The organism is uncultured Salinisphaera sp. (genome assembly GCF_964012375.1).
Taxonomy (GTDB): Bacteria; Pseudomonadota; Gammaproteobacteria; order Nevskiales; family Salinisphaeraceae; genus Salinisphaera.
This window is the reverse complement of sequence record NZ_CAXGSH010000009.1, coordinates 1-57,671: the sequence shown is the minus strand read 5'-3', so window position 1 is coordinate 57,671 and position 57,671 is coordinate 1. Positions and strand designations below refer to the sequence as shown.

50 protein-coding genes and 1 tRNA gene (1 of these 51 running past the window's edge) are annotated in these 57,671 nt (G+C 63.0%); 34 read left to right on the top strand and 17 right to left on the bottom strand.

Annotated elements, in window-relative coordinates:
- The 4 genes from ABNU97_RS03135 to ABNU97_RS03120 form a co-directional block, all read right to left on the bottom strand.
- On the bottom strand, positions 1–425 hold part of the coding region annotated (locus ABNU97_RS03135; RefSeq protein ID WP_348765293.1) for an aconitase family protein (this coding region is incomplete at its 3' end). The annotated region extends 285 nt beyond the left edge of the window; 425 of 710 annotated nt are visible.
- Positions 426–576: 151 nt separating this feature from the next.
- Positions 577–1,206 carry a DUF489 family protein gene (locus ABNU97_RS03130; protein ID WP_348765292.1) on the bottom strand — a complete coding sequence of 210 codons (630 nt, stop codon included), beginning with the start codon at positions 1,204–1,206 and terminating at the stop codon, positions 577–579.
- A complete protein-coding gene (mnmA, locus tag ABNU97_RS03125; RefSeq protein ID WP_348765291.1) occupies positions 1,203–2,351 on the bottom strand; it encodes a tRNA 2-thiouridine(34) synthase MnmA in 1,149 nt (382 codons plus the stop codon). Before mnmA ends, ABNU97_RS03130 begins: the two co-directional genes overlap by 4 nt.
- Before the next feature lies 1 nt (position 2,352).
- The gene (locus ABNU97_RS03120) at positions 2,353–2,796 is read right to left on the bottom strand and encodes an NUDIX hydrolase (RefSeq protein WP_348765290.1); all 444 of its coding nucleotides are present in this window, start codon (positions 2,794–2,796) and stop codon (positions 2,353–2,355) included.
- Between the two features lie 119 nt (positions 2,797–2,915).
- Here ABNU97_RS03120 and fabD point away from each other — a divergent pair, with 119 nt between their 5' ends.
- From fabD to ABNU97_RS03070, 10 genes are all read left to right on the top strand, one after another.
- Positions 2,916–3,869: an ACP S-malonyltransferase gene (fabD, locus tag ABNU97_RS03115; protein WP_348765289.1), complete on the top strand. Its 954-nt coding sequence runs from the start codon at positions 2,916–2,918 to the stop codon at positions 3,867–3,869.
- 34 nt (positions 3,870–3,903) lie between these two features.
- Entirely contained in the window at positions 3,904–4,659 is a 756-nt protein-coding gene (gene fabG / locus ABNU97_RS03110) for a 3-oxoacyl-ACP reductase FabG (protein ID WP_348765288.1), read from the top strand.
- A gap of 129 nt (positions 4,660–4,788) precedes the next feature.
- Positions 4,789–5,028: an acyl carrier protein gene (acpP, locus tag ABNU97_RS03105; RefSeq protein ID WP_006912784.1), complete on the top strand. Its 240-nt coding sequence runs from the start codon at positions 4,789–4,791 to the stop codon at positions 5,026–5,028.
- 97 nt (positions 5,029–5,125) lie between these two features.
- Complete coding sequence (gene fabF / locus ABNU97_RS03100) at positions 5,126–6,367, top strand: beta-ketoacyl-ACP synthase II (protein WP_348765287.1); 1,242 nt, start codon at positions 5,126–5,128, stop codon at positions 6,365–6,367.
- A 28-nt stretch (positions 6,368–6,395) separates the two neighbouring features.
- Positions 6,396–7,760, top strand: a complete 1,365-nt coding sequence (locus ABNU97_RS03095; protein WP_348765286.1) for an aminodeoxychorismate synthase component I — start codon at positions 6,396–6,398, stop codon at positions 7,758–7,760.
- Entirely contained in the window at positions 7,753–8,625 is an 873-nt protein-coding gene (gene pabC / locus ABNU97_RS03090) for an aminodeoxychorismate lyase (RefSeq protein ID WP_348765285.1), read from the top strand. Before ABNU97_RS03095 ends, pabC begins: the two co-directional genes overlap by 8 nt.
- Complete coding sequence (mltG, locus tag ABNU97_RS03085; protein ID WP_348765284.1) at positions 8,618–9,619, top strand: endolytic transglycosylase MltG; 1,002 nt, start codon at positions 8,618–8,620, stop codon at positions 9,617–9,619. The genes pabC and mltG overlap by 8 nt, the downstream gene beginning before the upstream one ends.
- Positions 9,616–10,254 carry a dTMP kinase gene (gene tmk / locus ABNU97_RS03080; RefSeq protein WP_348765283.1) on the top strand — a complete coding sequence of 213 codons (639 nt, stop codon included), beginning with the start codon at positions 9,616–9,618 and terminating at the stop codon, positions 10,252–10,254. Before mltG ends, tmk begins: the two co-directional genes overlap by 4 nt.
- Entirely contained in the window at positions 10,251–11,261 is a 1,011-nt protein-coding gene (gene holB / locus ABNU97_RS03075) for a DNA polymerase III subunit delta' (protein ID WP_348765282.1), read from the top strand. The genes tmk and holB overlap by 4 nt, the downstream gene beginning before the upstream one ends.
- Positions 11,262–11,630 carry a PilZ domain-containing protein gene (locus ABNU97_RS03070; protein WP_293625081.1) on the top strand — a complete coding sequence of 123 codons (369 nt, stop codon included), beginning with the start codon at positions 11,262–11,264 and terminating at the stop codon, positions 11,628–11,630.
- Positions 11,631–11,680: 50 nt separating this feature from the next.
- Here the strand turns inward: ABNU97_RS03070 and ABNU97_RS03065 are convergent, their stop codons facing one another.
- Positions 11,681–12,370, bottom strand: coding sequence for a TetR/AcrR family transcriptional regulator (locus ABNU97_RS03065; RefSeq protein WP_348765281.1), 690 nt, complete (start codon positions 12,368–12,370; stop codon positions 11,681–11,683).
- A 276-nt stretch (positions 12,371–12,646) separates the two neighbouring features.
- On the opposite strand from ABNU97_RS03065, the gene ABNU97_RS03060 reads away from it, so the two are divergent.
- The 3 genes from ABNU97_RS03060 to recQ all read left to right on the top strand — a co-directional run bounded on the left by ABNU97_RS03060 (position 12,647) and on the right by recQ (position 17,590).
- Positions 12,647–14,899 carry an acyl-CoA dehydrogenase gene (locus tag ABNU97_RS03060; RefSeq protein ID WP_348765280.1) on the top strand — a complete coding sequence of 751 codons (2,253 nt, stop codon included), beginning with the start codon at positions 12,647–12,649 and terminating at the stop codon, positions 14,897–14,899.
- Between the two features lie 170 nt (positions 14,900–15,069).
- Positions 15,070–15,774 (top strand): hemolysin III family protein, encoded by a 705-nt coding sequence (locus ABNU97_RS03055; RefSeq protein ID WP_348765279.1) that lies wholly within the window; start codon positions 15,070–15,072, stop codon positions 15,772–15,774.
- Position 15,775: 1 nt separating this feature from the next.
- Positions 15,776–17,590: a DNA helicase RecQ gene (gene recQ / locus ABNU97_RS03050; protein WP_348765278.1), complete on the top strand. Its 1,815-nt coding sequence runs from the start codon at positions 15,776–15,778 to the stop codon at positions 17,588–17,590.
- A 215-nt stretch (positions 17,591–17,805) separates the two neighbouring features.
- On the opposite strand, the gene ABNU97_RS03045 is transcribed toward recQ, so the two are convergent.
- The 3 genes from ABNU97_RS03045 to ABNU97_RS03035 form a co-directional block, all read right to left on the bottom strand.
- Positions 17,806–18,519, bottom strand: coding sequence for a M15 family metallopeptidase (locus ABNU97_RS03045; RefSeq protein ID WP_348765277.1), 714 nt, complete (start codon positions 18,517–18,519; stop codon positions 17,806–17,808).
- 213 nt (positions 18,520–18,732) lie between these two features.
- Positions 18,733–20,163, bottom strand: coding sequence for an APC family permease (locus tag ABNU97_RS03040; RefSeq protein WP_348765276.1), 1,431 nt, complete (start codon positions 20,161–20,163; stop codon positions 18,733–18,735).
- 233 nt (positions 20,164–20,396) lie between these two features.
- Positions 20,397–22,424: an NADPH-dependent 2,4-dienoyl-CoA reductase gene (locus tag ABNU97_RS03035; RefSeq protein ID WP_348765275.1), complete on the bottom strand. Its 2,028-nt coding sequence runs from the start codon at positions 22,422–22,424 to the stop codon at positions 20,397–20,399.
- Between the two features lie 145 nt (positions 22,425–22,569).
- Between ABNU97_RS03035 and ABNU97_RS03030 the strand changes: the two genes are divergently transcribed.
- The 7 genes from ABNU97_RS03030 to ABNU97_RS03000 all read left to right on the top strand — a co-directional run bounded on the left by ABNU97_RS03030 (position 22,570) and on the right by ABNU97_RS03000 (position 33,369).
- Entirely contained in the window at positions 22,570–24,444 is a 1,875-nt protein-coding gene (locus ABNU97_RS03030) for a sigma-54-dependent Fis family transcriptional regulator (protein ID WP_348765274.1), read from the top strand.
- A 347-nt stretch (positions 24,445–24,791) separates the two neighbouring features.
- Complete coding sequence (locus ABNU97_RS03025) at positions 24,792–26,594, top strand: NAD(P)/FAD-dependent oxidoreductase (protein WP_348765273.1); 1,803 nt, start codon at positions 24,792–24,794, stop codon at positions 26,592–26,594.
- Between the two features lie 375 nt (positions 26,595–26,969).
- Positions 26,970–27,638 carry a DNA-3-methyladenine glycosylase I gene (locus ABNU97_RS03020; RefSeq protein WP_348765272.1) on the top strand — a complete coding sequence of 223 codons (669 nt, stop codon included), beginning with the start codon at positions 26,970–26,972 and terminating at the stop codon, positions 27,636–27,638.
- A 12-nt stretch (positions 27,639–27,650) separates the two neighbouring features.
- The gene (locus ABNU97_RS03015; protein ID WP_348765271.1) at positions 27,651–28,433 is read left to right on the top strand and encodes a hypothetical protein; all 783 of its coding nucleotides are present in this window, start codon (positions 27,651–27,653) and stop codon (positions 28,431–28,433) included.
- 172 nt (positions 28,434–28,605) lie between these two features.
- A complete protein-coding gene (locus ABNU97_RS03010; RefSeq protein WP_348765270.1) occupies positions 28,606–29,802 on the top strand; it encodes an efflux RND transporter periplasmic adaptor subunit in 1,197 nt (398 codons plus the stop codon).
- An 8-nt stretch (positions 29,803–29,810) separates the two neighbouring features.
- Positions 29,811–32,915 carry an efflux RND transporter permease subunit gene (locus ABNU97_RS03005; protein ID WP_348765269.1) on the top strand — a complete coding sequence of 1,035 codons (3,105 nt, stop codon included), beginning with the start codon at positions 29,811–29,813 and terminating at the stop codon, positions 32,913–32,915.
- A gap of 58 nt (positions 32,916–32,973) precedes the next feature.
- Positions 32,974–33,369 carry a hypothetical protein gene (locus tag ABNU97_RS03000; RefSeq protein WP_348765268.1) on the top strand — a complete coding sequence of 132 codons (396 nt, stop codon included), beginning with the start codon at positions 32,974–32,976 and terminating at the stop codon, positions 33,367–33,369.
- Positions 33,370–33,828: 459 nt separating this feature from the next.
- Here the strand turns inward: ABNU97_RS03000 and ABNU97_RS02995 are convergent, their stop codons facing one another.
- The 5 genes from ABNU97_RS02995 to ABNU97_RS02975 all read right to left on the bottom strand — a co-directional run bounded on the left by ABNU97_RS02995 (position 33,829) and on the right by ABNU97_RS02975 (position 40,186).
- Positions 33,829–34,038 (bottom strand): hypothetical protein, encoded by a 210-nt coding sequence (locus ABNU97_RS02995; RefSeq protein WP_348765267.1) that lies wholly within the window; start codon positions 34,036–34,038, stop codon positions 33,829–33,831.
- Between the two features lie 233 nt (positions 34,039–34,271).
- Positions 34,272–37,397: a CusA/CzcA family heavy metal efflux RND transporter gene (locus ABNU97_RS02990; protein ID WP_348765266.1), complete on the bottom strand. Its 3,126-nt coding sequence runs from the start codon at positions 37,395–37,397 to the stop codon at positions 34,272–34,274.
- A gap of 12 nt (positions 37,398–37,409) precedes the next feature.
- Positions 37,410–38,708, bottom strand: a complete 1,299-nt coding sequence (locus ABNU97_RS02985) for an efflux RND transporter periplasmic adaptor subunit (protein WP_348765265.1) — start codon at positions 38,706–38,708, stop codon at positions 37,410–37,412.
- Positions 38,708–40,003 (bottom strand): TolC family protein, encoded by a 1,296-nt coding sequence (locus ABNU97_RS02980; RefSeq protein ID WP_348765264.1) that lies wholly within the window; start codon positions 40,001–40,003, stop codon positions 38,708–38,710. The genes ABNU97_RS02985 and ABNU97_RS02980 overlap by 1 nt, the downstream gene beginning before the upstream one ends.
- A 60-nt stretch (positions 40,004–40,063) precedes the next feature.
- Positions 40,064–40,186 (bottom strand): hypothetical protein, encoded by a 123-nt coding sequence (locus ABNU97_RS02975; protein ID WP_348765263.1) that lies wholly within the window; start codon positions 40,184–40,186, stop codon positions 40,064–40,066.
- 442 nt (positions 40,187–40,628) lie between these two features.
- On the opposite strand from ABNU97_RS02975, the gene ABNU97_RS02970 reads away from it, so the two are divergent.
- The 14 genes from ABNU97_RS02970 to ABNU97_RS02905 all read left to right on the top strand — a co-directional run bounded on the left by ABNU97_RS02970 (position 40,629) and on the right by ABNU97_RS02905 (position 54,911).
- The gene (locus tag ABNU97_RS02970) at positions 40,629–41,657 is read left to right on the top strand and encodes an XdhC family protein (RefSeq protein WP_348765262.1); all 1,029 of its coding nucleotides are present in this window, start codon (positions 40,629–40,631) and stop codon (positions 41,655–41,657) included.
- Positions 41,654–42,307, top strand: a complete 654-nt coding sequence (locus tag ABNU97_RS02965; RefSeq protein WP_348765261.1) for a nucleotidyltransferase family protein — start codon at positions 41,654–41,656, stop codon at positions 42,305–42,307. Before ABNU97_RS02970 ends, ABNU97_RS02965 begins: the two co-directional genes overlap by 4 nt.
- A 202-nt stretch (positions 42,308–42,509) precedes the next feature.
- A complete protein-coding gene (locus ABNU97_RS02960) occupies positions 42,510–43,091 on the top strand; it encodes a (2Fe-2S)-binding protein (RefSeq protein ID WP_348765297.1) in 582 nt (193 codons plus the stop codon).
- A gap of 9 nt (positions 43,092–43,100) precedes the next feature.
- Entirely contained in the window at positions 43,101–44,090 is a 990-nt protein-coding gene (locus tag ABNU97_RS02955) for a xanthine dehydrogenase family protein subunit M (RefSeq protein WP_348765260.1), read from the top strand.
- A gap of 25 nt (positions 44,091–44,115) precedes the next feature.
- Positions 44,116–46,326 carry a xanthine dehydrogenase family protein molybdopterin-binding subunit gene (locus ABNU97_RS02950; protein ID WP_348765296.1) on the top strand — a complete coding sequence of 737 codons (2,211 nt, stop codon included), beginning with the start codon at positions 44,116–44,118 and terminating at the stop codon, positions 46,324–46,326.
- Positions 46,327–46,488: 162 nt separating this feature from the next.
- Positions 46,489–47,154, top strand: coding sequence for a response regulator transcription factor (locus ABNU97_RS02945; RefSeq protein ID WP_348765259.1), 666 nt, complete (start codon positions 46,489–46,491; stop codon positions 47,152–47,154).
- A 179-nt stretch (positions 47,155–47,333) separates the two neighbouring features.
- Entirely contained in the window at positions 47,334–47,714 is a 381-nt protein-coding gene (locus tag ABNU97_RS02940) for a hypothetical protein (RefSeq protein ID WP_348765258.1), read from the top strand.
- 521 nt (positions 47,715–48,235) lie between these two features.
- Positions 48,236–50,116 (top strand): methanol/ethanol family PQQ-dependent dehydrogenase, encoded by a 1,881-nt coding sequence (locus ABNU97_RS02935; protein ID WP_348765295.1) that lies wholly within the window; start codon positions 48,236–48,238, stop codon positions 50,114–50,116.
- A 108-nt stretch (positions 50,117–50,224) separates the two neighbouring features.
- Positions 50,225–50,821, top strand: coding sequence for a cytochrome C (locus tag ABNU97_RS02930; protein WP_348765257.1), 597 nt, complete (start codon positions 50,225–50,227; stop codon positions 50,819–50,821).
- Between the two features lie 48 nt (positions 50,822–50,869).
- Positions 50,870–51,769: a quinoprotein relay system zinc metallohydrolase 2 gene (locus ABNU97_RS02925; RefSeq protein WP_348765256.1), complete on the top strand. Its 900-nt coding sequence runs from the start codon at positions 50,870–50,872 to the stop codon at positions 51,767–51,769.
- Complete coding sequence (locus ABNU97_RS02920; RefSeq protein ID WP_348765255.1) at positions 51,766–52,671, top strand: quinoprotein dehydrogenase-associated SoxYZ-like carrier; 906 nt, start codon at positions 51,766–51,768, stop codon at positions 52,669–52,671. The genes ABNU97_RS02925 and ABNU97_RS02920 overlap by 4 nt, the downstream gene beginning before the upstream one ends.
- Entirely contained in the window at positions 52,671–53,582 is a 912-nt protein-coding gene (locus ABNU97_RS02915; RefSeq protein ID WP_348765254.1) for a quinoprotein dehydrogenase-associated putative ABC transporter substrate-binding protein, read from the top strand. Before ABNU97_RS02920 ends, ABNU97_RS02915 begins: the two co-directional genes overlap by 1 nt.
- The gene (locus ABNU97_RS02910; RefSeq protein WP_348765253.1) at positions 53,575–54,312 is read left to right on the top strand and encodes a hypothetical protein; all 738 of its coding nucleotides are present in this window, start codon (positions 53,575–53,577) and stop codon (positions 54,310–54,312) included. Before ABNU97_RS02915 ends, ABNU97_RS02910 begins: the two co-directional genes overlap by 8 nt.
- On the top strand, positions 54,312–54,911 hold the full coding sequence (locus tag ABNU97_RS02905; RefSeq protein WP_348765294.1) for a DUF3280 domain-containing protein: 600 nt from the start codon (positions 54,312–54,314) through the stop codon (positions 54,909–54,911). Before ABNU97_RS02910 ends, ABNU97_RS02905 begins: the two co-directional genes overlap by 1 nt.
- Positions 54,912–54,943: 32 nt before the next feature.
- On the opposite strand, the gene ABNU97_RS02900 is transcribed toward ABNU97_RS02905, so the two are convergent.
- From ABNU97_RS02900 to ABNU97_RS02885, 4 genes are all read right to left on the bottom strand, one after another.
- Entirely contained in the window at positions 54,944–55,441 is a 498-nt protein-coding gene (locus tag ABNU97_RS02900; protein WP_348765252.1) for a DUF302 domain-containing protein, read from the bottom strand.
- A gap of 33 nt (positions 55,442–55,474) precedes the next feature.
- Positions 55,475–55,561: transfer RNA gene (locus tag ABNU97_RS02895), tRNA-Leu, on the bottom strand.
- Between the two features lie 107 nt (positions 55,562–55,668).
- Positions 55,669–57,315 (bottom strand): acetolactate synthase large subunit, encoded by a 1,647-nt coding sequence (locus ABNU97_RS02890; RefSeq protein ID WP_348765251.1) that lies wholly within the window; start codon positions 57,313–57,315, stop codon positions 55,669–55,671.
- Positions 57,316–57,403: 88 nt separating this feature from the next.
- Positions 57,404–57,671 (bottom strand): hotdog fold thioesterase (locus ABNU97_RS02885; RefSeq protein WP_348765250.1); only part of this gene is annotated, 268 nt, incomplete at its 5' end.

The window sequence follows — 57,671 nt, the reverse complement described above, 5'->3', positions numbered from 1 at the left end:
AGATCGAAGGCCTTGTCGGTGCCGTATTCGTCGACCATCACGGAGTGATCGATCACGAGTTCGGCCGGCGACAGCGGGTTGATCTTGTCCGGGCTGCCGCCGAGATTGGCCATGGCGTCGCGCATGGCGGCCAGGTCGACCACGGCCGGCACGCCGGTGAAGTCCTGCAGGACCACGCGCGCCGGGGTAAAGGCGATTTCTGTATCGGGCTCGGCCTTGGCATCCCAGTTGGCCAGTGCCTTGATATCGTCTGCGTCGACGTTGGAACCGTCCTCATGGCGGAGCAGGTTCTCGAGCAGGATCTTCTGCGCGTAGGGCAGCTTCGCTATGCCCGGGAACTGCTCCTGCAGTTTCGGCAGGCTGAAATAGTCGAAGCTGCGATCACCGGCAGTGAACTGCGCACGTGTATTGAAACTGTCCGTCATAGGTTTGGTTCTCCAAAGACACTCGGTGGTTCTTCGGTCCGGTTTGGGTCCGGACACTTAAAAGCGTGCCGTAGTATAGCTTTTTCATGGCCCCGGCTGCAGGGCAAAGCGCCTCGGCAGGCCGAGGGGACGTGGGTGGCTGGCGGCCGGCCTAGCGCACCGGTGCCCGCGGGCCGATGTTTTCCAGCGATTTAAGCAGCGCCTTGCGCCGGAAAAACAGGGAAATGAAACCGCCGCCGCACTGGCGCCACATGATCGCGCAGCGCACCGCGGCCATCAGCTGGGTACGTGCCCGGGCCTGGATGGCTTCGTTCTGCAGATAGCTCGGGTGGCCGTGCAGCATGATGCGCGGCTTGGCCGGGCTGATGCTGTCGCGGTATGCGTCATCGAGGATTACGGGCACCTCGGCCGGCTCGGCCAGGCGTGCCCGGTCGATGGCGCCGCGCAGGCGCTTGAGCGCGGCGTCGTCCTTAATCAAGGCGCCGGACAGACGCAGCAGCTGGCCGATATAGCGCGCGATCAGCGCCGATTTCTGGTCCGGTTTTTCACCCGCGAGCTGGCGTTTGAGATAGGCGATGCCGTCGCCCACGCTCGGCAGGTCGCCATAGACTTCGATCACGCTATTCGGGTCGGTGCAGAAGATTGCGTGCTTGGCGATCTCCAGGCGCTGAGGCGTGTCGCGGCCGTCTGCGGCGAGTTCGTGCGCATATAGGGCGAACTGGGCAACGCCGGCCAGGGACAGGGCCTGGTCGCGAAGACTGTGCGTGGATTGATCGCTCATGCGCTGGCAGGAATCTCGAGTTCGGAATGGCCGGCTGACACGATCTCGGCGCTGCCGAGACAGTGGTCACCCGCATAGAAAACCGCGTATTGGCCGGGCGCGATCGCCCGCGGCGGCCGATCGAACTGTACGTGAAGGCCGCCGCCCGGACCGGCTTCGATACGGCAGTCGATCGCGCGCTGACGATAGCGTACCTGAGCCGCACAGCGGCGCGGCAACTGCGGGTCATCGATCAGCCAATGCGGTACGGCGGTGGTCAGAGACGTTTGTGCCAGCTCGGGATGATCGTGGTCCTGGGTCACCCAGAGCGTGTCCGTACTCAGATCCTTGGCGGCGACGTACCAGGGCGCCTGGGATGCGCCCTGGACGCCGCCCAGACCCAGCCCGCGGCGCTGGCCGATGGTGTAGTAGATCAGGCCGGCGTGCTCGCCGATGGTCTGACCATCGAGGGGCCCGCCTGACACGCGTACCGGGCCGGCTCGACCGGACAGATACTGACGTAGAAAACCTTCGAAATCGCGCTCACCAATGAAGCAAACGCCGGTGCTGTCGGGTTTGTCGTGAATAGGCAGGCCGGCCTTGCGCGCGATCGCGCGTACGTCGGTCTTATAGGTTTCGCCCAGCGGAAACAGGGTGCGTTCGAGCGCGGCCATGGGCACCGCGGCCAGGAAATAAGACTGATCCTTGCCCGGGTCCGCGCCGCGCAGCAGCCGGGTGCCGGAGTCATCGTGGACCAGTCGTGCATAGTGACCGGTCGCGATCGCATCCGCGCCCAGACGTTCGGCGTGGTGCAGAAAGGCGTCGAACTTGATTTCACGGTTGCACAGCACATCCGGATTGGGCGTGCGTCCCGCCGCGTAGCTGTCAAGAAAGTAGCGAAACACCCGGGCCTTGTACTCGCGCGAAAAGTCGGCCCGGTGCAGCGGGATATCCAGCACATCGCATACCGCCGCCGCGTCGTCGTAGTCGTCGGCAGCCTGGCAGCGGCCGGCCTCGTCCTCGCTCCAGTTGAACATGAACAGGCCTTCGACCTGATAGCCGGCTTCGACCAGGCGCAGCGCGGTAACGGATGAATCCACCCCGCCGGACAGCCCGACGATCACGCGCGTGTCCTGCGGGTGGCGCTGCCAGAATGCTTCGCCCATCTCAGCGACCCTTGATATGGCGCACGCGCTCAAGCGCCAGCGGTTCGAAGTCGTTGAAGTCGGCAATTGCCTGGAGTACCAGGGGACTGCGCAGATCGTCGCGGGCCTGCAGCTGTTCGGCGCTGAGCCAGTGCGCCGAGATAATGCCCTCGTCGAGAGCCTGATCGGGCGCATGGCCATCCACCTCGCCGCAGAAGGCGAACCGTAGGGTGGTGCGGCCGTCCGCGTGCGGCCAGTGGTACATGCCCACCAGTCCGGTAGGGGTGAAACGCCAGGCGGTTTCCTCGAAGGTTTCGCGAATCACGGCCTCGTGGAGCGTTTCGCCGGGCTCGACGTGACCGGCGGGCTGATTGATTACACGCCGCCCATGGGCGAATTCCTCGACCACCAGATAGCGGTGATCGACACACACAACCGCAGCCACGGTAAGTTCGGCGTGGACCAAGACAGCCTCCGCGTACTTGACGCTTTGCAAACGCTGGATTCTAGCAAACGGGCTTTTCACGTGGCCAAGCCGTTTTCGGGTGGGTATGATGCCGCCATCGTTTGATCACGACCTTTTATATGTCGCGTTTGGGGATGATCTTTCCCGGGCAAGGGGCTCAGTCGGTCGGTATGCTCGCAGGGCTGGCCGAACGCTACCCTGTCGTTGCCGATACCTATGCCGAAGCCAGCGATGCGCTCGGCTATGACATGGCTGATCTCATACACAACGGCCCGGCGGACCAACTCGACCAGACCGAGTTCACCCAGCCTGCGCTGGTGACCGCCGGGGTGGCGGTCTGGCGGGTGTGGCAACAGCGCAACGGGCGCACGCCGGAGTTTCTCGCCGGGCATAGTCTGGGTGAATACACGGCCCTGGTCGCGGCCGACGCCTTGGATTTCGGCGACGCGCTGCGTCTGACCCAGATGCGGGGCAAGGCAATGCAGAATGCCGTGGCCCCGGGCGAGGGCGCCATGGCCGCCGTCATTGGCCTGGACGACGACGCCGTGCGCGAAGCCTGTTCGGCCGCCGAGCAGGCCCATGCCGAAGAGGCGCTGGTGGTATCGGCCGCCAACTTCAATGCGCCGCTTCAGGTCGTGATTGCCGGGCACGCCGAGGCGGTCGCAACGGCCGGCCGTCTAGCCAAGGAAAAGGGCGCCAAGCTGGTCAAGCCGCTTGCCGTGAGCGTGCCCTCCCATTGCGCGCTGATGCAGCCGGCGGCGGAGCGGCTGCAGTCGCATCTGTTGGAAATACCGCTGCGGCAACCCAAGCTTACGGTTCTGCACAACGTCGATGCGCAGCCGCGTGAAGACGTGGATGGCATTCGCAAGGCGTTGGTTCGCCAGCTCGCCCAGTCAGTGCTCTGGGCCGATACGATTCGCGCCATGCGCGCGGCGAACTGTCAGCTGTTCCTGGAATGCGGGCCGGGCAAGGTGTTGACCGGCCTGAATAAACGTATCGATAAAAGCGCGACCTCGCTGCCGCTGTCGGATGCCGACAGCCTGCGCGAAGCGCTGAATACGACCGAAGAATAATAGTCAGCGCAGCATAAGCGCGAGTGGGAGAGACATGAGCAACGCCAATCTGGATGGCCGGATCGCGCTGGTAACAGGCGCATCCCGCGGTATCGGCGCCGCGATTGCCGATCGCCTGGCCGCCGACGGCGCCGTCGTCGTGGGTACCGCAACCACCGATGACGGGGCACAGCGCATCGACGAGCGGTTGGGTGCGGCCTCGACGCCCGGGGCGGGGCGCCGCCTGGACGTGACCGACGATACCGAGGTCACCGCGCTGCTCAAGGAAGTCAGCCAGACGTTCGGCGCGCCGACCATTGTCGTCAACAATGCTGCGATCACGCGCGATACGCTGCTGATGCGCATGAAGGAGTCCGACTGGCAGGGCGTGATCGACGCCGATCTGTCGGGCGTGTTCCGGGTCACCAAGGCCGCTCTGCGGGGCATGATGAAGGCGCGCAGCGGTCGGATCGTGAACGTGGCGTCGGTGGTCGGTCTGATGGGCAACGCCGGTCAGACCAACTACAGCGCCGCCAAGGCCGGCCTGCTGGGTTTTACCCGCTCGCTTGCGCGCGAGGTCGGTTCGCGTCAGATTACCGTGAACGCCATTGCACCCGGCTTTATCGAAACGGACATGACCCGCGAACTCGACGACAAAACCCGTGACGCGATGCTCGCGCAAATTCCGTTGCAGCGCCTGGGGCAGGTAGACGATATCGCCGCCAGCGTTGCCTTCCTGGTGTCCGATTCCGCAGCTTATATCACCGGCGAGACGCTCAGCGTCAACGGCGGTTTGTACATGGGGGCGTAAGCAAGCACCGACCGGTCTTGCGAAAATCTGGCGAGGCCTACCCTTTTTCCCTAGAATGGCGCGCGGTTCGCGAGGGCGAATGCACCGCGTGCTAGACGCGTAAACCATAGTCAATCAGGAGAGAATCCGATGAGTAGCGTTGAAGAACGAGTACAGAAGATCATTGCCGAACAGCTTTCGGTCAGCGAAGACCAGGTCACGTCGGAAGCGTCGTTCGTCGACGATCTGGGCGCAGACTCGTTGGATACGGTCGAGCTGGTCATGGCCCTCGAGGAAGAGTTCGAAATCGATATTCCCGACGAAGAAGCCGAGAAGATCGTTAACGTCAAGGATGCGGTCGACTACATCAAGTCGCACGCCGAAGGCTAAACGCCTGTAATGTGCGCGACCGTACGTCAGTATGCGGCCGGTCGTAGCGAATGAATCCGCCGCAGGATGCGGCGTCACGAGTAACTAGGGGGCTGTGTTGAGACAGCGTCGCGTAGTAGTCACCGGTCTGGGATTGATTTCCCCGGTCGGCCTGGATGTCGCCTCGAGTTGGGCCGCGATACTCGACGGTCGCAGCGGTATCTCGACCATCGACAGCTTCGATGTGTCGGACTACCCGACGCGTTTCGGCGGCCCTATCCGCGATTTCGATGTCGCCGACTATATGTCGAAGAAGGAGGCCAAGCGCTACGATCCGTTCGTGCACTATGGCGTCGCGGCTTCGGTACAGGCGTTCAACGATAGCGGCCTGGAGCTCGACGATGAATACAACGACCGCGTAGGCGTTGCCGTGGGGTCGGGTATCGGCGGCATCGGCACTATTCTGAAGACCTGTGTCGGCTTTCACGAAGCCGATTACAGCGCCAAGAAGGTGTCGCCGTTCTTTATCCCCAGCAGTATCGCCAACATGGCCGCAGGCCAGGTATCGATTCAGTTGAACCTGCACGGGCCGAATATCGCCGCCGTGTCCGCCTGTACGACGGGCGTACACAATATCGGTCTGGCCGCACGCCTGATCGCCGCGGGCGATGCCGATGCGATGCTGGCCGGCGGCTGCGAAATGGCGGTCAATCCGATCGGGCTGGCCGGTTTTTGTGCGGCCCGCGCGCTGTCCAGCCGTAACGACGACCCGCAGGCGGCCAGTCGCCCGTGGGACGCGGATCGAGACGGGTTCGTGCTTTCCGACGGTGCCGGCGTGCTCATGCTCGAAGAGTACGAACAAGCCAAAAAACGTGGTGCGAACATCTATGGCGAGGTCGCCGGCTTCGGCATGAGCGGCGATGCCTACCACATTACCCAGCCCAGTGGCCGGGGCGCACGTCAGTGCATGAGCAATGCCCTCAAAGACGCCGAGCTCAACCCGGATCAACTCCAGTACATCAACGCACACGGTACCTCCACCACGGTGGGTGACGTGGCGGAAAGCCAGTCGATCGAAGCCGTACTCGGCGATTCGGCAAAAAACGTGGCGGTGAGCTCCACCAAGTCCATGACCGGCCATATGCTCGGTGCAGCGGGTTCGGCCGAAGCGATCTTCACGCTGTTGGCGATTCGCGACCAGGTCGCCCCGCCGACGATCAACCTGGATAACCCGGCGGAAGGCTGCAATCTCGATTACGTGCCGCATGAGGCGCGTTCGATGCGCATCGACGCAGCGCTGTCGAATTCCTTCGGCTTTGGCGGCACCAACGGCTCGCTGATCTTCAAGCGCCTCGACTGAGGCGCGCGGACCGCGTTCGCCCACGTCTGTGCGCGAGTCAATTTCCGGCGATGTGCATATCGTCGAAATACCGTTAGGCAACACGCCGGATCTTGCCCGGGTGGCGGCGTTGGCCCCCGAGCGCTATCCGTTTCTTCTGGAAAGCAGCGCCGGCGCGGCGGCACAGAGCCGCTTCGATATGCTGCTGGGGTTTCCTGGCGACACGCTCACCGTCACCGCGCAAGACGCGCACACCGATTTCTTTGCCGCGCTGGATCAGCGCGCGGCCGACCAGCGCCGCAGCCATGTGCCGGGGCTGCCGTTCGTGGGCGGCTGGTTCCTCTATCTGGGCTATGAAATGGCCGGCCGTATCGAACCGAGCCTGACTATGGCGCGCATGTCGGACGCGGCACTGCCGGACGCGCTCGCGGTACGCTGTCCCGCCGCGTTCGTGCACGACCGGCTAGAACAGACGCTGTATCTCGTGGCCGAGACCGACCACGCCGACGCGTTGGACATCATGCGCGACGATCTGGCGCAGGGCATGCGGTCTGCGCTCTCGGCGCAGGCGCTGCCCGCAACATGGCAGGAGCAGCCGCCCTCGATCTATATGGCCAACGTCGAGCGCGCGCGCGAACTGATTCATGCCGGCGACGTGTTCCAGGCCAATCTGTCCCGCGCCTGGCATGGACGCCTGCAGCACGACGTTACGCCGGCGCGCGTTTATGCGGCTCTGCGCGCGGCGAACCCGGCACCGTTTTCCGGGCTTGTGCATTGGGGCAACGCCGCGCTTGTATGCTCGTCGCCTGAGCGCCTGGTATCCATCGACCAGGGTATCGCCCAAACCCGGCCGATCGCCGGTACCCGTATGCGTAGTGCCGGCACCGATGCCGGCATGACCGAAGAGCTCATCCGGCATCCGAAAGAACGGGCCGAGCACGTCATGCTCATCGATCTCGAACGCAACGACCTGGGTCGCGTCTGTCGGCCCGGCACGGTCGAGGTCGACGAGCTCATGTGTATCGAATCCTATGCGCACGTCCACCATATCGTGTCGAATATTCGCGGTACGCTGGCGCCGGCAGTGGGCCCCGGCGCGACGCTCAAGGCCGTATTTCCGGGCGGCACGATCACCGGCTGCCCGAAGGTGCGCTGCATGGAAATCATCGCCGAACTCGAAAACGAGCCACGTGGCGCCTATACCGGCAGTATCGGCTATCTAAGCCGCTGTGGTCGGCTGGATACCAATATCGTGATCCGTTCGCTCACCCAGCAGGGCCAGGATCTGACGTTGCGTACCGGCGCCGGCATCGTGGCCGATTCGATTGCCGAGAAGGAGCTTGAAGAAACCCGTATCAAGGCACGCGGCGTGTTGCGCAGCTTTGTCGATGGCAGCGGCCATGCCTATGGATGAACGGGTTCGCGTCGACGGTCACGCCATGTCTGCGGTGCCGGTGGGCGATCGCGGCCTGGCCTATGGCGACGGCATCTTTCGTACGTTGAGAATCGAAGCCGGACGTGCGTTGGCCTGGTCGGAGCATTGGCGGCGCCTGCAGCATGATTGCGCCGCGCTCGGGCTCGGCACGCCGGCTGAAACCGATATCCATGACGATATCCGGGCCCTGTTCGGCGACGCCGACTACGGCGTATGCAAGATCATGGTCACGCGGGGCAGCGGCGGGCGCGGCTATATGCCGCCAAACCCGCCGCGGCCGCGCCGTATCGTGAGCGCACACGAACTGCCCGCGCATGCGCGGGGCGTGCCCGCGCCGCTGGCTTTGGCGCGATGCTCGATCGAGCTGGCCATCCAGCCGCGCCTGGCCGGCATCAAGCATCTCAACCGGCTTGAGCAGGTGCTGGCGCGCGCGGAGTGCGACGCCCGCGGCCAGGCCGATGCGTGGATGGCCGATGCCGAAGGGTTCGTGATTGCCACCACCATGCGAAACCTTTTCTTTATTGATGCCGATGGCGAGTGGTACACCCCGAGACTGGCGCGGGCAGGTATCATCGGGGCCACACGCCAGCGGCTCTGGCGTAAGCTCGAACAAGCCGGTAGGCGGGTAAGCGAACGCGATATCCGCCCGTCGGACCTCAGCGGTTGCAGTGCCAGCGTCGCCTGCAACAGCGTGGGCGGGGTGGTCGCGATATCGCATCTTGATGGTCGTGCGCTTGACCAGAGCGAATCGGCGGCCGAGTACGCGCGCAGCTTATTGAACGAACTCGACACTCGCGCGACTCAACGCAGCGAGAGCAACGACAAGGCAGGTAGCGGTGATTAAACGGGTGGTATGGGTTGTGATCGGCCTGGGCGTGTTGGCATGTGCCGCGCTGGCGATCGATACGACCCGGTTTTTCAATTCGCCGCTGAACAACGGCGAGGGCAAGCTGCTGACCGTGGATAGCGGGATGAGCTTCACCGCCATCGCCCAGCGCCTGCTGGCCGAAGACATCATCACGCGCCCCCGCGATGCGAAATACCTGTCGCTGTATGCGCGCTTTCAGGGTGTGGCTGGCGACATCAAAGCCGGCGAGTACGTGGTGCCGGCGCGCCAGACACCCGCCCATCTGCTGGAACTGCTGGTTTCGGGCAAGACACGGCAATATCGGCTTACCCTGGTCGAAGGCTGGCGTTTTTCCGAATTCCGCAAGCTCATGGCCGAAAACGACGCGATCGATCATCAGTTGACCGGCAAGAGCGACGCCGAGGTGATGGCCGCGATAGGCCATCCGGATGAAAATCCGGAAGGGCGCTTCATGCCGGACACGTATCTGTTTCCACGTGGCATGACCGATATCGCGTTTCTCAAGCGCGCCTACCAGGCGATGCAGCGCTATCTCGATACACAATGGGAACAGCGTTCCGAAAATACGCCGGTCGAGACACCCTACGAAGCGCTGATTCTTGCGTCGATCATCGAAAAGGAAACGGCGGTGCCGGCCGAGCGTGGGCGGATCGCCGGCGTGTTCGCACGGCGGCTCGAGAAGGGCATGCGCCTGCAAACCGACCCGACCGTGATCTACGGCATCGAGGACTACGACGGCAATATCCGGCGTTCGGATCTGCGCCGCGATACGCCCTACAACACCTATACCCGGGCCGGCTTGCCGCCCACGCCGATTGCCATGCCCTCGCGCGCGGCAATCAAGGCTGCCCTCAATCCGGAGCCGGGGACTGCGCTGTATTTCGTCTCGCGTGGCGACGGCAGCCACGTGTTTTCCGACACGCTCGCCGAGCACAATCGCGCGGTCGACGAGTATCAGCGGGGCTCTTGAGCGTGGCGGTCGTGGATGACGGGGCGCGTTTTATTGCCTTCGAAGGCGGGGAGGGTGCCGGCAAGAGCACCCAGATCGCAGCCGTTGCGGCGATGCTCGAGGCAGCCGGCCATGACGTGGTCTGCACGCGTGAGCCGGGCGGTACCGCGCTCGGTGAAGCGATACGCGGCGTGCTCATGGGCGAATACGATACGCCCATGCCGCCGATGAGCGAACTGTTGCTGGTCTTCGCCGCCCGCGCCGCCCACTTGAACGAGGTAATCGAGCCGGCCCTGAGTCGCGGCGCCTGGGTGCTCACCGATCGCTTTACCGATGCCAGTTATGCCTATCAGGGCGCCGCACGCGGGTTGGGCAGCGAAACGGTCGCGGCACTGGAAACCCTCGTCCAGGGCGAACGCCGCCCGGACCGGGTGCTGCTGTTTGATCTGCCGGTCGACCAAGGGCTGGCACGTGCCGGCAAGCGCGGCGAGGGCAATCGGTTCGATCGGGAAACGCTGGTTTTTCACGAAACCGTTCGCGCGGCGTATCTGGCACGTGCCGAGGCACAGCCGGCGCGCTATCGCGTGATCGACGCGGGCGAAAACCCCGATGTCGTTCGTCGCCATATCGAGCAGGCGCTGGCCGATCTGATATGAGCGATACCCCCGCCGACGACGTCGCCAAGCCGTCCTGGCATGCCACCCTCTGGGCGCGTATGGCCCAGGCGATGGCGATGGACCGTGTCGCCCACGGGCTGCTGGTGTGCGGCCCGCCGGGCATCGGTAAACGCGTGTTTGCCGAGCGTATCGTGGCTGCTTTGCTATGCCGCGAGCCCGACCGTAACGGCGATGCCTGCGGCCATTGTGCGGCCTGCCGCCAGCGCCAGGCTGAAACCCATCCGGATATCTCGCGCCTGACACCGGAGGAGACCGGCAAACTCATCAAGGTCGACCAGGTACGCGCCTTCTCCCAACGGCTGCAGCTTACCCCCCAGTACGATAGCGGCCGTATCGGCTGGATCGACCCGGCCGAGGCGCTCTCGCCCAGCGCTGCGAACAGTCTGCTCAAGACGCTCGAGGAACCGCCGCCGGCCTGTCATATCGTTCTGGTCACCGACCGTGTATCGGCATTGATGCCCACGATACGCAGCCGCTGCCAGCTCTGGCGGCTCGCGCCGCCGGAGCCCGTCGAGGCAAGGCAGTGGCTTGAGGCACGGCAGGTCGATTGCGACGGCCTGGATGTCGACAGTCTGCGCACACCCTTCGCCGTGGTCGATCGCCACGCCCAGGATTACGCCACCCTGATCGACGGCTGGGACAGCGCGCTATCCGACGTGATACGCAATCGCGAGGACCCGGCCTCGGCCGCGGAACGCCTGGCAAAGCAGCCAGCGGATCTGTTGACCGATTGGCTCTATCGCCGGGCGAGCGGCCTGCTATCGCTCGCCCTCATGAAAAACGGCGATCCGGCCGATAACTCACAGGCGTTGCCGGAGAGCCTGGCACGGGTCGCCACGCGCATGGACCCGCATGCTTTTCAGCCCTGGTGCGCGCAGGTGGCCGAGGCTGCGCGCCTGGCACGCAGCAATGCCGACTGGCAACTGGTGGTAGAGTCATTGCTGCTGGATCTGAAAACCCGTCTCAAGCGCAAGCCGAGTAGATAGATGCCCGAACAGAATGTTGCAAGCCAGTCCGGAATCGTTCGGTTGGATGTGGCCGACCGCGCCGAGCTGTGTGCCGCTTATATGCCGTTCGTGACCAACGGTGGGCTGTTCGTGAAACAGCAGTATCTGACCCAGACGACTTACGATATGGGCGCAGACGTGTTTCTGCTGATGCACCTGGTGGAACAGAACGAACGTCTGCCCGTCGCCGGCAAGGTCGTGTGGGTTACGCCGCGCAACACCGGCAGCCAGCGCCCGGCCGGCATCGGAGTTCAGTTCGCCGCCCAGGACGGCGGTGCCACGCAGCAACGCCTGGAAACGCTGCTTGCCGGAATGCTCGAGAATCGACGCACCAGCTATACCATGTAGCGCACCCGCGCCTGCCGTGGATCGCCGGGGCCGGGCGAGCGATTGTCGCGTCAGCCCGCGGCGGTTGCCGGTTCGCTGGCCGGCGCGCGCTCACTGAGCTGCTCGGCGAGCACACGTTCGCTGGCGATAGCACGCCAAACCATGTTGAACATGGCCGGTGCCTTCTCGGCGAGGGGCCGCTTGCGGCCACGCAGTAACCACATCGCCACCATGCGATTGGCCACCCCCCAGATAAAATCGGAAATCTCGATCTCGTCGACTTCGTCGGTGAGCACGCCACGTTCGCGCCCGTCATTGATCACGCCCAGAAATACCGACATGAGCGCCGGCTGACGGAAGGTGTCGTCGTCACGCCAGGTGCTCAGATAGACCGAGCTCAGAATGATCTGCGCGACCTTGGGATTGCGCTCGAAATAATCGAGCAGCACCCAGAACACCTTGCGCAGGCGATCCTCGAAATTTTCGATGCCCTGGAGATGATCGATCATGCGATTGGCCAGATCGCCCAGCCAGGTATCCAGGCTGGCGAACAGCACCGCTTCCTTGCTGCCATAGTATTTGTACAGCGTTTGCAGGCTGATTCTGGCCTCGCGCGCGATGTTGATCAGCTTGACGCGATGGAACTCACGCTCGGAAAACAATTCCAGCGCTGCGGCTTCGATACGAATACGCGTTGCGGGGTCCAGACGCGAAAGCGTCCGTTCACGTTCGCTGGTGGTTCTGGGGTATCGATCAATCACGGGTAACACTCATTACGCGCCAAATTCTAGGCGACTGTATCAAGCTCCGTGTATGTGCCCAAGTTTGCATAACTGGCTGAAATAATTGCGGGCAACTTGAAATCGCGCAGGGTAATGCGTGTACCGGTCGATCAAAAGCGGCGCCAGGGTATTGGAAATTACCTTTGTGCAGCGCATCGGGCGCGGGTATAGTCGGGTAAGCACCCAGTGCGGCCACAGCTTGCCTGCGAGCTTTCGTCGAGCCGCGCTCCCGACGCTTCGAGCCATGGAGATGCCATGTTTGCGACACTTCTGAAGAAGATCAACGACGCCAAACTATTGCCGAAAATATCGGATACAGAGCGCCATGCCCTTGAGGCCGGCTCGGTCTGGATCGACGGCGAGTTTTTTAGCGGTAATCCAAATTTCCGTGCCATGATGGACGAAGCCTATCCGGGCTTGTCCGAGGAAGAACAAGCGTTTCTGGATGGCCCGGTAGAAGAATTGCTGCATCGCGTGGATGGCTGGAAGCTGCGCGAAACCCGCCGCATTCCCGACGATATCTGGCAGTTTCTGCGTGACAAGGGCTTTTTCGGAATGATCATTCCGAAAGAGTACGGCGGTTCCGGCTTCTCCGTGCTCGCCCGCAGTGCGGTCATGACCAAGACCTCGGGTCTGGGCCCGGTCGGCACCCTGATTGTTATCCCCAATACCCTGGGGGCAGCGGAGCTGTTGCTCGAGTACGGCACCCAGGCGCAGAAAGACAAGTATCTGCCGGGGCTTGCGAGCGGCGAATATGTACCGTGCTTTGGTCTGACCGAGCCCACGGCCGGCTCCGATGCGGCCTCGATCAAGGCCGAGGGCGTGGTATTCAAGGACGATGACGGCGCAGCCAAGATTCGACTGAATTTCTCCAAGCGCTACATCACGCTGGCGCCGATCGCCAATATCGTCAGCCTTGCCTGCTCGCTGCACGACCCGGACAACCTGTTGGGCAAGGGCGAATTTCCCGGCATCACCGTGGTCATGCTCGAAAAGGGCATGCCCGGGCTGGAGCTGGGCGATCATCATCTGCCGATCGGCGCTTTCGACAATGGCCCCATCTACGGCAAGGACGTGGTCGCGCCGGTGGAAAACATCATCGGCGGCGTCGACGGGGCCGGCCAGGGCTGGCGCATGCTCATGGAACAGCTCGGCGGCGGCCGCGCCGTATCGCTGCCGGCCAGCGGTGTGGCCCTGGCCAAGACGAGTGCCGCTGCGGTGGGTCCGTACAGCATCGTGCGCGAGCAGTTCGGTATTCCGATCGGCCTCATGGAAGGCGTGGAGGCCAAGATCGCGCGAATCGCCGCTTTGACCTACACCCTGGAATCCGCGCGCGTCTATGTCTGTGCAGGTGTCGACAATGGCAACCACCCGCCGGTGATTTCGGCCATTCTCAAGCAGCAGACCACCGAGATCGGCCAGCAGCTGGTGACCGACGGCATGGATGTCATGGCCGGCGCCGGCGTCATGCAGGGCCCGAACAATATCCTCGGCGGCGGTTATACCGGCGCGCCGGTGAGTATCACCGTGGAAGGCGCGAATATTCTTACCCGCACGCTCATGATCTTCGGGCAGGGCGCAGTACGCTGCCATCCGTTCGCGCTGGATACGCTCAACGCCGTCCAGGCCGACGACGTACCGGCCTTCCGCAAGGCGATCCTGGGCTGGATGGGTCACTCGGTTAAGAATTTCTTCCGCGGCATTCTGCGCGGGGTTACCCGTGGCTGGACCGTCCGCACGCCGGTAAACGATGAAACCGCGCAGTACTTCCGCAAGCTCGGCTGGGCGTCGAGCCGATTTGCCTTCCTGACCGATCTGGCCATGTTCCTGATCGGCGGCAAGCTCAAGCAGCGCGGCAAGATTTCCGGGCGTTTCTCCGATGCCCTGTCGTGGATGCTGTTCGGCGTGACCACGCTGCGTCGCTTTAAGGCCGAAGGCAGTCGCAAGGAAGACCTGCCCCTCGTGCACTGGGCGTTGCGCTACAGCCTGCACCAGGTACAGCTGGCTTTCGAAGGCATTTATGCCAACTTCGACGTGCCGGTGCTGGGTTGGATTCTGCGCTATCCGGGCCGCTTCTGGCTCAAGATCAATCCGCTGTCCACCGGTCCGCGCGACTCCATGGACCGTGCGGTCGCGGCCAGCATTCAGGCGCCGGGCGCACAGTACCAGCGCGTGGCCGGCGGCATGGGTACGCCGCGCGACGACGAGCCCGGCATGGGCCGTCTGCTCAACGCCTGGCGTCTGGTCAGCGAAGCGCAGGAGCCGACGATGCGGGTTCGCAAGGCCCTGCACAAAAAGCAGATCCAGGCCCCGAACCTGCTCGAGGCGCTGGAGTCGGCGGTCGGCGTGGGCGTGATCACCCAGGACGACGCCGCCAAGATCCGCAAGGCCGAAGCCGCGCGGCTCGAGGCCATCCAGGTGGATACCTTCTCGGCCGAGGAGTATTACAAGGATGAAGTCTCGGACAATATCGAAGAACCGCCTTTTGCGCGTGCGGCCAACCAGTAACCGGCGCTAGCGCGGAACTGGCATTAAAGGCGCCTGCGGGCGCCTTTTTTGTTTGTGTAGGCGGCTAAACCCAGCAAGGGTTTCGCATGCGCGCAGGCGCGGCGGGCGCAGGGAACGCCGCATCGATATTGAAGGGGCAAATCGTGCAAGGGCATGGCAGAATGCGCGCCATGAATACGACCACCCAACCCCCGCTCACGCGTCGCGTGAATAGTGCCGGCTACACGCTCGGCGAAGAGATTGCCAACGCCATCACCTCCGGTATCGGTACTGCACTATCGATAGCCGGGCTGGTGGTGATGGTGGTATACGCCACGCAGCTGGGTAACGTCTGGCACGTCGTCAGCGTAACCATTTTCGGCATCGCGCTCATTCTCAGCCACCTGTCGTCCACGCTGTATCACGCGGTCCATCCGCCGCGCGCTAAAAGCGTGCTCAAGGTTTTCGACCATCTCGCGATCTACGTGCTCATCGCGGGCACCTATACGCCGTTCACGCTGGTGAACCTGCGCGGTGTCTGGGGCTGGACGCTTTTCACCCTGATCTGGGCGCTGGCCGTGGGTGGGGTGCTGATAAAGCTCACCCGGCTGAATAACGTCAAGTATCTATCCACCGCGTTCTACGTGGCGATGGGCTGGACGGTGGTGCTGGTCATCGGCCCGGTGATCGAGAACGTGGCCATGGGCGGGGTCTGGCTGCTGCTGGCCGGCGGTATTTCGTACACCGTGGGAGTGCTCTTTTATGCCTGGAACAGCATGCCGTACAACCATGCGATCTGGCATCTGTTCGTGATTGGCGGCAGCGTGTTTCATTTCTTTGCCGTGCTGTTCTACGTGATTCCGCTGGCGCCGTCGGCGGCGGCACTGCTGGGCTGACGTGGCCGCCGAGCAGGCAACGCCACAGGGGGTTCTCCAGTCGGTCTTCGGTTACGACGCGTTTCGTGGCCGCCAGGCTGAAATCATCGATACCGTCTGCAACGGCGACGACGCGCTCGTGCTCATGCCGACCGGCGGCGGCAAGTCGCTGTGCTATCAGATTCCGGCGCTGGTACGCGATGGCGTGGCAATCGTGGTTTCGCCGCTGATCGCGCTGATGGCCGATCAGGTCGCAGCACTGGAACAGCTTGGCGTACGCGCGGCCTATCTCAACTCAACCCTTGATTTCGCCGATCAGCAGGCCATCGAGCAGGCGATGCGCGCAAACACCATCGACCTGGTGTACGTCGCGCCCGAACGGCTCATGCAGCCGCGCATGCTCGATCTCGTGGCCGATTGCCGTATCTCGCTGCTGGCGATCGACGAGGCCCACTGCGTATCGCAATGGGGGCACGACTTTCGGCCCGAGTATCGCGCGCTGGCCGCGCTCGCCGACCGCTTTCCCCAGGTGCCGAGGGTTGCGCTTACCGCGACCGCCGACCTGCCGACCCGTGCCGAGATCATCGAACGGCTGCGCCTCGAGCAGGCCAACGTTTTTCTGCACAGCTTCGACCGCCCGAATATCCAGTACCGGGTTGCCGAACGCGGCAGCGCCAAGCAGCAGCTTCTCGATTTCATAGAACGCGAACATGACGGCGAGGCCGGGATCGTCTATTGCCTGTCGCGCCGCAAGACCGAGGAAACCGCAGAATGGCTCAATCAGCGCGGCAAGACCGCGTTGGCCTATCATGCCGGGCTGCCCGCGCAGCTGCGTCAGACCCATCAGGCGCGGTTTCTGCGCGAAGAGGGCGTGATCGTGTGTGCGACGGTGGCCTTCGGCATGGGCATCGACAAGCCCGACGTGCGCTTCGTGGCCCATGTCGATCTGCCGGCGAGTATCGAGGCCTATTACCAGGAAACCGGGCGCGCCGGGCGTGACGGTGCCCCGGCCACCGCCTGGATGCTCTATGGCCTCAACGATACGGTGCAGCGCTCGCGCATGATCGAGCAGGGCAATGCCCCCGAAGAGCGCAAGCGCGTGGAACGCAGCAAGCTCGATGCAATGCTGGCCTACTGCGAGCTGGCCAGCTGTCGGCGGGTCAGCCTGCTGGGTTATTTCGGCGAACAGCGCGAACAGCCCTGCGGCAACTGCGATACCTGCCTGAACCCGCCCGAAACCTACGATGCGACCCGGCTGGCGCGGATGGCGCTATCGGCGATCTATCGCACCGGCCAGCGCTTCGGCACCGGTTACGTGATCGACCATCTACGCGGCAGCGCAAGCGATCGGGCGGTTGAACTCGGCCACGACGGGCTGTCGACCTTCGGCGTGGGCGCCGAGGTGGAAACCAAGCAATGGCGATCCATCATCCGCCAGCTTATCGCCCTGGGATATGTACGCGTCGATCCCGCCTACGGCGGTCTGGCCCTGGGCGCGCACTGCAAGCCGCTGCTCAAGGGCCGGGAGACACTGGAGCTGCGCGTGGATCGCAGCGGCAAGCGCGGGCGCGCGCGCAGCCGCCTGAAAAAGGAACTGCCGCCCATCGAAATGGAAGACGAACCGTTGTGGGAAGCACTGCGGGAGCTGCGTCTGCGTCTGGCCAAGGAACAGGATGTCCCGCCCTACGTGATCTTTCACGATGCCACCCTGCGCGAGATGCTGGCACGCCGGCCCACGAGCACCGCAGAACTGGAGAACGTACCGGGCATCGGCGAGAAGAAACGCGACGCCTATGGCCGTGAATTCGTCGACCTGATCGCCGAATACACGCGCTGACCGCTCGCAACACGGCGGCTTGGATTACGAATTCGCAACCCGGCCCAAAAATAGATTATTCAGTCGGTGGTTTCTCGGCTTGATCACGCGCATGTGCGAGAGCACGCGCCGCACTCGATCGTCGTGAACTCTTTGGCAGAAACAACCGACACGGGCCCGCGTTTCTTTTGGTGGCGTTCAAAGCAGCGGCCGCAGGCAGCTGTTCCGGCGGGGGATCAATAGGGCAGTTCGCCCCAGCGAAACGCCGGTTCCGCGGCGCCATAGAGCGCATGTGGATGGCCGCCTAGCGTGGCCCATAGCTGGTCGCCGTAGTCGTAGTGCCACCACTCGCTGGGCAGGTTGACGAAGCCGGCATCGCCCATCGCGTGATAGAGCAGGCGCCGGTTGTCGCGCCAGTTCAGGGGCTGCGCGTCGTCGCCCGGCGCGGTTTCGAAATACGCCGTATGCGAGGTATCGCTCATGGCATCGAAGTCGCTGCCCATGGCGAGCAGTCGGCCCTGGTCGTCGGCGATGGACAGATCGACCGCGCCACCGGTCAGATGATAGGGCGGGCTCTGAGCGAGATCGGGCATGGGGCGGGATACGAATTCGTCGATATGCTCGAGCCCGCCGCCTTGCTCGAGTTCACGGGCAAAGCGCTCGAACAGCCAGCGCTGCAGAGACAGCGGACGCCATGCATCGAACAGCACCAGCCGATAGCCCGAGGGCAGCGACGCGGCTGCCTGTAGCAGCCGTTCCAGCACGCCTTCGCGCACAAAGCACTCGGGCAGGGCGCCCGGCAGGCCTTCCAGATGGTAGCGCGGGCGTACCAGCACGCGGTCGGGGGCCAGGCTCGCGGGCACCAGCGCTTCGCCGTTGTCGGCAATGGGCAGATGGCGAACACGGGCGCTATCCACGGGGGCGGCAACGGGGACCGGGCGTTCAATCATCGAGGTGTCTCCTCAGGGCCTGTCTACATTAACGAAATCGGCGTGCCGCGAACCATTTTCGCGCAATCCAATGCGCGGCGAGCGTGGCGTTGTTTCGCGGCATGAGCGAGCTGCAATGTCGCGCTGCTCGTCGTTCATTGGGCTCACCAAATATCGCGCCTCGCGCCCTGCCTGGCGAACTTCCGGCACGCAGCGCGCAGATTGGCGCTCGCGTTAACAGGCCGTAGAACCATCAGCCGAGCCGGCGTTTGCCGCCGCCGGGCCGAGTAACGCCGCCATGGCCCGATCGCGACTCATGGCGGGCGGTGCAATGCGGTAGATCAGCGTGCCCAAAATCAGCCACACCAACAGGATGATGTATTCGTGCGGCCACAGCAGCGACATGCCGGTTCCCGGCAGGAGCGTGAGCAGGATGATCGCGGTAGCCGCGAGCGCGCCGATTGCGGGCAGCAGCAGCCAGCGTACGCGATAGGGCGGGTCGGCATCCGGCTGCAGGGACCGTATGCGGTAGAGGCTGGCCACGGCCAGCAACCAGGCCAGGCCGATATAGATGCCGCCGGTATCCAGAAACCAGGTCAGCGCGGCCTCGCCCAGCCCGCCCAGGGCGAGCACTAGAATCAGCGTGAACAGCAGGGCCGCATCGGGCGTGCCACGGTGTGCGTCGACGCGGGCGAAAACACGCGGAAACAGGCCGGCACGGGCCAGCGCCAGCATCACCCGCGAGCTGGCCGCGAACAGGGCAATGAAGCTGGTCAGAAGCCCAAGTAGGGCAATGGCGTAGGCGCCCCAGGCCAACGCCGGAAATCCGGCGATACGGTAGGCATCGATCGTGCCTTGCTCGAGTTCGGCAGTGCGTTGCCAGGGGATGACCCATGCCGAGGCGGTGAGCACGACGACATAGAACGTGCCGGCCAGTACGACCGTGGTCATCACGGCCACGCCAATGAGCCGCGGTGACAGGCGTGCGTCTTCGGCGAGCATACCCACCAGTGAAAAACCGGTCAGAAAGGTCATCGCCGGCAACACGAAGCGCAGCGTATCGGCCACGGGCCTGCCATCGGCCGCATAGGCCGGCCAGAAATTATCAAGTTCGCCGTAGCCGAACCCCACGAGGGTCAGGCCCAGGCCGATCAACAGCATGGCGAGGAACAGCGAGATCTGCACGCCGCCGCCGAGTTTCAGTCCGTGCCGGTTGATCGCATAGACGGCAATCGCCAGGGTCGCGCCAATGAGCAATACCGGGGCATGGACCGTCTCGCCGGCCAGGGTATAGAGCGCGCCGCTGTGGATGGCCGGAAACACCCTCGCAAGCAGGCCGCCGGCGGCCGCCACATAGAACGCCAGCGAGCTGACATAGGCACCGATCAGCAGCCAGCCGGCCACGAAAGCCGTGGGCCGTCCGAAGGCCACAAACGTATACACGATTTCGCCGCCGGCACGCGGGTAGCGCGACGCCAACTCGGCATAGGCAAAGGCAACACAGGCAGCCAGCACCGCGCCTATGATCAGGCCGAATATCTCGCCGCCGGCACCGTAGGCGGCAAAGAACTCGCCGTTGGTATAGATCCAGCTCGTACCGAGCACGCCGGCCGCGCCCATGGCGATCAGGCCGAACAGGCCCAGGCTCTTGTTGAGGTCGCCCATCGAGGTCAACCGGGACGTGTCGACTGCATGATGCACGCAGTGTGGCGGTATTGCGTACGCATGCAAAATGCCGCGCCGTGCTCAGTCAAATCAGCGGCCGCTTCAACCGCCGGCTGCTGCGCCGGCGACGAACGTATTGCGGTCGCTTAAAAAGTGCGCGGGCGGCGGCCTTGCATCGCCGTCGCCCGCGCTGTCTTATCGATGCCCCGCACTCGCGCGTGGCAGGTCTTGGCTCAAAGCGCCGCCGCGAGCTCCGCGGCTTCACGTATGGCCCGTTTGGCGTCGAGTTCGGCGGCCAGCTGTGCGCCGCCGATTACGTGGGTCTTGACGCCGCGCGCGCCGAGCGTGTCGGCGAGTTCGCGCCGCGTCTGCTGACCGGCACAGATGACCACGGTATCCACGTCCAGAACCTGGGGCTGATCGTCGACCCGAATATGCAGCCCGGCATCGTCGATACGCTCGTAGGTGACGCCGCCCATCATGTGCACGCCCTTGTGCTTGAGCGAGGCGCGATGGGCCCAGCCGCTGGTCTTGCCCAGCCCCTTGCCGGGTTTGGCGTCGGTACGCTGGAGCAGCCAGACCTCGCGCGGCGAGGGTTCCGGGTCCGGCTTAATGAGCCCGGCTTCATGGGTCAGGGTCGGGTCTACCCCCCATTCATCGAAGAATTTCTGTTTGTCCTCGGCCGGCGACGGACGTGTATGGGTGAGAAATTCGCTTACGTCGAAGCCGATACCGCCCGCGCCGATTACGGCAACGCGGCGTCCGGCCTCCACGCGGCCGGTGATGATATCGATATACGAGGCCACGCTTGGGTGCTCGATACCCTCGATCGCCGGGGTACGCGGGTTCACGCCGGTGGCGATCACGCGTTCGTCGAAGCCCATCGCGACCAGATCGTCGGCATCTACGAGCGTATTCAGCCGGATATCCACGCCGAGCAGTTCCAGTTTGCGCGCGTAGTAGCGCAGCGTTTCGTAGAACTCTTCCTTACCAGGGATACGCTTGGCCATGTTGAACTGGCCCCCAATTTCGCTGGCGCCGTCGAACAGCGTAACCCGATGGCCGCGTTCGGCCAGCCGCGTTGCGGCTTCCAAACCCGCCGGGCCGGCGCCCACCACGGCGATATCGCGGATTTTCTTTGCCGGGCCGAAATTGAGCTTGGTTTCATGGCCCGCCCGCGGGTTGACCAGGCAGCTCGCGCGCTTCCATTGAAAAGTGTGGTCGAGACAGGCCTGGTTGCAGGCGATACAGGTATTGATTTCGTCAACGCGGGCGCTGGCCGCCTTGTTGACGAACTCCGGATCGGCCAGGAACGGGCGGGCCATCGACACCATGTCCGCGGTGCCGTCTGCCAGCAGCGATTCGGCCACGTCCGGCATGTTGATACGGTTGGTGGTGCACAGGGGCAGGGCGACTTCGCCCTTGAGCTTTTTCGTCACCCAGGCAAAGGCGGCCCGGGGCACGCGTGTCACGATGGTGGGAATACGGGCCTCGTGCCAGCCGATGCCGGTATTGATAATCGTCGCGCCCGCGGCCTCCACGGCCTTGGCCAGGCGTACGATTTCTTCCCAGCGCTGGCCGTTTTCCACCAAGTCGAGCATCGACAGGCGATAGATGAGTATGAAATCGGGCCCGAGGGCCTTGCGGATGCCCTCGACGATCTCGACCGCGATCCGCTGACGGTTCTCGACGCTGCCGCCATATTCATCGTCGCGGTCGTTGACGCGCTCCACGAGGAACTGGTTGATCAGATAGCCTTCCGAGCCCATCACCTCCACACCGTCGTAGCCGGCCTCGCGCGCGAGCTCGGCACAACGGATATAGTCGCGAATGGTGTTCTTGACCCCCTGGGTGGTCAGTCTTTTCGGCTTGTAGGGCGTGATCGGCGACTTGCGATCGGACGCCGACACGATGAACGGGTGATAGCCGTAGCGGCCGGCATGCAGGATCTGCATGCAGATCTTGCCGCCCTCGGCATGCACCGCGCGGGTGATCTTGCGGTGTGGCCAGACATGCAGGCGATGCGACATCTGCCCGGCCATCGGCGAGACCCAGCCGGCCACGTTCGGCGCGATGCCGCCGGTGACGATCAGGCCGACGCCGCCCGCCGCACGCTCGGCAAAATAGGCCGCCAATTCGTCGTAATGCCAGAAGAAATCCTCCATGCCGGTATGCATGGATCCCATTAGCACGCGGTTCTTGAGCTGGGTAAAGCCCAGGTCCAATGGCTCGAACAGTTTTGGGTAATCGCTATTATTCATCGTCTTCCTCGAAGGCCGTCGCACGGCGATTATATCGGGGGTTTGTCTGTAACCGGGATCACCGTGATGTTTGCGCTCTGCGGCGAAGGAACGATTGTGGTCGTGGCATCGCTATGCCAGTGTCGGCTCGAAAGGAGAGTGCGGCATGATGTCAATAGAATCGCACGTCAAGGAGATCGAACGCGTTACAGCCGGCACGTTCAGCGGGCGCGACACGGCCGTGGTGCAATCGTGGCGGCGCTGCGTGAACGATTACCGGCTGGACCCGGCCAACGCCCGGGACGCCTACATCGTTCCGCAGGCACGCCTGCGCGAGCATCAGGAACAGGCCGAAGCGTTGATTCGTATCAGCCGTGCCGGCCTGGCATCGCTGTTCGATCAGGTTGCAGCCGATGACTACGTGCTGCTGCTATCCGATGCCCGGGGCGTCGCGGTGGATTATCTGGGCCATCCGCGCCTGGATCGCGAACTGCGCGATGCCGGGCTCTACCTGGGGGCGGAATGGTCGGAAAGCCGGGCGGGCACCTGTGCGGTTGGGGCCTGCCTGGTCAGCGGCGAAGCGGTGACGATCCACCAGGATGACCACTTCGACCCGACCCATACCCCGCTGACCTGCACCGCCGCGCCCATCTTCGACACCCAGGGCGAATTGGCGGCGGTACTGGATATGTCGCAGCTGCGCTCACCGGCACCCAAAAGCAGCCAGCGGCTGGCGCTGCATCTGGCCAAGGCCACGGCACGGCGTATCGAGATGGCGAACCTCGTGGCGCGAACCGGCGACGAGTGGGTGCTGAGGCTTTCGCGCACGCCGGATTTCCTCGACACCGCGCCCGACGCAGCCCTGTCGCTCGACGGCGCCGGGCGTATATCCGGCGTCACCGGCAGTGGGCTCGCCGCCCTGGAGCGCAGGCTCGGCTGGCCGATCGGTGCGCCTCGGGCATTGATTGGCCGCCCCATTTCTTCACTGTTCGATATCGGTATCGACGACTTGCCCGCGTTCATGCGCGGTCAGCCGACGGGTGACCGCCTGCTGCATGCCAACGGCCGACCCTTGCTGTTTGCCAGCGCCATGTCGCCCGCCGACGGTGACCGCTTGGCCAGCTCAGCTAGACCGGCCAGACCGCGGTCGTGGCTCGATTCGACCGCCACGCAGCGGCAGGGCGATGCCCGCGTACAGGCCATGCAACAGCATGCCGCAAAGCTGGCGAAACGCCGTATTCCGATCCTCATTCAGGGCGAAACCGGCACGGGTAAGGAAGTGCTAGCCCGGGCCATTCATGCCGACTGTAACGAGGGCGGGCGCTTCGTGGCCGTCAATTGCGCGGCGATTCCCGAACACCTCATCGAGTCCGAGCTGTTTGGGCATGTACCCCATGCCTTCACCGGCGCGGCCCGCAAGGGCCGAACCGGGCTTATCGAATCCGCCCAGGGCGGCACGTTGTTTCTCGACGAAATCGGCGATATGCCGTTATCGCTTCAAACACGCTTGCTGCGCGTGCTCGCAGAGAGCGAAGTCGTACCGGTCGGCGGCGTCGAGCCCCGGCCGGTCGAACTACGGCTGATATCGGCCACCCATCAGGCCTTGGAAACCCGGCTGGCCGAAGGGCGTTTTCGCGAGGATCTCTACTACCGGCTGAATGCCGCGACGTTGCACCTGCCGGCGCTGCGCGAACGCAGCGATCTCGATGCGTTGCTGGGCGAACTGCTCGTCGACATTGGGAATCGTTATAACGCGCATTATCAGATCGACCCGAAGGCGCGGCGACTGCTTCACACCTATCGTTGGCCGGGCAATGTTCGTGAGCTGCGCAACGCCTTGGAAGTGGCAAGCGCACTATGCGACAACGGCCTGATCCGCCGCGAACATCTGCCTGAGGCAATCCGCCAGCCTGCCGGTGGCGATCCCCGCGCGCTGCTGCACCGGCTTGAACAGTGCCAGGGCAACGTCTCGGCGCTGGCCCGCGAGCTGGGCGTCAACCGCTCTACCGTACATCGCTGGCTCAGACGCGCTCGAAGCTGACCGCCTGTCGCCCCACCTGTGGCAATACCTGTTGCACCGCATGCGTTACACCGCCCGCACATCGGGCGCTAACGTAAGCTAAAACAAGGCGTTAAACGAACGGCACGGCTCTTGCTCCAGTGGCTACAACCGCCGTTGGAGGGTCAAGAACAGGTACAGAAGAGATGCCATTGGGAAACAGCGTGGCGCTGGCCGGGCGGCGGCCTGCGTTTGCCCGGCGACCCGTACGCCGCGGTGTGCCCACGGCAATTGCCCTCGACGACGGTTTTCACCGTAGTTCAGACCAAAAAAAACGGGGCCAATCGAACGCCCTTTAACCGTCCCGAAAAATGCAAGGAGGAGAGTCCATGCTGGACACAACCGTGGCCGTAGAAGCCAACAACGTACTCAACCGTCTCGACGAAGCGCTGACACAAAATGATATCGAGGCGGCCCTCGAACTGTTCGCCGATGAGTGCTATTGGCGGGATATGCTCGCTTTCACGTGGAACATCAAGACCGCGGAAGGCAAAAACGGCATCCGCGATATGCTGTCCGAATGCCTCGAACAGGCCCAGCCGCACGCCTGGGCGCTCAATGCACGCGAATCGGTGACCGAAACCGACGGCGTGATCGAAGCGTGGTTCGAGTTCGAAACCGAGGTTGCCCGCGGCAGCGGATTCATGCGCATCCGGGACGGTCTGATCTGGACGCTGCTCACCACGATGGACGAGCTCAAGGGGTATGAAGAGGCCACCGGCACAGCCCGACCGCTGGGCGCGAAACACGGCGACGATCAGGGCAAGCCTACCTGGAAGGAAGAACGCGACCATGAGCTGGCATCGCTCGGAGTGGATACCCAGCCTTACGTGCTGATCATTGGCGGCGGGCAGGGCGGTATTGCCCTCGGCGCGCGTTTGCGCCAGCTCGGGGTGCCGGCCTTGATTATCGAGAAAAACGAACGTGCCGGCGACTCATGGCGCAAGCGCTACAAGTCGCTATGCCTGCACGATCCGGTCTGGTACGACCATCTGCCCTATATCAAATTCCCGCGCAACTGGCCGGTTTTCGCGCCGAAGGACAAGATCGGTGACTGGCTTGAGATGTACGCGCGTGTCATGGAACTCAACTACTGGGGCTCCACCGAAGCACGCCGGGCGAGCTACGACGAAGCCTCCGGTACCTGGACGGTCGAGGTCGAACGCGACGGGCAAACCATTCCCCTCAAGCCCCGCCAGCTGGTGCTGGCCACCGGAATGTCTGCCAAGGCGAACGTACCGGACATCGAAGGCCAGGATGTCTTTACCGGCGTTCAGCAGCATTCCTCGGAACACCCGGGGCCGGACGGGATGACGGATAAAAAGGTGGCCGTGATCGGCTCCAACAATTCGGCCCACGATATCTGTGCCGCGCTGGCGGAAAACGGCGGCGATGTCACCATGATTCAGCGTTCGTCCACGCATATCTCGCGCTCCGAATCATTGATGAAGTATGCGCTGGGGCCGCTCTATTCGGAGGAGGCGCTCGCCAACGGGATTACCACCGAGAAGGCGGATATGTTGTTCGCCTCCATCCCCTACGCGATTCTGGCCGATTTCCAGAAGCCGCTGTTCGACGAGATACGTCGGGTCGACGCCGACTTCTACAACCAGCTCGAAAAGGCCGGTTTCATGCTCGATTTCGGCGCCGATGACTCGGGCCTGTTCATGAAGTATCTGCGCCGGGCATCGGGCTATTACATCGACGTCGGCGCCTCGCAGATGATTATCGACGGCCGTATCAAACTCGAAAGCGGTGCCGAAGTGGCCCGCCTGACCGAAAACAGCGTCCAGCTCGAAGATGGACGAGAAATCCCGGCCGGCGTCGTGATCTATGCGACCGGCTACGGATCGATGAACGGTTGGGCGGCGGACCTGATTTCTCAAGAGGTGGCCGACAAAGTCGGCAAGGTCTGGGGCCTGGGCTCCGACACGCCCAAGGATCCGGGCCCGTGGGAGGGCGAACAGCGCAATATGTGGAAGCCCACACAGCAAGAAGCGCTCTGGTTCCATGGGGGGAACCTCGCCCAATCAAGGTTTTATTCGCACTTTCTTGCGCTGCAGCTCAAGGCGCGAATGGAAGGCATCGATACGCCGGTTTACGGGCAACAACCGGCCTATCACCGAAGTTAGAATTCACGTGAACTATTAATCCAGTGTAAAACGGCTGACTGAGTCAGCTGTCGGTTACCAACGCCATCGGGAGAAACGCCGGCATCTGTCCGTCGTCTCTCTCGATGGCGTCACAGCCGCTGGCCGCTGCGCGAATGCTCTCGAACAAGCGCATTATTAACCAGCAAATCATCGATTTATGGCGGGTTAATTAAAGCGGTTTCGGCCCCTTGTTCATAATTTCATGCAGGTCGATAGTCGGGGCGTTCGCACCGACGCTCGATCGATGTGTTGCGCGCAATAATATACCCGGCCATCCCCGTAAACGCGCTAAGTCGGCGTATCCACTGCCTATCTACGGTAAACTTCGGTTTGTTATCGAAGAGAACGTAGCGCATGACCGAATTTTCGGTTGTAGAGAAGCGAGCGCGTGAGCGCGTGGGAGGCGTCGACGCGCTCGAGTCCCGCCTGATCCGGCCTGAACCACCGGAGTCGCTCGCCATGATCGGCGACGATCGTTATTTGTCGGTCATGAATCGCCGGATATTCAGGGCCGGGCTGACACACCGCCTCGTCGATGCGCGCTGGCCGGCGTTCGAGATTGCGTTCGCAGATTTCAACGTCGATACGGTCGCCGCTTTTGACGATACCGACCTGCAACGTCTGGCCCGAGATGAAGCACTGATTCGTCACCGCAAGAAAATCTTCGCGGTTCGCGATAACGCGATCGCGATGCAGGCGATTATTGCCGAATTCGGCAGTTTCGGCGTTTGGCTGGCGGATTGGGCAGAGGACGAAACCGTGGAGTTGTGGCTGGAGCTGCGCACACGCTTCACCCAGCTGGGCGGCAATTCGGCGCCGGCATTTCTTCGCATGTGCGGCAAGGACACGTTCCTTCTCACCAACTGGGTTGTGCGGGCACTGGATGAATGGGGCGTCTATCGCGGACGTACGAGCAGCCGCGCCGCGCTCATGCAAATTCAACGGGTATTTGATACCTGGCATCAGGAGAGTGAACGTCCGCTATGCCAACTCAGCCAAATACTCGCATTATCAATAGATTAGAGCGTATATCGAATGTCGGTTAAAGGTTTTTTTCGGAATGTGTTTTTGGCGGCGTTGTGCGTAACGGCCGTGGTCCTGGTATCGGGTTGCGGACAGGGCGCGACAAACACGGTTACGGTCACCGGCGTGCTTGACCTCGGCGGCGCGGATGCGTTGCCCGAAAAAGCCACCGCGCGTATCAGCATATTCGAGCAACGGCCGGGCGGGGGCGAGAAGCGGATTGTCGCCGAGCGTACCCTGCACGATTTGGAAAGTAAGTCGATCAAATTCACGGTCGATATCGAGCGTGATCTCATTGATCCCGACGGCGACTACCGCCTGCGTGGCGAGATTCTTTCGGCCGATGGCGCGATCCTTTGGCATTCAGAAAAGGTAAGAAAAATCAGTCCGTCGCAAGGGGAATCGGAGGTTCGACTTGAACTGGTGCCGAACGCAAGCGATGCCGATCTCAGCTTCGAGCAGTTTCGTTGCGACGATGGTTTTCACTTCGCGGCGGCGATACGCCCGGAGCGCGTAGTGGTGCGTCTGGGCAACCGACGATTGGGCATGCCGGCGACAGAGCGTAGCGATACGTTCCAGGGTGAGCACGGCAATCAGCTCGTACGAAACGCGCAGGGCATCGAGGTCCGTATCGATGACAGCGCGCACAAGAACTGTTCGGTGGTCGCCAACCAGTCGCCGCCTGCGACCGATGAAGCATCGTCCGAGCCGCAGACCGAGGCGTCCAGCCCGGGTAAGAACGAGCACGAGACCTCTGCGGGGCAAGAACGCGCCGAAAAAGACACAAGCAACTGAATTGGGCGGGCCGAGCGCTATAGGTTGGCGAGGTCGCCAGTCGCGTTAAGCCCACCGGCAGCATAGCCACGTCTTTCGGGGCGGGCGCTCGGCTATGGCCGCGCCGCGCGTCGGGCAGTTATGATAATCGTCGGCGTTGGAAACGAAGCGGGCCGACGCTTGGGGAGCAGGCGTGAGCACGCCTGTGCTGCGGCGGCGCAGCGCCTTTCAGGGGGAACGGATGATTAGCGACGTCGAACGCGGTATATCGCTATCGCGCTCCGGGGCCTTGGTGCTGTATCTCGTGCTCTCGAGCTTGCTGCTGGCGTGCGGCAGCGACCAAGAGCAGGCACCGCCAGAGCCGAAACCCATTACCTGGGCGATCGTGCAAACCGCCGAGAACGGCCACACGCGTTCGATTAGCGGCGTGCTGCAAACGCCGCAGCGCGCGCCGATGGCGTTCGAGGTGCCAGGACGCGTGGCTAGCGTGAATGTCGAAACCGGCGGCGTATTCGAACGCGGCGATGTATTGGCTGCGCTCAACGACCGCAGTTATTCGCTCACACTGGCTCAGCGCAAGGCCGAGCTGGCAGAAGCGCGCGCGGCGAGCGAACTTTCCCGAACGCGTTTTGAAAGAGCGCGTGCATTGCGTGAATCCAACGCGATTTCGCAGGCCCAGTACGACACTGATGCCGCCACGCTTGCGAGCGACCGCAGTCGGGTGGACACGGCACAGGCGCGCGTCGATATCGCAGCGAAGGATCTGTCGGATACCCGTCTGATCGCGCCTTATGATGGCACCGTCGCCCGGCGGCACATCGAACCCGCCCAGCGCGTGCCGGCGGGAGAAACCGCGCTCGAGATCCAGAGCCGCGACGATGGCATGGAAGTCGTGGTGTCGGCACCTGAGACATTGATCAACCGCCTCGACCGCGATGCAATGCATATCGTGACTCTCGCGGTGACACCGCAGAGCGCGATGATGGCGAAAATCACTGAAGTGGGCACGGACGCCGGTGATCGCAACGCCTATCCGGTCACACTGGCCATACCCGAGCCGATTGCATCCGCCCGCGCCGGCATGACGGCCGAAGTGACATTGCGCCTGGTCGCTGATGTGGGTGATGCGTCGGACGGGCAGGACAATATCGAAATCCCGGTCACCGCATTCGCACAGGGCGCGGATCGACAGACGTTCGTTTATGTCGTGAATGAAAGCGACCGCCTCGAGCGCCGCGGCGTAACCGTGGCCGATATCAGCGGCGACAAGGCGCTGGTGGCTGACGGTCTTCGGGTGGGTGAGATCGTCGCCAGCCAGGGCGTGGCGTTCTTGCACGAAGGCCAGGCAGTCACCCGTATCGGCGTGGGCGCGCGCCAGTTCAACGAATAACGCCTGCCATGAACATCAGCCAGCTCGCGCTTCGCTATTGGCCGGTGGTGCTGATGCTCGTCGTGGTGGCCACGGTGGCCGGCGTTTTGAGCTATTTCTCGCTGCCCACGCGGGAAGATCCGGAGATCACTATCCGCGAGGCCGTGGTCACCACGCATTTCGAAGGCCTGTCCGCCGAGCGTGTCGAGTTGCTGATCACGAAGACGCTCGAAGAAGCGATTCGCGAGGTGCCGGAGGTCGAGCAGATTCGAAGCACGTCCATGCCCGGCACGTCGATCATCCACGTTGAAGTTCAGGACCAATATTTCGACCTGGAGCAAATCTGGGACGAAATGCGGCACAAGATCGAAGCCGTGCGCGACGACTTGCCGCAGGGTGCGTCCAAGCCGCACGTCAACGACGATTTCGGCGACGTGGCCGTGGTGACGGCCGCGCTGACCTCCGACGATTTCAGCATGTCGCAGATGTTCGACATGGCCCAGCATATTCGCGACCGTTTATATACGGTCAAGCATACCAAGCGGGTCGATATTCTCGGGGTGCAGCCGGAACGTATCTATATCGAGACGACCAACGCCCGGCTCGCCAAGATGGGGCTGGACCCGGAACAGTTGATCGCGACGCTGGCCGATCAGAACATCATTCGTCCCGGCGGTGCGGTCGATACCGGCGGACGCCGCTTTGCCATCGAGCCGAGCGGCCAGTTCGAGGATATCGAGTCCATCCGCGAGGCGCTTATCGCGCTGCCCGATAGCGACAGCGTGGTGCCGCTTCAGGATATTGCCACGGTCGAACGCGGCTATCTCGATCCGCCCGACCAGAAGGCCTACTACAACGGCCGGCCGGCGCTGGTGTTTTCGATCGCAATGCTGTCCGGCAATAGCGTGATCGACTACGGCGAAGACGTTAAGCGCATGATCGCCACGCTGCAGCAGGATCTACCGGCCGGTTACCAGCTGGATATCGCCACGTTCCAGGCCGAGCAGGTGGCCAACACGGTCTACGGCGTCACCGTTAACGTGCTGCAGACGCTGGCCATCGTGCTCGCCGTCGTCATTCTGTTCCTGGGGCTGCGCACGGGCGTGATCGTGGGCTCGATCGTTCCGGCCGTGATGCTCGCAAGCCTTGCGGTGATGGGGTTTTTCGATCTTTCGCTGCAGCGCATGAGCCTGGCCACGCTCGTGATCGCGCTCGGCCTGCTGGTCGACAACGGCATCGTGATCGCCGAAGACTTCAAGCGGCGGCTGGAGGAGGGCGCCAGCCGCGACGATGCGCTCAAACAGACCGGTGATCAGATGGCGATTCCGCTGCTGTCGTCGACGCTGACCACCATTCTGGTATTCCTGCCTCTCATGCTTGCCGAACACGTGGCCGGCGAGTACACGCGTTCGATATCGCTCGTGATCCTTATTACGTTGCTGATGTCCTGGCTTCTGGCCATGGGGCTGACGCCGCTGCTGTGTTATCGCTTCATTCGTGTCGAACCCGGCCGCGGTACGGGGCCGGCGGCGGGCACGGCGCGATTCTCGGAACGCCTGTTTCGGCGTATGAACGGCCTGTATGAAAAACGGCTTCGTCGCGTCATGCAGCGGCCGGTCTTGTTCCTGCTAGCCATGCTGGTACTGCTGGTGGTGTCGGTGGTCGGCCTGAACCGTGCGCCGGCGAAATTCTTTCCCGATTCCGACCGTGCGCAGATTCTCGTTTATGTCGATCGCCCGGCCGGCTCGCCGAGCACGGCCACCGACGCGGCGATCCAGCAGATGATGGCGGTTGTGGATGACGCCGAGCGTTTTCCTTATGTACGCGACTTCGCTGCCTATGTCGGCTTCGGTGGGCCGCGTTTCGTGCTTTCGCTAACGCCCGTCGACCCGGCGCCGTTTCGGGGCTTCATGGTCGTCAATATCGACGACTACGCGCATATGGATCGCGCGGAAGAGGAAATTCGCGCCGCGCTCAATGCCGAGGTGCCGTCGGCAAGGGCGCGCGTCAAGCGCATGTTTCTGGGGCCCAGTGATTCGAGCCAGCTCCAGATTCAGATAAAGGGCCCGGATGCCGACTATATCTATGCGCAGGCGAGTCGGATCGAGAGTCTGATGGCAACGGTGGCGCATACCATCGACGTACGCCACGACTGGGAGAACCGTATCGATGCCATTCGCGTGGATATCGACCAGGCGAGGGCGCGCCGCGCGGGGGTGACGTCGGCCGACGTCGCACGGTCCATGAGCCAGTATTTCGACGGGCGCACGATCACCGAATTTCGAGAGGGCGACGATATCTTCCCGGTCGTGCTGCGCGCGGCCGACGCTGAAAGGCACGATCTCGACCGGGTGAAGTCACTGTCGGTGTTTTCCCAGTCGCAGGGGCATAGCGTGCCGCTGGTGCAAATCGCGGACTTCGAGCTCGTACCTAGGTTTGGGGTGATCGCGCGCGAGGATATGGCACGCACGGTTACCGTCGAAGCCCGCAATACGCAGTTGTCGGCCGAAGACATGCTTCCGCGCCTGCAGGCCCGACTCGACGAAATCGATGCCTCGCTTGCGGCCCATCACCATATCGAGATCGACGGCGTCGTCGAGGAATCGGCCGAAGGCCAAGCCGCCTTATCCGCGAATTTCCCCCTGTGTGCGGGGGCGATGCTTTTGCTGCTGGTTATTCAGTTCAACGGCTATCGGCGGCCGTTGATCATTGTCGCAACGTTGCCGTTGCTGCTCATCGGTGCAGTGATCGGGCTGTATGTCATGCGCGCCAATTTCGGCTTCATGGAAATACTCGGCCTGTATGCGCTCGCAGGGATTCTTCTCAATAACGGTATCGTGCTGCTAGACCAGATTGAAATAGAACGGGCCGCTGACAACACAACGGCCTACGAGGCGGTCATCTCTGCCTGCGTACGCCGTTTGCGTCCGATCATGATGACCACCATCACGACCATCCTCGGTCTGCTGCCGTTGATCATCTTTCACGACGCCTTGTTTTACGGCATGGCCAGCGTGCTGGCGTTCGGCCTGGCCGTGGGCACGCTGCTTACTCTCGGTGTCGTACCAGTGCTTTACTGCCTGGTGTTTCGCGTAAGCAAGCCGGATGCGGCAGAGCACGGAACCGCGCGGTGATTCGCATCAAGCGGATAGGCGGCTGCGAATAACTTCATCGCCGGCCGATACAGATTGGATGAAGACGAGTATCAACTACTTTGCCATGGCCTTGGCCGTAGCCGCGGGCGTGTACGTGGGGAATCTGGCAACGGATTTCACGCGGCTTTGGGTCACAACTTCGATGCTTTCCGAGGCGATAGCGCGACAGCCATCGTTCACGGTCAACGAACAGCTGGCCAAGGAGCGCGGCCCACAGGCAGCGCGCGAACAGCGTCAGCGCTCTGACCAGATGCTTGAGCAACGCAAGGCGTCGCCCGATGGTCGTCGTCTTTATGTGCAATGCGACGTGTGGCGTCGAAACTACGATAAGACACCGACCGATACGACGCGGCGATACGCGGATTTCTACTGTGACCAGTATCGCCAGTACCTGGATACCGGCGTCATTACCAACGACAAGCCGCCGTTCTAGCTTGTTGAATGTTCGAGTGGTGACGGCTGCGGGCATTAGCTATAGCAACCGATTCGGGTGTGTGCGTGATCCGGCCGCGAGCGTGGGTGTGAATGTCACGATGCGGAGCCGTCTAATGGAGAACCGATTCGCTGCACCCGCTGGCTATTGCGATCGATAACCGGCGGGCTAAGCATGGACGCGATGTGGGCTAGTACTCTCTACGCAAGCATATAAGACTGTTCATAATGTATATTATGTTAAATACAATATTAAGCTGGCCAACGGCCTGTGTTTCGCGGATATATTCGCACCGCCTGGCTCCTACTTCATAGAGTCGGCGATAGTCGCTTCGAATTCGTTTTCGATGCGACCGGCCAAATGGGTCGCAAACTGATTTACGACACGAGCCGCCAGAACAGGCGTGCGCGTGTCCACACAGACACGCGCTTCTGACAGTTGCGCGAGGTTCGCGACGGCCTAGCGCGCTGCAGCGATCGCCGGTCGGATTTGTGAGCCCTTACGCGACAGCAGCATCTGGGTGCCGAGGATGACGGCGGCCGCAGCCAGCACGGCCCACTGGGCGCCCATACCGCTCGCGACGCCGGCGACGAACCCCAGGATGAAAAACACGGCGACTAGCGTGGTGACCCACGACGCGACCGTCTGGCGGTGGATATTCAAAAGCATGCCATGCTCCATTGATGTGATTGACGACCGGCCCAAGCCGTTTCGGTCAGTCGGCAGCAAACTCGCCCGCAGCGCCATCTGGAGGCTGGCCACGCGCGTGCTTTCTGCCCGACGTCATTCATACAAGCACCCTATTTTACGGCCCTTGTATGACGTTCTTGACCGTTTGCGACGTTTTTTTTGAGATATTTCGCAATCGTCTAGTGCGCGCGCCGTCGCGGCCTCAAATTCATTCACGTCGCTTCATTATTCGGCTCCGCGAACCAGCGATAAACGCTGGGCAGTACGAGCAGCGTCAACAACGTCGAGGTCACCAGGCCACCGATGACGACGGCGGCGAGCGGTCTTTGCACGTTCGAGCCAATGCCGTCGGCCAGCAACAAAGGGATCAGACCGAGGATCGCGGTGAGCGCGGTCATCAGTACTGGCCGCAGCCGATGTTCCGCGCCTGTACGCACCGCCTCATGCAAGGTGTGGCCCTCGTTTCGTAACTGGTTGATATAGGCGACCATGACCACGCCGTTCTGAACTGCGACGCCGAACACGGCGATGAAGCCCACGGCGGCCGGCACGGATAAATACAGGCCGGCAATCCATAGCGTGAAGATGCCCCCGATGATTGCGAACGGAACATTGAGAAAAATCAGTGCAGCATACCGCAGGCTGGAAAATGCGCTGTAAAGCAGCAGAAAGATCAGCGCCAGTGTGACCGGAACGACCAGATAGAGCCGCTTCATCGCGCGTTGCTGATTTTCGAACTGGCCACCGAAATCTACGAAATACCCGGCCGGCAAATCGATCTCACGATCGATGCCTTGCCGCAGGTCGGTGACCACCCCGCCCATGTCCCGCCCGCGCACATTCATCTGTACGAACAGTCGGCGACTGGCGTTGGCGCGCGAAATCTTTTTCGGCCCGGTCCGTATATCGATATCGGCCACCCGCGACAACGGGATTAGCGCGCCGTCGGGCGCGCGCAGACTCAGGTTTCGAATCGCGTCGATACGCGAACGCTGGTCCGGTTCCAGACGCATGAAAATATCGAAGCGCCGTACGCCGTCGAAGACCTGGCCAACCCGGGCGCCGCCGACGCCCAGCGAGAGCGTCTCGAGCACGTCGTCCACGCTGATGCCAAAACGTGCAAGCGATGCGCGATCGGGGCTTATGACAACCTGCTGCTTGCCGCCCTGCTGCTGTACCCGGACATCCACGGCACCTTTCGTATTCCGTGCAATATCGGCAACACGGGCGCCAAGGTCGGCCAACGAGTCGAGATCATCGCCAAAAATGCTCACGACCAGCTCCGCCTGGACGCCCGAGAGCAGCTCGTCGGTACGCAACTGGATGGGCTGGGAGAAATTGTTGGCGAGGCCCGGGACGCGCTCGGCCAGGCGTGCCGCCATGGCATTCTGCAGACTTTCGTAGTTATGGCCGCCCTGCCAGGTATCCAGCGGCTTCAGATTCACCGTGGTGGCAATGACATTGACCGGCTCGGGATCGCCGCCGACCTCGGCGCGGCCCACTCTCGAATAGGCACCGGTCACTTCGTCGAACGCCCGGACCGTGGCCTGTACCCGTTTTCCGTAAGCGATGGCCGAATCGAGGCTCGCCCCGGGTGGCAGCGTGGATCGAACCATGAACGTGCCCTCGCGCAGCGTGGGGAGAAACTCCGTACCCAGCCGCGGGAATACGCTCAGGCTTGCAATGAACAACAAAACGGTGATGGCGAACACGGTACGCGGCGACGTGAGAGCGGCGTCGCGCAGCGGTCTGTAGCCGGCCTTGAGCCACGCAATCAGCCGGGGTTCGCGCAACGCGTCGGCGCGTGGAAGCACCAGTACCGCCAATACCGGAACCAGGGTGAGCGATAACAACAAGGCGGCCGCTAGGGCAAAGCTGATGGTATAGGCCATCGGTGAAAACAACTTGCCTTCCACGCCCTGCAGGGTGAACAACGGCAAGAACACCAGAATGACAATGGCAACCGCGAACACGATGGGTCTGCCGACCTCGCGCGCGGCAAGGCCCACGATACGCGCCAGGTCGGCATTGCCCTCGCCTTTGTCGCTTGCGGCGGTCTTTGCGTGTTCGCCGAGGCGGCGCACGATGTTTTCGATCATGACCACGGAGCCATCGACCATCATGCCGATCCCGATCGCCAGACCGCCCAGGCTCATCAGATTGGCGGACAGGCCCGACAGGCGCATGGCGATGAAGGCCACCAACAGGGATAACGGCACGCTCGAAACCACGATCAGCGTCGAGCGCAGATTGCCCAGAAACACATAGAGCAACCCCAGCACCAGAATCGCGCCAAGCAATAAGGCCTGGACGACCGTGCCGGTTGCCTTGTCCACGAGTTCGGCCTGGGAGTAGTACACCCGCGTGGTCATGCCTTCGGGCAGCGAATCGTTGATTTCGTCGAGCTTGGCGTTCACTCGGTGGAGCACGCGCTGGGTATCCGCACCGATGAGCTTGAGCACGTAGCCGCCCACCGACTCCTCGCCGTTGGCAATTTCGGCCCCGCGCCGGATAGCCCGGCCATAGCCCACCTCGCCGATATCCTGTACGTAGACGGGCGCGCCGTTTCGCGTGGCGATTCGAGTATTGCGTAAATCCGCCAGCCCCGCGTCACCGGCCGATACCCAGCCGTAGCCACGAACAATGTATTCCTCGCCGCCGCGTTCGATGAACGATGCGCCGACGTTGCGGTTGTTACGCGCCAGCGCAGCCCGAACATCGGCGGGCGCAAGCCCACGCGCCGTCAACGCGTCCATATCCAGTATGACCTGATACTGCTTTTCGTAGCCGCCGATCGACAGCACGCCGGTGACGCCCTCTACAGTGCGCAGTTGCGGCTTGATCAGCCAGTCCTGCGCGGTCCGTCGGTCCATGAGCGAATGATGGGCGCCCGGTTCGTTTTCGACCGAGTACATCAGGATACGGCCCAGGCCGGTGGTGATCGGTCCGAGCTGCGGCTCGCCGAGCCCGGTCGGCATTTCGCGGCGTGCGTCGGCGAGGCGTTCGTTGACCAGGCGGCGGGCAAAATAGATATCGGTGGCGTCGTCGAAATAGACGTCCACGCGCGACAGCCCGAATATCGATGTCGACTGCACCCGATCCAGCCCGGGCAGCCCATACATGCTGATTTCGATCGGATACGAAATCAGCGTTTCGATATCGACCGGTGACAACCCCGAGCTCGCGGTATAGACCTGGACCAGTGTGGGCGTGGCGTCGGGAAAGGCATCCACCGGCAGTGAGCGCAGGGAAAAGTAGCCGCCCAGCGCAAGCGCCGCGGCGGCAACCAGTACCAAAAGACGGTTCGCCATGGCCAGGCGACTGATGGCGTTGATCATGATCGGTTCGCCCTAGTGTGAATGCGTCGCGCTGCGCCCGGCGGCGGTCAGCGCGGCCTTCAAATCGAAGGCCCCCGCCACGACCAACGGCTGGCCGACCGACACGCCGCTGCTGATTTCCACCTGACCGCTGCTCTCGCGGCCCGTGGTGACCGGCGTAAAGACGAATACGCCCTCGCCCTCGCCGGGAACGAACACGCCCTGGCGAGCCCCGATCTGCTGAACCGCATCGATCGGCACTTGTGTATGGCGGCTGCCCGACGCGATCGAATCCGGGGCGTCGCCCTGCCCAGCGGCGATGGTCGCGGTCGCAAACATGCCGGCGCGCAGCAGCCCGTCGGGATTGTCCACGATCGCGCGTACCTGCACGGTCCGGGTCTGGGCATCCAACCGAGGCGATATCCAATCGACCCGCCCGGTAAAACGTGCATCCGGAAACGGACGCACATCGAAGCGCACGCTCTGACCCTCTTCCAGGTACGACAACGCCTGTTCGGCGGCATCGATCATCAGCCACATGCGGGTGTTGTCGACGATATGAATGGGCGTTTCGTTTGCATTCAGCGTTTGCCCCGCCACCAGATCGCGTCGTGCGACCACACCGGCGCGCGGCGCAATCAGTTTCATACGTGACAGCGGGACGTCGGCGCTGTCGTCGATGGCATCGATCGCCGCCTTGTCCAGCCCATACAGGTGAAGCTCTGCACGTTCTGCGCGTCGCTCGGCCCGGGCCTGTTCGTAGGCGGCACGGGTTTCGGCCAGATCGGACTCACTTACAATCTGATCGGCCGCCAGTTTGCGATCGCGTGCATACGCGGCCTGGCGTGTGCGATAGCGGGCCGTTGCGGTGAGATAGGCGGCTTTCTCCTTGCCGAGCGCGACGCTATCGAGCACGGCCAGAGTATCGCCGGCTTCCACCCGTGCGCCCAGATCGACGGCCACCGCGACCACCTTCGCTTGCAAGCGCGGGCCGACGCGTGCCACCCGGTCGGCGTCGAATTCCACCGTGGCCGGTGCTTGTATGGCTGCGCCCGGATCAGTGCCCCCGGCAGGCGCGACCCGGATGTCCAGCGCCTCACGCTGTTCGGCGTTCAACTCGACCCGATTGGGGTCGTGCTGCGTATCATCCGGTCGGTCGTGGTCGCCGCCCTCATGCGCGTCGTGCTCTGCGTGGGGACCGGAGGCGTGCACCTGTTCGCCGCCTTGTGTGCGGCCATCGTTATCAGCCGGTGCACCGTTGCAGGCAGCCTGACTCAAGAGCAGCACCACCGAACCCGCGATCGCTATCTGTCTGAATAGTCGGTTGTTCATTATTCGCCCTGCCCGTTTGCCATGACGATCAAGCCACCGGTGGCCCGTTCGAGATCGGTACCGGCCCTCACCAGCGAAGCGAGCGCGTCGAGATAATCACGACGTATATCGATGAGATTGTTCTGCGCCGAGGTGATCGCCGGGGCCCCGACCTTGCCGGCCGCAAACGAACGCCGGGTGAGTTCGAGCGTGCTCTGCGCCGCGTCAAGCACCGCATCGCTGAGCACATCGGCGCGCTCGCGTGCGGCCCGATAGGCGCTCAGGCCCGACAGCACCTGGAGACGAACCTCGCGTTGCAGGTTGGCGGCATCGAGTTGAGCCTCGGCCAGATCCGCGTCGGCGATCTGGCGTTCGCCTTCATAGCGGTGCAGCAGGGGCAACTCGAAACCAATGCCGCCGCCGGTGATATCGGCCCCGCCGGCGCTGCGCCCACCGGCTTCTTCGCGATAGAAACCGAATACCGTGAGATTGGGTATGATCTGGCGTTCGGCCAGCGCGAGTTGCTTGCGTGCGGCTACGATCCGGGCGGCCGCTGCCTGCAGATCGCCGCGCTGTTGTACCGCCCGGTCGAGCAACCGTGCCTGGTCCGGTAATTCAAGCCGGCGAAACGCGAGCTGGCCTTCGATCGACAGATGCCGTGCCGGATCGATCGCCAGCAGATTCTTGAGGCGCAATCGTGCCTGTGTGGCCGCATCGTGCGCGGCCGCTGCGAACGCCCGCGCACGCTGCAGGCCGAGTCGCGCCGCATTGGTTTCGATCCGCGTACCGGCGCCCGCGTCGAGCCGACGACGTGCATAGTCGTCAAGCTGGCGATTGGTATCGACCACGCGCTCGGCGGTAGTCACCGCCTGCTCGGCCACCAGCACCGAAAGGAATGCCGCGCGCGTGCGCGCCGCAACGGTCGCAGTCAGGTAGGCATGGTCGGCCTGAGCGGCGGCCAGGGACTGGTCGGCGGCCGCGGATCGCAGCCCCGCCTGGCCCGCAATCCAGAACGTCTGGCTGATGCGGATACCGATATCGGTATCCGCGCCGCCCGGCTGGTCGCGTCGACCGGCTTCGAGTTCGACGCGCGGATTGGACGGGACGGCCACATCGGCGTGCACCGCTTCGCCGCCCAGTCGGCGGATACGAATGGCCGCCGCACGAACCGCGGGGTTGTACTCATCAGCCCAGGCAAGCGCGGCGTCCAGCGTTAACGGCTGGGGGATTTGAACGACCGCGCCCGCGCGCACGGCCAACAGCAGCAGGCATGCACCGAACACGGTGGCGCCTGCCGTAGAACGACAGAAAGACATGAGCGAACCTCATCGCAAGGAATCGATACGCGCTGACAGGCAGCGCGCGAGGCCAACGATTCAGGCGATGGGTGGATCGATCAGTGGGGCATGCGTCAGGCTGACATACGGCTTGCCGCGGCCGGTATGCGACAGCGCCGCCCCCGCGAACTGCACGGCCGCCAGATACGACCGCAAACCCACCAGGTGAGCACTGGCGTGACAGCAATGATCGCTGTGGCTGGCGTGATCCGTGCTGCCCGGTGCCGTCGCCGGTTGCGTCGAGCGCTGTGGTCTCGATATGGGCGTGGGCGCTGCCCTGCTCCGCCGGCCAATCGATATGCCCCGCCCAAGCCTGTGTGCTGACCGCCACGAAGGCGATCAACAATACGGCGACGAGCCGTTGCAGGGTCGGATGGCGAGCGCTCATGGGCGGAATGCTAGCATAGCCCCGGCCACAGTAGCGGCGCGGCTGACAGTGCCCGGGCGCTGCCAGCCGTCGACACGCGCTGCGGGCGCGGCATTGTATTGTGTGCGATCATATTGGTTAATCGCGGTCCAGGCGTGGTTCAAGCGATACCCCATAACACGGCCCGCTCGTCGCCCTGGTGACACGCGTTGGCGCAAGCGGCTAATGTCGGAGCACATGACAGACACTCTTATCTCCTTTACTGATCGTCGGCGTGATACACGGCCAGCTGCGACGCCACGGGCGCAATGGCCGGCCTGGCCCGTCTACGGCCTGATCGACGATCTCTACCCGGTGGTCGCGGGCTGGCATGCCGACGGGCATCGTGTCGTGCTCGCGACGCTGGTGGCCGTTACCGGCTCATCGCCCCGTCCGCTCGGCAGCGAGATGGCAATCAATGATCGCGGCGAAGTGGCCGGCTATGTATCCGGCGGCTGCGTGGAAGGCGCCGTCGCGGCGCAGGCGCTCGATGTGCTCAAAACGGGCGAACCGGTCATGCTTGACTATGGTGCCGGTAGCCCGGTGCTGGACGTACAGCTGACCTGCGGCGGTCGTATTGGCATATTCGTACGCGCGCTTGAGGAGCCGGGCGCGTTTATCCAGCATTGGGAGCAAGCGCGCGACCAGCGACAGCCACTGAATGTGGCGATCGACCTAGATACCGGCACGCACCGCTACGGGTCGGCGCAGCCCGCAGGCAGTGATCGCGTATTTCGCCAGCGTTATCTGCCGCCGGCGCGGCTCGTCATCGCTGGTGGCGACCCCGTAACCCTCGCACTGGCTCAGCTGGCACCGAGTTTCGGTTATGAGGTGGTCCTGCTTCGGCCGTACGGGCCGCCTTCGCCGCCGCCGGGCACGGCATTGGCGCATTACGACACCCGCCCGCTGGCGCGCGCGCTGGCGGCGCTTGAACTGGATCCTTTCACGGCGCTGTATACCCTCACGCACGATATCGACGACGACCATGCTGCCCTGGCGAAAGGGCTGTCTTCGCCAGCGTTCGCGGTCGGCGCCCTCGGCAGTCGAAGCAAGGCATCGGATCGCAGCGCACGCCTGCGCGCGGCCGGCTTTTCCGATTCGGATCTGGACCGGCTGCATACGCCGGCCGGCCTGGCAATCAATGCCCGCGAGCCGCGCGAAATCGCCCTGTCGGTATTGGCCGAACTGGTCGCGCTGCGACCGCGCGTGAACGCGGCCACGGCTTGATTGGAGCCATCGTACTGGCCGCTGGCGCATCCACGCGCTACGGCTATAGTTCCAAGCTCCTCGCCGGGTTCAGCGGACAGCGCGTTATCACGCGAAGCCTGGCGGCATTGGACGATCAGCCACTTCGGCCCGTCGTGATTGTCACCGGCCGGGCGTCACGGCGCGTGCGCGACACGATTCGGCGACGCCCCGACGGGCGCCGAAGGTATCGGTTCGTTAACAACGCCGACTATCGCAGCGGTATGGCACAGAGCCTGCATTACGGTCTGCAAGCGCTGCCCAGCCGGTGCCAGGCGGCGCTGATCTTGCTGGCCGACATGCCGAATCTCGAGCGCCGTACCGTGGCAAGACTCTGCCGGCTGTGGCGGCCTGGGCTGGATTATGTTCGGCCGGTGTGTCGTGGCCGGCCGGGGCATCCTGTGATCGTGGCACGCCGTTTGTTTGCAGAGCTGGCCACTCTCGAGGGTGATCAGGGCGCCAAGGCGGTGCTTGAACAGGTACCCACAGAGCGCTGTCGCTTGATCGAAGCACCGCCCGGCTGCGTACAGGATGTCGATACGCCCACTGCGTTACGCCATGCGCAAAAGACCTTCAATCGGACTGATAGCGAAAACCAAACTGTCTCGATCCGTTCATCGTTTATGGTGTAGAAGTATCGGTATTACCGATGCATCCAAACACCGTAATTAAACAAATAAACAAGAAAAGAATATTCCACCGAGCGACGCGCCGAGCGTTGCCCCAAAACTGGAGAAATCCATGAGCAACCGCGAACCCCGCGGCACCGCCAGTGACGCTGGCGAGGCAACACGCCCGGGTCAACCCAAGCATTCGGCCTCCCGTCGTCGTTTCATGAAGACCGTCGGCATGTCCAGCATCGCTGCCGCAACCTCGGGCGCCGGTATCGGCCAGGCCTTCGCCGATGATGGCCAAGCCCCGGCCGCGACCGGCGATGCGCCGGCCGCCGGCAAGACCCGGGTCAAGTTCAAGATCAACGGGCAGATGAAGCAGATCGATGTCGCCCCGAACGTGATCCTGCTGGACGCGATTCGCGACGAGCTGCAGTTGACCGGCACCAAGAAAGGCTGTGACCACGGCCAGTGCGGCGCCTGCAACGTGCACGTCAACGGCACGGTCATCAACTCCTGTCTGAGCCTCGCGGTGATGCACGACGGCGACGAGATCACTACCGTCGAAGGCCTGTCCGAAAACGGCGAGCTGCATCCGATCCAGCAGGCGTTTCTGGATGAAGACGCCTATCAGTGCGGCTACTGCACCGCAGGCCAGATGATGACCGCGACCTACGTGCTGAACAGTTCGCATATCGGCGACAGCGACGACGCCGTGCGCGAAGCCATGAGCGGCAACATCTGTCGCTGCGGCGCCTACAAGAACATCCTCGCGGCGGTTCAATCCACCCGCGGCAAGGTCTAGGAGGCGGCCATGCGAAATTTCGAATATCAGAAAGCCGATAGCGTGAATGCGGCCGTGACCGCCCATGCCGGCCAGGCCTCGTCCTTCGTGGCCGGCGGCACCACCCTGCTCGACCTGGTCAAGATCGACATCATGCAGCCCGAGCGCGTGGTGGACGTGAACGGTCTGCCGCTTTACGACGTCGAAGCACTCGACGACGGCCGGCTCAAGATCGGTGCGATGGTCAGCAATACCGATCTCGCCTATCACCCGACGGTGGTCGAAAAATACGCGGTGCTCTCCGAAGCGCTGTTGTCGGGGGCTTCGACCTCGCTGCGCAACAAGGCAACGACCGGCGGCAACGTGATGCAGCGCGTGCGCTGCCCCTATTTCCGTGACGGCGTATCGGCCTGCAACAAGCGCGAGCCAGGGTCCGGCTGTGCCGCGATCGGCGGCCATAACCGCAGCGTGCATGCCGTGCTGGGAACCAGCGAACAGTGTATTGCGACGCATCCGTCCGATATGTGCGTGGCCATGGCGGCCATCGGCGCAAAAGTGCTCGTGACGGGGCCAAACGGCGAACGCGAAATCGATTTCCTCGACTTTCATCTGCTGCCCGGCGATTCGCCGGAGAAAGAGCATGCGCTGGACGTCGACGAATTGATCACCCACGTCGTGCTCGATGCGCCTATCGAGGGTAGTCGTTCCACCTATCTCAAGCTGCGCGATCGGGCGTCCTACCAGTTTGCGCTGGCGTCCAGCGGCGTGATCGTGGCCACCGAAGGCAACACCATTCGGGATGCCCGAATCGCGCTGGGCGGGGTCGGCACCAAACCCTGGCGTGCCCGCGAGGCCGAGCAGGCCCTGATCGGCGAGCCCGCCACCGAGCAAAGCTTCAAGAAGGCCGCCGAGATCGCTTTCAAGGGCGCCACGCCCTACGAACACAACGCGTTCAAGATTCCGCTCGGCCAGCAGGCGATCGTACGTAGCCTGACCCACGCCACCGCGGCCCGAGCGTAGAGGACAACCCATCATGACCGACAAGATTCAAGCCAAGATCATCGGTGCGTCCAAGCCGCGTATCGATGGCCCGCAGAAGCTGCGCGGCGAAGCGATGTACGCCGCCGATCATCATCTGCCGAACATGGCCTATGCCTATGGCGTGTTCAGCACCGTAGCCAGCGGCACGATCGACCATATCGATCTGTCGAAAGCGAAACAGATGCCGGGCGTGATCGATATCTTCCATCACGACCATTTCCCTGATCTGTATCGCACCCCGAGCAGCTTTGCCCAGGAAAACAAGGTGGACGAAACCCGTCTGCCGTTCGAGGACGGCAAGGTTTACTACCCGGGCCAGTTCGTGGCGCTGGTGGTCGCCGATACGTTCGCCAACGCCCGGGCGGCCGCCTATGCGGTAAAGGTCGATTACAGCGCCGACGCCGAGCCGATCGCCACGCTCAGTCAGGCGCTCGAGCGCGGCGGCGAGCCCAAAACGGCCAAGTCCAGCGGCCACAGCCGTGGCAATCCGGATAGCGCCTACGAGTCGTCGACCAACCGTATCGACGTCACCTATGTCACGCCCATGGAAACGCATAACCCCATGGAGATGCATGCCAGCACGGCGAGCTGGGAAAACGGCGACCTGGTGCTCTACGAAGCGTCGCAGGGGGTGATCTTCGCGCGCAACGTCATGGCCAAGGTGTTCGGCCTGGCGCCGGAGCGTGTCGAGGTGCGCTCACCGTTCATCGGGTCCGGGTTTGGCAGCAAGCTCTGGATCTGGCCGCATGCGATCGCCGCGGCGGCCGCCTCCCGCGAGGTCGGCCGGCCGGTGCAGCTGGTCGTGCCCCGCCAGCAGATGTTCACCACCACCGGGCATCGCCCGCCCACACAGCAGCAGATTCGTATCGGCGCCGACGACAACGGCAAGCTCACCGCCCTCACCCACGACTCGATCAACACCACGTCGATGGTCGATACCTATGTGGAAAGCACGGGCAGCTGCACGAAGAGTCTCTACGACTGCGAAAATCTGCGCGTAAGCCATGCGACCATCGGCGCCAATCACGGTACGCCGACGTCCATGCGCGCCCCGGGGGCAGCGCCCGGACTGTTCGCGCTGGAATCAGCCATGGATGAAATGGCCGAAAAGCTGAACATGGACCCGCTCGAGTTTCGCAAGGCGAACTACACCGAGCGCGACCAGAGCATGGATCTGCCCTTCTCCAGCATCCACCTGATGGAGGCCTTCGATAAGGGCGCAGAGAAATTTGGTTGGGCGAAGCGCGATCACGCGGTCGGCTCGATGCGCGACGGCGACGAAATCATCGGCTGGGGCATGGCCGCCTGCAACTGGGAAGCGCTGAAGATGAACTGCGATGCGCGGGTTTCGCTGCGTGCCGACGGTACGGCGTATGCCTCCTGTGCAACCCAGGATATCGGCACCGGCACCTACACGATCGTGGCCCAGGCGGTATCCTCGATCACCGGTATTCCGCTCGACAAGATCGAGGTGGAGCTGGGCGACTCGAGCTACCCGAGCGGCCCGGTGTCGGGCGGTTCCTGGGCCACGGCCACCACCCTGCCCGCCATTGCCGAAGCCACGCGATCGGCCATCGAAGCATTGAAGAGCTATGCCATCGGCGACGGCGGCGCCTTTGCAGGCGCCAAGGCCGACGATCTGAGCTTCGACGACGGTAAGCTCAGCGACGGTGATGGCAAATCGGTCGCCTATACCGACGTACTCGGGCAGCTCAAGCTGGCCAACGCCGACGGCGAGGCCCACACCCCGGGCGCCCCCCAGGGCGAATATTCCTTCCGCTCCTTCGGTGCCCATTTCGTCGAGGTTCGCTGGGATCCGGGCATCTCCCGCCTGCGGGTATCCCGTGTGGTCAGCGCTATCGACGTGGGTCAGATCATCAACGAAAAGACCTCGGCGAATCAGGTCGAAGGCGCGATCGCGATGGGTATCGGCATGGCGTTGTTCGAGGCCACCGAGTACGACGAACGCTCGGGGCTACCGGTGAACAACAACTATGCCGAATACCTTGTTCCGGTACATGCCGATCAGCCCGATTCGGTGGATGTCATTCTGCTCGACCACCCGGACTATGCCTTCAACGAGTTTGGCGCGCGTGGCATCGGCGAGATCGGTGTGACAGGAATGGCGGCAGCGGTTGCCAACGCCGTGCACCATGCCACCGGCAAGCGAATTCGCGAGTTGCCGATTCGTCTTGAACAGCTGATGAGCGCATAGCACGTGGCGGTATGCACGAGGGCGGCTGCGGCCGCCCTTCGTGTTTGTGGCACGCCCTTTGTCGATTCATCAATTTTATTCGCCTCTAGCGTTAAACCTTTGTGCCGGAACGATGTCTTAGAGCGTATCGCTGCTGGATATCAATTAAGGCAAAACGTGACGATGGACGTATTGATCATCGAGTCCGACGATCGCCGGGCGATCGATATCGGCGATTATCTGAGCAGTCGGGGTGACGATCCGGATTTCGCCTCCGATGGCGCCTTGGCAATTCGCCTTTGCGATGCACATCGCTACGATGCGGTCATTCTCGATCCCGACCCGCCAAGGGTCGATGGGGACGGGCTATGCAGCCGCCTGCGTGCCGGCCTCGGTTCCGGCCCGCCCATCCTTGTACTCACCGGCAGCGACCGGGCGCCCCGCGAGCCGATCGCCAATATCGAGAACTGCGTATTGGCGTCCAACGAATTGCCAGACCTTTATGCCCGTCTCGAGTCGGCGGTGCATTACAAGCGACGGCGGCTCAAATCGGTCGGTAGCGCGGCCCTCCAGCTCGACCCCGATCTGGGCGTTGCCCACTGTGCCGGCGAAACGGTGCCACTGGCCCCGACGAGCTACCGCATCCTGGAACTGCTGGTTCAGGCGCATCCCGACATCGTCCTGCGCGAAACCATCGAGAACGCGGTCTGGCCGGAGTGCCGGCCGGCGTCGGAAGCCGCCCTGCGCGGCCACGTGCACAGGCTTCGCCAGCTGCTCGCCGAAGTGGGCGGGGAATCGCTCATTCGTACCGTACGCGGCGTGGGCTATCGGTTGAGCGACGCCGTCTAAGCGCCGGGCTAGCGGGCGGCCGCAGGCGAGCGACGGCCATGGTGTATCTACACGTCGCGGTCTGCGGTTCGAACGCGCCTGCTTTGCCATACGGGGCGGCCAAGTCGCGTTTGCGCCCCTGGCCCGGATCGGTGCAATGTAAGCCGGCACCTATACAAAAATAATTATGGAGGAGACCGATGCGATACATGCTGCCGCTGCTGGCCGCGGGCGGGCTGTGCCTGCCGCTGCCGGCGCTCGCCGATAGAACCCCCGCCCATGACTACCCGACACAGGCCCGGGTCGAATATGCCTACGAGTGCATGAATCGCCTCGGTGGCGAGAACTACGACACGCTCTACAAATGCTCATGCAGCATCGACTACATTGCCGATCGGCTGCCCTATGACGAGTACGTCACCCTTGATACCTACCAGCGTGGCCAGAATGCCGCTGGCGAGCGCCCCGAGGTTTTGCGTGAAGGCTCGATCGCCCGTGAGAGTCGAAATCGACTGGCTGCCATCAAGGCGCAGGCGGCGCAGCAATGCCTGATCGAGCCGAGCACCGGCACGCGCGACTGAGGCTTTTCGGGCGATTCGACAGCCTTTTTTCATAGACCTTGGTCTTACTCAAACCACTGTAAAACGACGGTTTATGCTGCGCCGCAGCGCGCTGGGAGCCGATCCGGGTCCGCGCTTTGAAGGCACTCCTATGGTGAATTAGGCGTATGTGGGAAACGAACGCATGTGCGTGACATGCATCTGTCCGGATCGCGGACTTTTTTCACAGCTGTTGCAGCGCGGGCGTTCGGCTCGGTCGGGAAAAGATCCCGCCCATCAGGATCGGGAAAAAATGACTTGCAACACGCGTTTCGAGTTCTTCGAATCCGTTGACGCCACCGTTGCGCCGTGCTATCGAAAACGTGAGGGGATTGACCGGACGCACCGTTCGTACAGGCCCCGCTCGGCACGGCCTGATCCGTACAAAAAACAATGGCCGATGCCATATAAAAATTACGTGACGGAGGAGAAACGTCGTGAAACTACAACCCGCCATAGGGACGCTACGCCTGGCAACGGCTGCGCTAGCCGTGTCCTCGCTGCTGGGGTCCGGTCTCGTCTTTGCCCAAGGCGAGAAGGCTGAGAAAGACAACAACGGCTCGGCCACTCAGAGCAGTCAAGGGCAATCGACCGACCTGGTCGAAATGCAGAAGAACCCCGATAACTGGATCATGTGGAGCGGCCAGTACAACGGCCAGCGCTACAGCGAACTCGATCAGATCAACAGCGAAAACGCCGGTCAGCTTGCACCGGCCTGGACATTCTCGACCGGCGTGCTGCGCGGTCACGAAGGCGGGCCGCTGGTCAAAGGCGACACGATGTATATATCGACGCCCTTCCCCAACAAGGTATTCGCGCTGGATCTGGAAACCCACGCCATCAAGTGGAAGTACGAACCGGTCCAGGACCCGCGCGTCATCCCGGTAATGTGTTGCGATACCGTCAATCGCGGGCTGGCCTATGGCGACGGCAAGATATTTCTCCAGCAGGCCGATACCACGCTGGTCGCGCTTGATGCCGACAGCGGCAAGGTGATCTGGAAGAGCGTGAACGGCGATCCGAGCAAGGGCCAGACCGCTACCAACGCCCCGCTTGTGGTCAAGGACAAGGTCATCACCGGCATTTCCGGCGGCGAATTCGGTGTACGCGGTTATCTGACCGCCTACAACATCGACGACGGCAAGCTGGCCTGGCGTGCCTACAGCACCGGTCCGGATGACACCATGCTCATCGACCCGGACAAGACCATCGACGCGATCACCCAGAAGCCGGTCGGCAAGGATTCCAGCCTGAAGACCTGGGAAGGCGACCAGTGGAAGATCGGCGGGGGCACCACCTGGGGCTGGTTCACCTATGACCCCGACCTCGACCTGCTCTACTACGGCACCGGCAACCCGGGTACCTGGAACCCGACCCAGCGGCCCGGCGACAACAAGTATTCCATGACCCTGTTCGCCCGCGACCCGGATACGGGCGAGGCGAAATGGCTCTATCAGATGACGCCGCACGACGAATGGGATTACGACGGCGTCAATGAAAAGATCCTCGTGGACCAGGAGATCGATGGCAAGCAGCGCAAGCTCGTCGTCCACTTCGATCGCAACGGCTTTGCCTACACACAGGACCGTACCAACGGCGAGCTGCTGGTCGCCAAGAAATACGACCCGGCCGTGAACTGGGCCAGCGAAATCGATATGGAGACGGGCCGTCCGAAGCTGGTGTCGGAATACTCCACCGATGGCAAGGTCAACCAGAACGTCACCAATATCTGCCCGGCCGCGCTGGGTTCGAAGGACCAGCAGCCGGCCTCCTATTCGCCGAAGACCGGTCTGTTCTATGTGCCCACCAACCACGTGTGCATGGACTACGAGCCGTCGAAGGTAGATTACACCGCCGGCCAGCCGTACGTGGGCTCCACCGTGGCCATGTACCCGGGCCCCAACGATATCGTCAATCCGGTCAAGGAGTTCGAAGGCAAGCGGATGGGCACATTCATCGCCTTTGATGCCACCACCGGCGAGATCAAGTGGTCGGTACCCGAGCGCTTCTCGGTATGGAGCGGCGCCCTGGCCACCGCCGGCGATGTGGTGTTCTACGGCACGCTGGAAGGCTATCTCAAGGCCATCGATGCCAAGACCGGCGAGGAGCTTTACAGCTTCAAGACCCCGTCGGGGATCATCGGCAACGTCAACACCTGGAAATATGACGGCAAACAGTATATCGGCGTGCTCTCCGGTATTGGCGGCTGGGCCGGTATCGGCATGGCCGCCGGCCTGACCGACCCGAACGCCGGCCTGGGGGCCGTGGGTGGCTACAAGGATCTGAAGAACTTCACCCAGCTGGGCGGTGTTCTGACCGTATTCACCCTGCCCGACGCCGTCGCCGAAAAAGCGCGTACCAGCGAAAAAGTCGCGTCCAAGTAACGCGTATTGGTATGCCTTACCTGCCCGTATCCGTTCTGCTTGGCGCTCGACGGATACGGGCTTTTTCTTGGCCGCGAAGCGGCTCAAGGTGCAATCGAGGAGTTTCCTATGATCCCCAATCGCCAGACGATCGTCGTATCGCTCGTCGCCCTGGCTGGCCTCGGACTGGCCACAGCCGCGGTGGGTGCCGACGATGGTCCGATCGTGAACGATTACAGCAGCATGGGCGCCGAATACGGCTATTCGGGCGACAGTAGCAAGAAAGACGAATCGCAGGCCGCAGATACGAGCGCGAGCAAGTCGAGCGGTTCGACTCACTCGCGTGAGCAGGCCGCCGACGACGGCGAGCTTTACCAGGTCGACTGTGCGGGCAGCGACTGCAAGGTCAGCAAGAACGTCATGGTCGGCTACGAAAAGTTCGGCAGCCACTGCGCGCAGTGTCATGCCCAGAACGCGGAAGGCAGTACATTCGCCCCCAGTCTCGTCAAACGCCTCAAGGGCATGAACCAGGGACGATTCACCGCCGCCGTGGCGGGCGGCGTGACGCGACTGGATTCGACCACCGGCCAGTACAGCGTGATGCCGGCCTGGGCGAACAACGAAGACGTGATGAACAACGTGCAGAACATCTGGGCGTTTCTCAAAGCCCGCTCCGACGGCGAACTGCCGGCCGGCAGGCCCAAGCCGATGGACGACAAGAGCTGACCGGCCGTCGTGCGATCGTGTCTGCGGATTCGCCTGGCAGGTCTTGCCATGCTCGCCAGTACCGCTGCGGCGACCGCACAGACGAGGCCTGCATTCGAGGTGGACCGGATCGCGGACGGCGTATTCGTCCACTCGGGCCTGCAGGCCGAGGCCGATGATCGCAACCACGGTGATATCGCGAATCTAGGCTTCGTGATCGGCGCGGACTGTGTTGCCGTGATCGATACCGGTGGCAGCCCATACGTTGGCCGAGCGTTGAGGCGTGCGATCGAGGTGCGTACGTCGACGCCGGTCTGCTACGTCGTCAATACGCATATGCACCCGGATCACGTCTTCGGCAACGCCGCCTTCGCGGATACCGACGCGCGTTATATCGCGGCTGCGGGTTTCGCCCACGCCCTGGCCGCACGGCGTATGACCTATCTCGAGCGCGCAGAGCGTACGCTGGGCGTGGCTGTCAGCGACGGCTGGATCGTCATGCCTGACGACGTGGTCGACTCGCGCATGCGACTCGATCTGGGCGGTCGCTCCCTGGAGCTGACCGCCTGGGCCGATGCGCATACCGATAACGATCTCACCGTATTCGACGAGGCCAGCCATACGCTGTTCACCGGCGATCTGCTGTTCGTCGACCGCGTGCCGGCGATCGATGCCACCCTGTCCGGCTGGCTGGATGTAACGGCGTCGCTCGACGCCCGGGCCCGCGAAGTGGTCCATGTCGTGCCGGGTCACGGCCCGGTCGGGCAAGGGCTGGACGCGATGCTGGCACCCCAGACGCGTTACCTGGAGGCAATCCGCGACCAGGTCCAAAGCTCGATCGATGACGGCTACGACCTCGCCTATACCACCACGCACGTCGCGCGCGGCGAGCGTGATCGCTGGCTGCTGTTCGACGACTATCACGTGCGTAATGTCACGGCCGCCTATACCGAACTGGAGTGGCAATGACGATCAAGCCCAGCTACAACGCTGCGCATACAGACGTCGCGCCCACGCGCGCCCGTGCGAGCACGGCCATGCTATGGCTCGCGGGCCTATGTCTGCTTGCCCTTATGAGTACGGCCGTGGCGGACGTACAACGGCGCGACCAGGACGAAGCGGCCTGGAAGAGCCTGCGTGTCGAGTATTTCGGCGATCGCGCGATTGCCGATGGCCAGGACGTGGTTACGCTCGATGCCCCCTACCGTGCCGAAGACCCGGCGGTGGTACCGATCACGATTACCGATCAGCGCGCCGGTACCGAAGCGTCGCCGATCCACAAGCTCTGGCTCGTGATCGACAACAATCCGGTGCCGATGTCGGCCGCCTTCGAGTTCGGCCCCGCAGCGCGTTCGGCCACCCTCGCCCTGCGCGTACGAGTGAATTCCTATACCTATATACGGGTGCTCGCCGAGAGCAGCGATGGCCAGCTATATATGGTGAAACGCTATGTGAAAGCCAGCGGCGGCTGCTCCGCCCCGATCGGCCGCGATCTGGACGCGGCCCGCAATAACATGGGCCAGATGCGGCTTCGCCGTGTACGCGTCGACGGCAGCGACGAAACACGAAGCCAGCTCATGATCCGGCACCCGAACATCACGGGGCTGCAGATGGACCAGCTTACCCGGCTGGTCGAGCCGCCCCATTTCGTCGATGCCATCACCCTGCGCAAGGGCGACGCCCTGGTGCTGGAGTCGACGATGACCTTTTCGCTAAGCGCCAACCCGAGCCTGCAGTTCGATGTCGCCCGAGACGCGGCCGGCGATCTCGGCGCGCAGGTTCATGACAACAAGGGCAACGAGTTCCGCCAGACCTGGCCGGCCGAGCCCGGCGCCGCCCCAACCCAAACGACCGCCGATGGAAAGACCTGATGAATACCCGCATACCATTCTCCCCCCGACTACGGCGCAACGTGGGCGTCGCCCTGCTCGCGCTGGGCGTAGCCATGCCGGCGCTGGCACAGCGTACGCGCAGCGTCGAAAACCCTGCCGCCGACGCGCTACGGGTCTGTGCCGACCCGAGCAACATGCCCTTTTCCAATGAAGCGGGCGAAGGCTTCGAGAACCGTATTGCCGCCCTGTTCGGCGCCAAACTCGGCGTGCCCGTGGAATACACCTGGATGCCGGAGCAGATGGGCTTCGGCCGCAATACCCTCAAGCGCTGGATTGCCGAAGAGAATCGCTATGCCTGCGATCTGATCATCAGCGTGGGCAGCGCATTTGAAGTGGGCAAGACCACGCGGCCCTATTACCGCTCGACCTATACCCTGGCCTATCTAAAGGGCCACGGTCTCGATACGATCGAACGCCCGGACGACCTGCTCGGCCTGCCCCAGGCACAAAGAGACGACTTGCGGATTGGTGTATTCACCGGCTCGCCGCCAGGGGACTGGATTATTCAGCACGGCATGATCGGTCAGATCGTGAGCTACCGCGCCCAGTCCGGCGGTTACGACGTCGACCCCGCGGATATGGTGGCAAAGGACCTCGTCAACGGCGATATCGATATCGCCGTGGTATGGGGACCGATCGCCGGTTATTACGCCCAGAAGATCGATAGCGTCGATATCGCGGTCGTGCCGTTCGCCCGCGACGACGGGCCGATGTTCGATTTCCCCGTCTCCATGGGCGTGCGCTACGGCAACGACGATTGGCTCAATACCGTGCAAGGGCTCATCGACGACAATCGCGACGCGATCGATGCAATTCTCGACGACTACGGCGTCCCCCGCGTGCCCCTGCGCGACGTCGATCGTCAGATGCCGGAAGACGACGATGATTGAACCGCATACACGCCTTGGCCGAACCCTGCGATATTCGTGGATGTTGCTGCTCGTGCTCGCTTGCACGGCCGCGTCGGCGGCAGCGAAGACCGACAGCGACGCATCCGAACAGCGCGACTTCTCGCAGGCGAACCGGCTGCTGTTCATGACCGATCACCTGAACGACGTACAGGCGCCCGCGACTCTCGCCTACGCCTTTGCCCACCGTGAACACGAGGATAGCGAACGAGATTACGACGACAGGGTGTTGCTGAACATCGACAGCAGCGACCAGGCCGGCAAGCACGTAGCCATCGACTTCCTCAGCGACGAGCGTCATCGCTATATGCCGGAAGTCGATAACGCCCGCGGCAATCCGGTGATCATGATGTTTCTGCAAAACGACGTGTCCACGCTTGCCCAGCAGACCGGCGGCAGCTGGCGCTACTTTCAGCGGCGGGTGAAGTTCGCCCTGCAGGATTCAGCGTCGGTGACCGAGGATACCGCCGACTATGGCGGGGAACAGGTCGCCGTTCAGCGTATCGAACTCGAACCCTACGCCGACGAGCGCGGCCATCGCGAAAAGATGGCCGATGCGGTCAAGCGGCATTACACCTTCGTTATCTCCGATGCGGTGCCGGGCGGCGTGCTCGAGCTGCGCGCGCGCACGCCCGCCGGCGACGGCCGTGGCGAAACACTCGACCGAATGACGCTGCTGCCAACTGATAGCCACACGCCGGAGACGCCGTGATGTGCAAGCCGGCCGTTACCACGGCGCGCAGGCAGGCCATGCAGGCACTGCTCGCCGTGTTGATGGCAATGATATGCGGGGCCGGCATGGCCGACGCCCGCACCGCAGGCGAACCCCGCACGCTGTTGATCCTGCCCTTCGACATGGTCGATTCCAGCCTGCAGGGCGAAATGAACCATGGTCCGCTGGCGGCCGACGTCGCCCGTCTTGAGCGCACCCAGGCGATCGTGCAACGCGCTCTTTCAGCCCGCGAAGAGTTCCGCCTCGTCGATGCCGCACCGATCAATGAGGATATCGCTCAGGCTCGGCAAAGCTATCGCTATCTGTATGAATGCAACGGCTGCGAAATCGATCTTGGCCGGGCCGCAGGCGCCGAGCTGGTACTCACCGGCTGGGTACAGAAAGTCAGCAACCTGATCATCAATATCAATGCCACGCTTTACGACGTCCAGCGCGGGAAGGCCGTGGCAGGGGGTTCGGTGGACATGCGCGGCAATACCGACCGCACCTGGCGTGCCGCCGCACTCTATCTGGTCAACCATAGCCTGGTGTCGAACTACCACGCGCGGGCGATCGACGGCGACGCTGCCACGCCCTAGCGTGGGCACGTCCTACGAGATGCTGCGCCAGATTAGTCCGGCGTCGACTGAACCGGTGCGGTTATCGGCGCAACGGCGGAATCGACGATGTCGCGGATACGACCGTTGATCTCAACCGCCAAAGCATTGAAGGCGGGCCGCTCGGTATCGATCGGTAACAGCCAGCTGGCCACATGGATACGCGCGTCCTTTTCGAATACGGCGACTCGACAAGGCATGTAAAGCAGAAACCCGGGATCGATCGTCAGCAGGCGACGGGCGTACTCCAGATTGCAGAAATGGACAATCGTGGCATCGCCAGAATTACTGTGGCCGCGTTGGCGTATCGCCGCACCGATTTCGTTGCGGGCCGTGATCGCGAAATTGTAAGAACCGATGGCCTGTTCTAGGTCCAGTACGGTATCAACGAACGCCTTGCCCTCGGGCGCGGTGCGCTCGTAGTGACTACGCTCTACCGCGCGGGCGGTGCCGACTAGGCAACCCAGCAGCACGAGTAAGGGGATGATCCGGCTGCAAAAGCGGCGGGTCAAAAGCCGGCATAGCGCTTGGCCGGCTTCGAACGATGGTGCCGTCGGAGGGACTTGAACCCCCACAGCCTTTCGGCTACTAGGACCTAAACCTAGCGTGTCTACCAATTCCACCACGACGGCGCGCCGGCTATGCTAACCGATCCCGGCCGCGCACGCAGCCCCCGCCCCCGCACAAGGCGGGCAGCGGTACGGCCGAGGTACGTCGATCCCGCGATAAAGGGATGCGTTCATCCGTCGAGCACCGATGCCTCGACATGGTGCTCGACGTCCAGCTCCTTGTTCACGCTGTAGTCGACCGGGCAGTCAATCAGCACGACGCCGCCCTGTGCGTAGGCCTGTTCGAGCACATCGTGAAGCGCGTCCTCCGGGCCAAGACGCACGCCGCTGGCCCCGTATGCCTGTGCATACGCAACGAAATCCGGATTGCCGAAGCCCATGCCGAAATCCTCGAAGCCGGCCCCGGCCTGTTTCCAGCTGATGAAGCCATAGCCGTCGTCGCGCACCAGGAGCACGACCAGATCAAGGCCGAGGCGCACCGCGGTTTCCATGTCCTGGCTGTTCATCATGAAGCCGCCATCGCCACAGATCGCCAGCACGCGACGGTCCGGGTGCACCATCTTGGCGGCCATGGCCGCCGCCAGGCCGGCGCCCATACTGGCCAGCGCGTTGTCGAGCAGTACCGTGTTGTGTTCAAACGCCGGATACATGCGCGCGAACCATATCTTGTAGATCCCGTTATCCAGGCTGATGATGTCGCGGCGCCCCATCACCTGACGTACTTCGCGGGCCAGGCGTTGCGGCGTGGGCGGATAGCTGTCTGCCGGTTCACTTTCATGCAGCAGCGTGTCGACATACGCGCGTAGGCGCGCCAGACGGCGGGTGTCGAAGCGGGTGCCCTCGAGGCGGGCGCGCAGGGTCTGCAGCGTATTGGAGATATCGCCCAGCACCTCGTGCGACGGGCTGTAATACTCGTCCGGCTCGGCCGGCACGAAGTCGATATGCAGAATGTCCTTGCTCTTGTCGGCGTTCCAGACCGACGGCGGATATTCGACCACGTCATAGCCGAGGGTTATGACCAGGTCGGCCTCGTCGATGGCACTGTGCACGTAGTCGTGCTTGTGAATACCCATGCAGAACAGGCTCTGCGGATGGTCGTCCGCCAGTACGCCCTTGCCCATCTGGGTGCCGATGGCAAACAGGCCGGTTGCCTCGACAAACGCCTGGAGCTGTTCGGTGATGCGTTTTCGATTCGCTCCGGCCGAGTAGATGATGATGGGCTGGCGCGCCGCGCGAATCATTTCCGCGGCCTGGTCGGTGGCCTGTTCGTCGGCGTTGGGGCGACGCAGCGTCACCCGCCGTTGCGGCACGCTCGGTTCGATTTCCTCGCCGGCGATGTCTTCCGGCAATTCCAGGTGCACGGCCCCGGGTCGCTCGGCCTCCGCGACCTTGAAGGCATGCCGGACGCAGCGCGGGATCACGCCGCTGTCGGTGATCGAATAGTTCCACTTCGTCAGCGGCTTGAACGTATCGACTACGTCGATGAGCTGGAACTTGCCCTGGCGGTTGTCGCGCAGTGCCTTCTGGCCGGTGATGGCGAACACCGGCATACCGCCAAGCTGGGCATAGGCAATGCCGGTCAGCAGATTCGTGGCGCCGGGCCCCAGCGTGGAAAGACATACGCCGGCACGCCCGGTCAGTCGACCGTAGGTGGCCGCCATGAAGGCGGCATGCTGTTCATGGCGGGTGACGACCAGGTCGATATCGCTGCCGCGCAACGACTCGATCAGATCGAGATTCTCTTCCCCCGGCACGCCAAAAACATACTCCACCCCTTCTTCCTCGAGGCAGCGAACGAATAAATCCGATGCTTTCAAAACGATTCCTTGTGTGGCGTTATCTGTTTCGACTATAGCCCATCGTAACGCGCGTTACCTGCGCAGCCGGTCAGACTCGAGCGCCCTCTCAGTCGCGCTCGGCGGCGACCACGGCGACGGTGAGTCGAGATACGCACAGATGACGGTCCTGGTCATCGAACAGGTCGGTCTGCCATACATGGGTACTGCGCCCCACCCGGATAGGGGTACAACGCGCACGTACCGTGCCGCTGGATGCGCCGCGCAGATGGCTTGCGTTGAGCTCGATGCCAACGCATACGAAGCGTTCGCGGTCGACACACATATTCGCCGCCACGCTGCCCATGGATTCCGATACCGCGCAGGAAATACCGCCG

Bases quoted from the DNA above. Each gene is read 5' to 3' on its own strand.
- ABNU97_RS03130 (WP_348765292.1), bottom strand. From the start codon at position 1,206: ATGAGCGATCAATCCACGCACAGTCTTCGCGACCAGGCCCTGTCCCTG.
- mnmA (WP_348765291.1), bottom strand. From the start codon at position 2,351: ATGGGCGAAGCATTCTGGCAGCGCCACCCGCAGGACACGCGCGTGATC.
- fabD (WP_348765289.1), top strand. From the start codon at position 2,916: ATGTCGCGTTTGGGGATGATCTTTCCCGGGCAAGGGGCTCAGTCGGTC.
- fabG (WP_348765288.1), top strand. From the start codon at position 3,904: ATGAGCAACGCCAATCTGGATGGCCGGATCGCGCTGGTAACAGGCGCA.
- acpP (WP_006912784.1), top strand. From the start codon at position 4,789: ATGAGTAGCGTTGAAGAACGAGTACAGAAGATCATTGCCGAACAGCTT.
- pabC (WP_348765285.1), top strand. From the start codon at position 7,753: ATGGATGAACGGGTTCGCGTCGACGGTCACGCCATGTCTGCGGTGCCG.
- holB (WP_348765282.1), top strand. From the start codon at position 10,251: ATGAGCGATACCCCCGCCGACGACGTCGCCAAGCCGTCCTGGCATGCC.
- ABNU97_RS03070 (WP_293625081.1), top strand. From the start codon at position 11,262: ATGCCCGAACAGAATGTTGCAAGCCAGTCCGGAATCGTTCGGTTGGAT.
- ABNU97_RS03060 (WP_348765280.1), top strand. From the start codon at position 12,647: ATGTTTGCGACACTTCTGAAGAAGATCAACGACGCCAAACTATTGCCG.
- ABNU97_RS03055 (WP_348765279.1), top strand. From the start codon at position 15,070: ATGAATACGACCACCCAACCCCCGCTCACGCGTCGCGTGAATAGTGCC.
- ABNU97_RS03045 (WP_348765277.1), bottom strand. From the start codon at position 18,519: ATGATTGAACGCCCGGTCCCCGTTGCCGCCCCCGTGGATAGCGCCCGT.
- ABNU97_RS03040 (WP_348765276.1), bottom strand. From the start codon at position 20,163: ATGGGCGACCTCAACAAGAGCCTGGGCCTGTTCGGCCTGATCGCCATG.
- ABNU97_RS03035 (WP_348765275.1), bottom strand. From the start codon at position 22,424: ATGAATAATAGCGATTACCCAAAACTGTTCGAGCCATTGGACCTGGGC.
- ABNU97_RS03030 (WP_348765274.1), top strand. From the start codon at position 22,570: ATGATGTCAATAGAATCGCACGTCAAGGAGATCGAACGCGTTACAGCC.
- ABNU97_RS03025 (WP_348765273.1), top strand. From the start codon at position 24,792: ATGCTGGACACAACCGTGGCCGTAGAAGCCAACAACGTACTCAACCGT.
- ABNU97_RS03020 (WP_348765272.1), top strand. From the start codon at position 26,970: ATGACCGAATTTTCGGTTGTAGAGAAGCGAGCGCGTGAGCGCGTGGGA.
- ABNU97_RS03015 (WP_348765271.1), top strand. From the start codon at position 27,651: ATGTCGGTTAAAGGTTTTTTTCGGAATGTGTTTTTGGCGGCGTTGTGC.
- ABNU97_RS03005 (WP_348765269.1), top strand. From the start codon at position 29,811: ATGAACATCAGCCAGCTCGCGCTTCGCTATTGGCCGGTGGTGCTGATG.
- ABNU97_RS03000 (WP_348765268.1), top strand. From the start codon at position 32,974: ATGAAGACGAGTATCAACTACTTTGCCATGGCCTTGGCCGTAGCCGCG.
- ABNU97_RS02995 (WP_348765267.1), bottom strand. From the start codon at position 34,038: ATGCTTTTGAATATCCACCGCCAGACGGTCGCGTCGTGGGTCACCACG.
- ABNU97_RS02990 (WP_348765266.1), bottom strand. From the start codon at position 37,397: ATGATCAACGCCATCAGTCGCCTGGCCATGGCGAACCGTCTTTTGGTA.
- ABNU97_RS02985 (WP_348765265.1), bottom strand. From the start codon at position 38,708: ATGAACAACCGACTATTCAGACAGATAGCGATCGCGGGTTCGGTGGTG.
- ABNU97_RS02980 (WP_348765264.1), bottom strand. From the start codon at position 40,003: ATGTCTTTCTGTCGTTCTACGGCAGGCGCCACCGTGTTCGGTGCATGC.
- ABNU97_RS02970 (WP_348765262.1), top strand. From the start codon at position 40,629: ATGACAGACACTCTTATCTCCTTTACTGATCGTCGGCGTGATACACGG.
- ABNU97_RS02960 (WP_348765297.1), top strand. From the start codon at position 42,510: ATGAAGACCGTCGGCATGTCCAGCATCGCTGCCGCAACCTCGGGCGCC.
- ABNU97_RS02955 (WP_348765260.1), top strand. From the start codon at position 43,101: ATGCGAAATTTCGAATATCAGAAAGCCGATAGCGTGAATGCGGCCGTG.
- ABNU97_RS02945 (WP_348765259.1), top strand. From the start codon at position 46,489: ATGGACGTATTGATCATCGAGTCCGACGATCGCCGGGCGATCGATATC.
- ABNU97_RS02940 (WP_348765258.1), top strand. From the start codon at position 47,334: ATGCGATACATGCTGCCGCTGCTGGCCGCGGGCGGGCTGTGCCTGCCG.
- ABNU97_RS02930 (WP_348765257.1), top strand. From the start codon at position 50,225: ATGATCCCCAATCGCCAGACGATCGTCGTATCGCTCGTCGCCCTGGCT.
- ABNU97_RS02925 (WP_348765256.1), top strand. From the start codon at position 50,870: ATGCTCGCCAGTACCGCTGCGGCGACCGCACAGACGAGGCCTGCATTC.
- ABNU97_RS02920 (WP_348765255.1), top strand. From the start codon at position 51,766: ATGACGATCAAGCCCAGCTACAACGCTGCGCATACAGACGTCGCGCCC.
- ABNU97_RS02915 (WP_348765254.1), top strand. From the start codon at position 52,671: ATGAATACCCGCATACCATTCTCCCCCCGACTACGGCGCAACGTGGGC.
- ABNU97_RS02910 (WP_348765253.1), top strand. From the start codon at position 53,575: ATGATTGAACCGCATACACGCCTTGGCCGAACCCTGCGATATTCGTGG.
- ABNU97_RS02905 (WP_348765294.1), top strand. From the start codon at position 54,312: ATGTGCAAGCCGGCCGTTACCACGGCGCGCAGGCAGGCCATGCAGGCA.